Below are 56,527 nucleotides of genomic sequence, written 5' to 3'. Positions count from 1 at the left end.
AAGAGGTTGGATTGATGAATAATTGTTTGAGTTGTGGTGCTAAGTTATATGAAAATATAACCATTTATAATTTGTTCAAGAAACCTAATAGATTATGTGACAGATGCAAAGAGAATTGGGACAATATTAAACTTGATATTAAAGCAAGGCGATGTTCAAGGTGCTTAAAACACTTAAATCAAGATGAAGCGTATTGTTTAGACTGCAAGTTTCTATCGGCACACTTTAATTTAATGGAACAATTATATTGTCAATTTCAATATGACGGTTTAATGAAAGAGATGATACATCAGTATAAATTTTTGAAAGACTATTATTTATGTGAATTATTGGCACATTTGATTGAAATACCACAAACATCTTATGACTATATTGTGCCAATTCCTTCTTCGCCGGCACATGATTTATCTAGAACATTTAACCCGGTAGAAGCAGTACTAAAAGCTAAAGGGATTCGCTTTGATAAGATTTTAAAGATGTCAAATAGACCAAAACAGTCTCATTTAACTAAGAAAGAGCGTCTGGCAGATGAAAATCCATTTATTATTGATACGGAATTAGATTTAAATGGCAAGGAAATATTACTCGTTGACGATATTTATACAACTGGATTAACAATTCATCGTGCAGGGTGTAAATTATATGCTAAAAATATCAGAAAATTCAAAGTGTTTGCGTTTGCACGATAGCGTAAAAATGTTAAAATATAATAAAGAGTTACCAATAAAGAGGTTTAAGGAGAGATTACTATGATTAGATTTGAAATTCATGGAGATAACCTCACTATCACAGATGCTATTCGCAACTATATTGAGGAAAAAATTGGTAAGTTGGAACGTTATTTTAATGACGTACCAAATGCAGTGGCGCATGTTAAAGTTAAAACTTATTCAAATTCAGCTACTAAAATTGAAGTAACAATTCCATTGAAAAATGTTACGTTAAGAGCTGAAGAGCGAAACGATGATTTATACGCAGGTATTGATTTAATTAATAATAAACTTGAAAGACAAGTTCGAAAATATAAAACACGTATTAATCGTAAGAGCCGTGATCGAGGAGATCAAGAAGTGTTTGTTGCCGAATTACAAGAAATGCAAGAAACACAAGTTGATAATGACGCTTACGATGATAACGAGATAGAAATTATTCGTTCAAAAGAATTCAGCTTAAAACCAATGGATTCAGAAGAAGCGGTATTACAAATGAATCTATTAGGTCATGACTTCTTTGTATTCACAGACAGAGAAACTGATGGAACAAGTATCGTTTACCGCCGTAAAGACGGTAAATATGGCTTGATTCAAACTAGTGAACAATAAATTAAGTTTAAAGCACTTGTGTTTTTGCACAAGTGCTTTTTTATACTCCAAAAGCAAATTATGACTATTTCATAGTTCGATAATGTAATTTGTTGAATGAAACATAGTGACTATGCTAATGTTAATGGATGTATATATTTGAATGTTAAGTTAATAATAGTATGTCAGTCTATTGTATAGTCCGAGTCGAAAATCGTAAAATATTTATAATATAATTTATTAGGAAGTATAATTGCGTATTGAGAATATATTTATTAGTGATAAACTTGTTGACAACAGAATGTGAATGAAGTATGTCATAAATATATTTATATTGATTCTACAAATGAGTAAATAAGTATAATTTTCTAACTATAAATGATAAGATATATTGTTGTAGGCCAAACAGTTTTTTAGCTAAAGGAGCGAACGAAATGGGATTTTTATCAAAAATTCTTGATGGCAATAATAAAGAAATTAAACAGTTAGGTAAACTTGCTGATAAAGTAATCGCTTTAGAAGAAAAAACGGCAATTTTAACTGATGAAGAAATTCGTAATAAAACGAAACAATTCCAAACAGAATTAGCTGACATTGATAATGTCAAAAAGCAAAATGATTATTTAGATAAAATTTTACCAGAAGCATATGCACTTGTTAGAGAAGGCTCTAAACGTGTATTCAATATGACACCATATAAAGTTCAAATTATGGGTGGTATTGCAATTCATAAAGGTGATATCGCTGAGATGAGAACAGGTGAAGGTAAAACATTAACAGCGACAATGCCAACATACTTAAATGCATTAGCTGGTAGAGGTGTTCACGTTATTACAGTCAATGAATACTTATCAAGTGTTCAAAGTGAAGAAATGGCTGAGTTATATAACTTCTTAGGTTTGACTGTTGGATTAAACTTAAACAGTAAGACGACAGAAGAAAAACGTGAAGCATACGCACAAGACATTACTTACAGTACTAATAATGAGCTAGGTTTTGATTACTTACGAGATAACATGGTGAATTATTCTGAAGATAGAGTAATGCGTCCATTACATTTTGCAATCATTGATGAGGTTGACTCAATTTTAATCGACGAGGCACGTACGCCATTAATTATTTCTGGTGAAGCTGAAAAGTCAACGTCACTTTATACACAAGCAAATGTTTTTGCGAAAATGTTAAAACAGGACGAAGATTATAAATACGATGAAAAAACGAAAGCTGTACATTTAACAGAACAAGGTGCGGATAAAGCTGAACGTATGTTCAAAGTTGAAAACTTATATGATGTACAAAATGTTGATGTTATTAGTCATATCAACACAGCTTTACGTGCGCACGTTACATTACAACGTGACGTAGACTATATGGTTGTTGATGGCGAAGTATTAATTGTCGATCAATTTACAGGACGTACAATGCCAGGCCGTCGTTTCTCGGAAGGTTTACACCAAGCTATTGAAGCGAAGGAAGGCGTTCAAATTCAAAATGAATCTAAAACTATGGCGTCTATTACATTCCAAAACTATTTCAGAATGTACAATAAACTTGCGGGTATGACAGGTACAGCTAAAACTGAAGAAGAAGAATTTAGAAATATTTATAACATGACAGTAACTCAAATTCCGACAAATAAACCTGTGCAACGTAACGATAAGTCTGATTTAATTTACATTAGCCAAAAAGGTAAATTTGATGCAGTAGTAGAAGATGTTGTTGAAAAACACAAGGCAGGGCAACCAGTGCTATTAGGTACTGTTGCAGTTGAGACTTCTGAATATATTTCAAATTTACTTAAAAAACGTGGTATCCGTCATGATGTGTTAAATGCGAAAAATCATGAACGTGAAGCTGAAATTGTTGCAGGCGCTGGACAAAAAGGTGCCGTTACTATTGCCACTAACATGGCTGGTCGTGGTACAGATATCAAATTAGGTGAAGGCGTAGAGGAATTAGGCGGTTTAGCAGTAATAGGTACAGAGCGACATGAATCTCGTCGTATTGATGACCAGTTACGTGGTCGTTCTGGACGTCAAGGTGATAAAGGGGATAGTCGCTTCTATTTATCATTACAAGATGAATTAATGATTCGTTTTGGTTCTGAACGTTTACAGAAAATGATGAGCCGACTAGGTTTAGATGACTCTACACCAATTGAATCAAAAATGGTATCAAGAGCTGTAGAATCAGCACAAAAACGTGTAGAAGGTAATAACTTCGACGCGCGTAAACGTATCTTAGAATACGATGAAGTATTACGTAAACAACGTGAAATTATCTATAACGAAAGAAATAGTATTATTGATGAAGAAGACAGCTCTCAAGTTGTAGATGCAATGCTACGTTCAACGTTACAACGTAGTATCAATTACTATATTAATACAGCAGATGACGAGCCTGAATATCAACCATTCATCGACTACATTAATGACATCTTCTTACAAGAAGGTGACATTACAGAGGATGATATCAAAGGTAAAGATGCTGAAGATATTTTCGAAGTCGTTTGGGCTAAGATTGAAGCAGCATATCAAAGTCAAAAAGATATCTTAGAAGAACAAATGAATGAGTTTGAGCGTATGATTTTACTTCGTTCTATTGATAGCCATTGGACTGATCATATCGACACAATGGATCAATTGCGTCAAGGTATTCACTTACGTTCTTATGCACAACAAAATCCATTACGTGACTATCAAAATGAAGGTCATGAATTATTTGATATCATGATGCAAAATATCGAAGAAGATACTTGTAAATTCATTTTAAAATCTGTAGTACAAGTTGAAGATAATATTGAACGTGAAAAAACAACAGAGTTTGGTGAAGCGAAGCACGTTTCAGCTGAAGATGGTAAAGAAAAAGTGAAACCGAAACCAATCGTTAAAGGCGATCAAGTTGGTCGTAACGATGATTGTCCATGTGGTAGTGGTAAAAAATTCAAAAATTGCCATGGAAAATAAATGATATAAAATAACTCCTTCCAATTAAACACCTATAGTTTGTGTTATGGGAGGAGTCTTTTTATTTTACAAGCGTTAAATACTTTAAAAAATGTGAAGAAGTTGTTAAACGTTGTTATGTACTTAGTTTTAAAAAATCGGTTTAGGCATATGTCGATGATAAATGTACTGATTTTTAACAATAAATGCATAAACTAATTGTCAGTGTGCTTATATTTCTTAACATTGTTATTTAACAAAATTATGTTAAAATTTAGCATTATAAAAGATGCAAATCAATGACTTGAATTGAAATATAAATAGGAGCGAATGCTATGGAATTATCAGAAATCAAACGAAATATAGATAAGTATAATCAAGATTTAACACAAATTAGGGGGTCTCTTTGACTTAGAGAACAAAGAAACTAATATTCAAGAATATGAAGAAATGATGGCAGAACCTAATTTTTGGGATAACCAAACGAAAGCGCAAGATATTATAGATAAAAATAATGCGTTAAAAGCAATAGTTAATGGTTATAAAACACTACAAGCAGAAGTAGATGACATGGATGCTACTTGGGATTTATTACAAGAAGAATTTGATGAAGAAATGAAAGAAGACTTAGAGCAAGAGGTCATTAATTTTAAGGCTAAAGTGGATGAATACGAATTGCAATTATTATTAGATGGGCCTCACGATGCCAATAACGCAATTCTAGAGTTACATCCTGGTGCAGGTGGCACGGAGTCTCAAGATTGGGCTAATATGCTATTTAGAATGTATCAACGTTATTGTGAGAAGAAAGGCTTTAAAGTTGAAACTGTTGATTATCTACCTGGGGATGAAGCAGGGATTAAAAGTGTAACATTGCTCATCAAAGGGCATAATGCTTATGGTTATTTAAAAGCTGAAAAAGGTGTACACCGACTAGTACGAATTTCTCCATTTGATTCATCAGGACGTCGTCATACATCATTTGCATCATGTGACGTGATTCCAGATTTTAATAATGATGAAATAGAGATTGAAATCAATCCGGATGATATTACAGTTGATACATTTAGAGCTTCTGGTGCAGGTGGTCAGCATATTAACAAAACTGAATCAGCAATACGAATTACCCACCACCCCTCAGGTATAGTTGTTAATAACCAAAATGAACGTTCTCAAATTAAAAACCGTGAAGCAGCTATGAAAATGTTAAAGTCTAAATTATATCAATTAAAATTGGAAGAGCAGGCACGTGAAATGGCTGAAATTCGTGGCGAACAAAAAGAAATTGGCTGGGGAAGCCAAATTAGATCATATGTTTTCCATCCATACTCAATGGTGAAAGATCATCGTACGAACGAAGAAACAGGTAAGGTTGATGCAGTGATGGATGGAGACATTGGACCATTTATCGAATCATATTTAAGACAGACAATGTCGCACGATTAATATATATTTTAAAACCGAGGCTCTAAAAGGGCGTCGGTTTTTGGTTTTTTTAAAGGTAGCTAAATAAATTGTAAATTAGATTTTGGAATATGATTTGTTTATGAATATTTAAGTACAATTCGGTAGATAGAGTTAGAATATATTTTTTGAAAGTTGTATTTGTTAAAACAACATATGCAGTGTGCATTTAGTAATATTACCTATGGCGATTTTCAAGGTATTGAATTAATCGTTGAAAACGTTCTCAATTACATGGTATGAATACATTTTACACTATGATAAAAGGTTGTATTCTTTTTATATTGTTAACCATTTGATTACATCGTTATAACAATAGCTTTTGACAAAATGTATTGTGCTATAGTATTTGCATACTTAAAATACTAACAGCAAAGGAATGACAGCAAGATGAAAAAAACTCTTACAGTGACGGTTTCGTCAGTGTTAGCTTTTTTAGCTTTAAATAATGCAGCACATGCACAACAACATGGCACACAAGTAAAAACACCTGTTCAACATAATTATGTATCAAATGTTCAAGCACAAACGCAATCACCGACAACTTATACAGTAGTTGCTGGCGATTCATTATATAAGATTGCATTAGAGCATCACTTAACGTTGAATCAATTATATTCATACAATCCTGGTGTAACACCTTTAATTTTTCCTGGTGACGTGATTTCACTTGTGCCTCAAAATAAAGTGAAACAAACTAAAGCGGTTAAAACACCAGTAAGAAAAGCAAGCCAAGCTAAAAAGGTAGTAAAACAACCTGTACAACAAGCGTCTAAAAAAGTAGTAGTTAAGCAAGCACCTAAGCAAGCAGTAGCTAAGACAGTTAATGTAGCATACAAACCTGCTCAAGTACAAAAATCAGTACCAACTGTACCTGTTGCACATAACTACAATAAATCAGTTGCTAACAGAGGGAACTTATATGCTTATGGAAACTGCACATATTATGCTTTCGATCGTCGTGCACAATTAGGTAGAAGTATAGGAAGTTTATGGGGCAATGCAAATAACTGGAATTACGCAGCAAAAGTTGCAGGATTTAAAGTAGATAAAACACCAGAAGTTGGCGCTATTTTCCAAACAGCTGCTGGCCCATATGGACATGTTGGTGTTGTTGAATCTGTAAACCCTAATGGAACAATTACTGTTTCTGAAATGAACTATGCTGGATTTAATGTTAAATCTTCAAGAACAATTTTAAATCCAGGAAAATATAATTACATCCACTAAGTAATATATCAAGACAAGACTATCCTCTTAGCCTGTTTAAGTAACAGGTTGAGAGGATTTTTTGGTATCATTTAATCAGAGTTATATAAAGAAGATATTTAAATGATATTTAATTGATTGATATGTAAAAAGAAAGTATAATTTATGATTAATTAATGGAGGAGGTAATTGAAATGGGTGTACATCAATATTTTAAAAGATTATCAGATATGGAAAGACTTATAAGATTACCTGGAAAATTTAAATATTTTGAACACAATGTTGCAGCACACTCCTTTAAAGTAACTAAAATTGCTCAATATCTAGCAACAGTTGAAGAATATCATGGACGAAAGATTAATTGGAAAAGCTTATATGAAAAAGCATTAAATCATGATTTCGCCGAAGTGTTTACTGGTGATATAAAAACACCTGTTAAATATGCGAGTAGTGAATTAAAAAAATTATTTTCGCAAGTTGAAGAAGAAATGGTAGAGACCTTTATTGAAGAAGAAATTCCACTACAATATAGAGATGTTTATAAGCAACGACTGCAAGAAGGTAAAGATGATTCATTAGAAGGCCAAATACTTTCAGTTGCTGATAAAATTGATTTGCTTTATGAAACATTTGGAGAAATACAAAAACGTAATCCCGAAGAATTATTTTTCGAAATTTATGAAATGAGTCTAGAAACAATTATTCAATTTGACCATTTAGCATCTGTACAAGATTTTATTAATAATATCATTCCAGAAATGTTGACTGAAAACTTTATACCTAGAACAGAATTAAGAGAAACAACCATGAACATTTTAAATAAAAGAAAAGAGGAAAATGAATGATATGGTATTTTAGCGCAGCATTCTTTCCATGTGTCTTGGTAGTATTATTTAGTGTAATAACAAGAAGTAAATGGGTCGGTACTATTCTGACATTAATTTTAATTGGTGCCTCAATCTATAAAGAGTATTTCCATAACGAGTGGATTATTTTTATTGATGTAGTGTCATTATTAGCTGGTTATTTAATTATAGATCAACTCGAATTTCATAAACATCAAGATGAAGATCGCTAAGATTAACTTTAAAATAATGTTTCAAACAAATTTGTTGAAACAAAATGATGATTAATATAATGTGTATTTACATACTAAAAATAACAAGATAAACGATTTGATTTAAGGCAAGCATAGTTAGCACAACTATGTTTGTTTTTCTTTGTTCGACATTTTTACGAACAAACGTTTGCTTTTTGTGTGACTACTTTGCTAAAATATGTAATGAGAAAGCAAAGAGTTGAGCGGAAATATAAATAATACGTTGAAAGAGGAGGCATATGTGACAATGGTTGAACATTATCCTTTTAAAATACATTCTGATTTTGAGCCTCAAGGTGACCAACCGCAAGCAATTGAAGAAATCGTGGAAGGTATTAAAGCGGGGAAAAGACATCAAACTTTATTAGGTGCTACTGGCACAGGGAAAACATTTACGATGAGTAATGTTATTAAAGAAGTTGGGAAACCAACGTTAATTATCGCGCATAACAAAACATTAGCAGGACAATTATATAGTGAGTTTAAAGAATTTTTTCCTGAAAACAGGGTGGAATACTTTGTAAGTTACTATGATTATTATCAACCAGAGGCATACGTACCGTCTACTGACACTTTTATTGAAAAAGATGCCTCAATCAATGATGAAATTGATCAACTACGACATTCTGCTACAAGTGCATTATTTGAACGCGATGATGTAATTATTATTGCTAGTGTAAGTTGTATATATGGTTTAGGTAATCCTGAAGAATATAAAGATTTAGTAGTAAGTGTTCGAGTTGGTATGGAAATGGATAGAAGTGAATTACTTAGAAAACTTGTAGATGTGCAATATACACGAAATGACATCGATTTCCAACGAGGAACGTTTCGAGTGCGTGGTGATGTAGTTGAAATATTCCCAGCCTCTAAAGAAGAACTTTGTATAAGGGTTGAGTTTTTCGGCGATGAGATTGACCGTATCCGAGAAGTTAACTACCTAACAGGTGAAGTGTTGAAAGAAAGAGAACATTTTGCGATATTCCCAGCTTCTCACTTCGTAACACGTGAAGAAAAGTTGAAAGTTGCGATTGAACGTATTGAAAAAGAATTGGAAGAACGATTGAAAGAATTACGAGATGAGAATAAATTACTAGAAGCGCAAAGGTTAGAACAGCGTACCAACTATGATTTAGAAATGATGCGAGAGATGGGATTCTGTTCAGGAATTGAAAACTATTCCGTACATTTAACTTTGCGACCACTGGGTTCGACACCATATACTTTATTGGATTACTTTGGCGATGATTGGTTAGTAATGATTGATGAATCACATGTGACATTACCGCAAGTTCGAGGCATGTATAACGGAGACAGAGCGCGTAAACAAGTTTTGGTGGATCATGGGTTTAGATTACCGAGTGCATTAGATAACCGTCCACTTAAATTTGAAGAATTTGAAGAAAAGACAAAACAACTTGTGTATGTATCTGCAACGCCTGGACCATACGAAATTGAACATACGGATAAGATGGTTGAACAAATTATTCGTCCTACTGGTTTACTGGATCCTAAGATTGAGGTTAGACCTACTGAAAATCAAATTGACGATTTATTAAGTGAAATTCAAATAAGGGTTGAGCGTAATGAACGCGTACTTGTTACAACGCTCACTAAAAAGATGAGTGAAGATTTAACCACATACATGAAAGAAGCGGGTATTAAAGTTAATTATCTGCATTCAGAAATCAAGACATTAGAACGAATTGAAATAATTAGAGACTTACGAATGGGTACATATGATGTTATCGTAGGTATTAATTTATTAAGAGAGGGTATTGATATACCAGAAGTTTCTCTAGTTGTCATATTAGATGCAGATAAAGAAGGGTTTTTACGTTCTAACCGCTCATTAATTCAAACAATAGGTAGAGCTGCGCGTAACGATAAAGGTGAAGTCATTATGTATGCCGATAAAATGACTGATTCGATGAAGTATGCAATTGATGAGACACAACGTCGTCGAGAAATACAGATGAAACATAATGAAAAACATGGTATTACACCTAAAACAATTAATAAAAAAATACATGATTTAATTAGTGCTACTGTTGAAAATGACGAAAATAATGACAAAGCACAAACTGTGATACCTAAGAAGATGACGAAAAAAGAACGTCAAAAGACAATCGACAATATAGAAAAAGAAATGAAACAAGCAGCGAAAGATTTAGATTTCGAGAAAGCTACAGAATTAAGAGATATGTTATTTGAATTAAAAGCAGAAGGGTGACAAGTAAATGAAAGAACCATCCATAGTAGTAAAAGGTGCTCGTGCGCATAACTTGAAAGATATTGATATCGAACTACCTAAAAATAAATTAATTGTTATGACAGGTTTATCTGGGTCAGGTAAATCGTCATTAGCATTCGATACTATATATGCTGAAGGACAACGACGTTATGTTGAATCATTAAGTGCCTATGCGCGTCAATTTTTAGGCCAAATGGACAAACCAGATGTTGATACAATTGAAGGATTATCGCCAGCAATTTCAATAGATCAAAAAACAACAAGTAAAAATCCAAGATCAACTGTAGCAACAGTAACAGAAATATATGATTATATACGTTTGTTATATGCACGTGTTGGTAAACCTTACTGTCCAAATCACAATATAGAAATTGAATCGCAAACAGTACAACAAATGGTTGACCGCATTATGGAATTAGAGGCACGTACAAAGATTCAATTATTAGCACCTGTCATCGCTCATCGTAAAGGTAGTCATGAAAAGCTAATCGAAGATATTGGTAAAAAAGGTTATGTACGTTTAAGAATCGATGGCGAAATTGTTGATGTAAATGATGTACCTACTTTAGATAAGAACAAGAATCATACAATAGAAGTTGTTGTAGACCGATTAGTTGTTAAAGATGGAATTGAAACACGACTAGCTGACTCTATAGAAACTGCCTTAGAGCTTTCAGAAGGACAATTAACAGTCGATGTCATTGACGGGGAAGACCTTAAGTTTTCAGAAAGCCATGCTTGTCCTATATGTGGATTTTCAATCGGAGAGTTAGAACCAAGAATGTTTAGCTTTAACAGTCCTTTTGGTGCTTGTCCGACATGTGATGGCTTAGGCCAAAAGTTAACAGTCGATGTAGACTTGGTTGTTCCCGACAAAGATAAGACGCTAAACGAAGGTGCAATAGAACCTTGGATACCGACGAGTTCTGATTTTTATCCAACATTGTTAAAACGTGTTTGTGAAGTTTATAAAATCAATATGGATAAACCTTTTAAAAAGTTAACAGAACGTCAACGTGATATTTTATTGTATGGTTCTGGTGACAAAGAAATTGAATTTACATTTACACAACGTCAAGGTGGTACTAGAAAACGAACAATGGTTTTCGAGGGTGTAGTTCCTAATATAAGTAGACGATTCCATGAATCTCCTTCAGAATATACACGTGAAATGATGAGTAAATATATGACTGAACTACCTTGCGAAACTTGTCATGGAAAGCGATTGAGTCGTGAAGCGTTATCTGTTTATGTAGGTGGTTTAAATATTGGTGAAGTAGTCGAATATTCAATCAGTCAAGCGCTGAACTATTATAAAAACATTGATTTGTCAGAACAAGATCAAGCGATTGCAAATCAAATATTGAAAGAAATTATTTCCCGACTCACTTTTTTAAATAATGTGGGACTTGAATATTTAACGTTAAACAGAGCTTCAGGTACACTTTCAGGTGGTGAAGCACAACGTATTCGATTAGCAACGCAAATTGGGTCGCGTTTGACTGGTGTCTTATATGTATTAGATGAGCCATCAATTGGACTGCATCAAAGAGATAATGATCGATTAATTAATACACTTAAAGAAATGAGAGATTTAGGAAATACTTTAATTGTAGTTGAACACGATGATGATACAATGCGTGCGGCTGATTACTTAGTGGATATAGGTCCTGGTGCTGGTGAACATGGAGGGCAGATTGTGTCTAGTGGTACTCCTCAAAAGGTAATGAAAGATAAAAAATCATTAACAGGACAATACTTGAGTGGTAAGAAACGTATTGAAGTACCTGAATATCGCAGACCGGCTTCAGATCGTAAAATTTCTATACGTGGAGCTAGAAGCAACAATCTTAAAGGGGTTGATGTGGACATACCACTATCAATCATGACGGTTGTTACAGGTGTATCAGGTTCTGGTAAAAGCTCATTAGTAAATGAAGTATTATACAAATCATTAGCTCAAAAAATTAATAAATCTAAAGTAAAGCCAGGATTGTACGATAAGATTGAAGGTATTGATCAACTTGATAAAATTATTGATATTGATCAATCACCAATAGGTAGAACGCCACGCTCTAATCCAGCAACATATACTGGTGTGTTTGATGATATACGTGATGTGTTTGCGCAAACAAATGAAGCTAAAATTCGAGGATATCAAAAAGGGCGTTTTAGTTTTAATGTAAAAGGTGGACGCTGTGAAGCTTGTAAAGGTGACGGTATTATTAAAATTGAAATGCATTTTTTACCTGATGTTTATGTTCCTTGTGAAGTGTGTGATGGTAAACGATATAATCGTGAGACACTAGAGGTTACTTACAAAGGTAAAAATATTGCTGACATTTTAGAAATGACTGTTGAAGAAGCAACACAATTTTTTGAAAATATTCCTAAGATTAAGCGCAAGTTACAAACACTAGTTGATGTTGGTCTTGGATACGTCACATTAGGTCAACAAGCTACAACGTTATCAGGTGGTGAGGCTCAACGTGTGAAACTTGCATCTGAACTTCATAAACGTTCAACTGGTAAATCTATTTATATCCTAGATGAACCGACAACAGGGTTACATGTTGACGATATTAGTAGATTATTAAAAGTATTAAACCGATTAGTTGAAAATGGTGATACTGTTGTAATTATTGAACATAACCTAGATGTTATCAAAACAGCAGACTATATTATAGACTTAGGTCCTGAAGGTGGTAGTGGCGGTGGTACTATTGTTGCGACTGGCACACCCGAAGATATTGCTCAGACAAAGTCATCATATACAGGAAAGTATTTAAAAGAAGTACTTGAACGAGATAAACAAAATACTGAAGATAAATAAGATTAAAAGAAGTGAAGGATGTTATAAATTTATCCTTCGCTTCTTTTTATTAATTTAGTAATGAATAGTAGAAAGAAAAGATGCGTAAAAAGAATTATGTTAAGATAGGGTCAATCTAGAGTAGTTAAACATAAATCGAACTGGGAGTGGGACAGAAATGATAAAGAATCACTAATGATTTATTATGTAGTGGTTCTTTGTCATTAGCCACAGCTATTGTGTACTTAAAAATAGGAATGCATGAGTGCAACTCATGCATAAGAAATACTAATTTCTAAAGAAAAAGTATTTCTTTATGTTGGGGCCCCGCCAACTTGCATTGTTTGTAGAATTTCTTTTCGAAATTCTTTATGTTGGGGCCCCGCCAACTAATTCCAATATATCATTGTAGAGCTTAGGTCATTGATTTTTGGCTCGGACTTTTATGGCGATATGAACCATGTAAATTAAGCAAGCAATAAATTAATGATTGATATTGACTTGTAAAATAATAACAATAATGAACAATTAATATTTATTTTAGCTTTTCAATGTAGATTGGTGTTATATTTTTGATATGATAAGAAGAGATGTAAGAGTAGGGATAAATACAATTGAGGTGAACCCATGTTAACGACAGAAAAACTAGTTGAAACATTAAAGTTAGATTTAATCGCTGGTGAAGAAGGACTATCGAAGCCAATTAAAAATGCTGATATATCAAGACCGGGCTTAGAGATGGCAGGTTATTTTTCACATTATGCGTCAGATAGAATACAACTATTAGGAACAACGGAACTATCGTTTTACAATTTATTACCAGATAAGGATCGCGCAGGTCGTATGCGTAAACTATGCAGACCAGAAACGCCTGCAATTATTGTGACACGTGGATTGCAGCCACCAGAAGAATTAGTTGAAGCTGCAAAAGAATTAAATACCCCACTTATAGTTGCTAAAGATGCGACTACAAGTTTAATGAGTCGCTTAACAACGTTTTTAGAGCATGCACTTGCAAAGACGACATCTTTACATGGTGTTTTAGTAGATGTTTACGGTGTTGGTGTACTAATTACCGGTGATTCAGGAATAGGTAAAAGTGAGACTGCGTTGGAATTAGTTAAACGTGGGCATAGATTAGTAGCAGATGATAATGTAGAAATACGTCAAATTAATAAAGATGAACTAATAGGGAAACCACCAAAGTTAATAGAACATCTATTAGAAATACGTGGACTAGGTATTATCAATGTTATGACTTTATTTGGCGCGGGTTCAATATTAACTGAAAAACGAATTAGATTAAATATTAATTTGGAAAACTGGAACAAGCAAAAGTTATATGACCGCGTAGGTCTTAATGAAGAGACGCTAAGTATTTTAGATACTGAAATCACTAAAAAAACAATACCTGTAAGACCTGGTAGAAATGTTGCGGTAATTATTGAGGTCGCTGCAATGAACTATCGATTAAATATCATGGGCATTAACACGGCCGAAGAATTTAGTGAAAGATTAAATGAAGAAATTATCAAGAACAGTCATAAGAGTGAGGAGTAGGTTGAATGGGTATTGTATTTAACTATATAGATCCTGTGGCATTTAACTTAGGACCACTGAGTGTACGATGGTATGGAATTATCATTGCTGTCGGAATATTACTTGGTTACTTTGTTGCACAACGTGCACTAGTTAAAGCAGGATTACATAAAGATACTTTAGTAGATATTATTTTTTATAGTGCACTATTTGGATTTATCGCGGCACGAATCTATTTTGTGATTTTCCAATGGCCATATTACGCGGAAAATCCAAGTGAAATTATTAAAATATGGCATGGTGGAATAGCAATACATGGTGGTTTAATAGGTGGCTTTATTGCTGGTGTTATTGTATGTAAAGTGAAAAATTTAAACCCATTTCAAATTGGTGATATCGTTGCGCCAAGTATAATTCTAGCGCAAGGAATTGGACGCTGGGGTAACTTTATGAATCACGAGGCACATGGTGGATCGGTGTCACGCGCTTTTTTAGAACAATTACATTTGCCTAATTTTATAATAGAAAATATGTATATTAACGGCCAATATTATCATCCAACATTCTTATATGAATCCATTTGGGATGTCGCTGGATTTATTATCTTAGTTAATATTCGTAAACATTTAAAATTAGGAGAAACATTCTTTTTATATTTAACTTGGTATTCAATTGGTCGATTTTTTATAGAAGGATTACGTACAGATAGCTTAATGCTCACAAGTAATATTAGAGTTGCACAATTAGTATCAATTCTTTTAATTTTAATAAGTATAAGTTTAATTGTATATAGAAGGATTAAGTATAATCCACCGTTGTATAGCAAAGTTGGGGCGCTTCCATGGCCAACAAAAAAAGTGAAGTAGTGATAGTTTGAGGAAATTTTTATCAAAAACACATCATCATACAAACCCTTTATGGCGTGTATACCGTCTTGTTAAATTTTCGAAAGTTTTTAAGAATGTAATTATCATTGAATTTTCGAAATTTATTCCAAGTATGGTACTGAAAAGACATATATATAAACAACTTTTAAATATTAATATCGGTAATCAATCGTCGATAGCTTATAAAGTAATGTTAGATATTTTTTACCCAGAACTGATTACGATTGGTAGTAACAGTGTTATTGGTTACAATGTAACAATTTTGACGCATGAAGCATTAGTTGATGAATTTCGTTATGGACCAGTGACGATAGGATCTAACACTTTGATTGGTGCAAATGCTACCATTTTACCCGGTATAACGATTGGTGACAATGTAAAAGTTGCAGCTGGTACGGTTGTTTCAAAAGATATACCGGATAATGGATTTGCATATGGCAACCCTATGTATATAAAAATGATTAGGAGGTGACAATTTTATGGCGCAAAAGAATAATAATGTAATTCCAATGACTTTTGATGATGCATTTTATCGTAAAATGGCTAAACAGAAGTTTAAACAAAGAGAATATAAACGAGCTGCTGAATACTTTGAAAAAGTGTTAGAATTGTCACCTGATGATCTGGAAATTCAAATTGATTATGCACAATGTCTAGTGCAACTTGGTATTGCTAAAAAAGCAGAACATTTATTTTATGACAATATTATTTATAATAGGCATCTAGAAGATAGCTTTTATGAATTGAGTCAGCTCAACATTGAAGTTAACGAACCAAACAAGGCATTCTTGTTTGGTATTAATTATGTTATTGTTAGCGACGACCAAGATTATAGAGATGAATTAGATCAAATGTTTGATGTGAAATATCAAAGTGAAGAACAAATTGAACTTGAAGCTCAATTGTTTGTAGTTCAAATACTATTCCAATATCTTTTTTCTCAAGGTCGATTAAAAGATGCAAAGAATTATGTCTTACATCAACCACAAGAAGTTCAAGATCATCGTGTAGTACGTAATTTATTGGCAATGTGTTATTTATATCTCGGTGAATATGATACGGCTAAAGCATTGTACGAAGCACTATTACAAGAGGATAGTACAGATATATATGCATTATGCCATTATACTTTGCTACTTTATAACACTAAGGAAAATGAACAATATCAAAAATATTTAAAAATATTAAACAAAGTTGTACCTATGAATGACGATGAAAGTTTTAAATTAGGTATTGTATTAAGTTATTTAAAGCAGTATCGTGCATCACAACAATTGTTGTACCCTTTATATAAAAAAGGGAAATTTTTATCAATTCAAATGTACAATGCTTTAGCATATAATTATTATTATTTAGGTGAAGAAGACGAAAGTCATTACTACTGGGATAAATTGAAGCAAATTTCTAAAGTGGAAATTGGACATGCGCCTTGGGTAATTGAAAATAGCAAAGAAGTTTTTGACCAACATATTTTGCCATTACTTCAAAGTGATGACAGTCATTATCGTTTATATGGTATTTTTTTATTGGATCAATTAAATGGTAAAGAAATTGTGATGACGGAAAGTATTTGGCAGGTTTTGGAAAATCTAAATAATTATGAGAAATTGTATTTAACGTATTTAGTTCAAGGTTTAACGCTCAATAAATTAGACTTCATTCATCGCGGCTTATTAACGCTTTACCATAATGAATTATTTGTAAGTGAAAATGATGTAATGGTTGCATGGATTAATCAAGGTGAACTCATAATTGCTGAAAAAGTAGATTTAACTGATGTTGAGCCATATATCGGTGCGTTTATTTATTTGTATTTTAAAAATCAACCTCGAAACGTTACAAAGAAGCAAATTACAACATGGTTAGGCATAACACAATATAAACTGAACAAAATGATTGAATTTCTCTTGAGCATATAGATTTATGAAAAGTTAGATTTATTATATAATGCGCATAATGATTAATAATGAGGAGGCGTTAATAAAATGACTGAAATAGATTTTGATATAGCAATTATCGGTGCAGGTCCAGCTGGTATGACTGCTGCAGTATACGCATCACGTGCTAATTTAAAAACAGTTATGATTGAAAGAGGTATTCCAGGCGGTCAAATGGCTAATACAGAAGAAGTAGAGAACTTCCCTGGTTTCGAAATGATTACAGGTCCAGATTTATCTACAAAAATGTTTGAACACGCTAAAAAGTTTGGTGCAGTTTATCAATATGGAGATATTAAATCTGTAGAAGATAAAGGCGAATATAAAGTGATTAACTTTGGTAATAAAGAATTAACAGCGAAAGCGGTTATTATTGCTACAGGTGCAGAATACAAGAAAATTGGTGTTCCGGGTGAACAAGAACTTGGTGGACGCGGTGTAAGTTATTGTGCAGTATGTGATGGTGCATTCTTTAAAAATAAACGCCTATTCGTTATCGGTGGTGGTGATTCAGCAGTAGAAGAGGGAACATTCTTAACTAAATTTGCTGACAAAGTAACAATCGTTCACCGTCGTGATGAGTTACGTGCACAACGTATTTTACAAGATAGAGCATTCAAAAATGATAAAATCGACTTTATTTGGAGTCATACTTTGAAATCAATTAATGAAAAAGACGGCAAAGTGGGTTCTGTGACATTAACGTCTACAAAAGATGGTTCAGAAGAAACACACGAGGCTGATGGTGTATTCATCTATATTGGTATGAAACCATTAACAGCGCCATTTAAAGACTTAGGTATTACGAATGATGTTGGTTATATTGTGACAAAAGATGATATGACAACATCAGTACCAGGTATTTTTGCAGCAGGAGATGTTCGCGACAAAGGTTTACGCCAAATTGTCACTGCTACTGGCGATGGCAGTATTGCAGCGCAAAGTGCAGCGGAATATATTGAACATTTAAACGATCAAGCTTAATTCGAAGTCGAATTAAGATGTTGAGCTGTAAATTATTTGGATATTTATTTTAATAGTGTCATCACATTGTTAAAATAATGTCTTACTTTTAAATTAAAGCAAATTATATAGGAAACTAGAACTTAGTACGTATCATTTGTGCGTTTCAATGAGTTCTAGTTTTTTTATATGTTATATTAAACTTATAACTTTATGGAAGTGGGACAGAAATGATAAAGAGCCACTAATGATTTATTATGTAGTGGTTCTTATACATTAGCCACAGCTAATGTGTACTTAAAAATAGGAATACATGAGTAAAACTCATGCATAAGAAATACTAATTTCTATAGAAAAAGTATTACTTTATCGTTGTCTCACCCCAACTCGCACTGTCTGTAGAAATTGGGAATCCAATTTCTCTTTGTTGGGGCCCCGCCAACTTGCACATTATTGTAAGCTGACTTTTCGTAAGCTTCTGTGTTGGCGCCCACACCCCAACTCGCATTGCCTGTAGAATTTCTTTTCGAAATTCTCTGTGTTGGGGCCCACACCCCAACTTGCATTGTCTGTAGAAATTGGAAATCCAATTTCTCTGTGTTGGGGCCCCTGACTAGAGTTGAAAAAAGCTTGTTGCAAGCGCATTTTCATTCAGTCAACTACTAGCAATATAATATTATAGACCCTAGGACATTGATTTATGTCCCAAGCTCCTTTTAAATGATGTATATTTTTAGAAATTTAATCTAGACATAGTTGGAAATAAATATAAAACATCGTTGCTTAATTTTGTCATAGAACATTTAAATTAACAGCATGAAATTCGTTTTGGCGGTGAAAAAATAATGGATAATAATGAAAAAGAAAAAAGTAAAAGTGAACTATTAGTTGTAACAGGTTTATCTGGCGCAGGTAAATCTTTGGTTATTCAATGTTTAGAAGACATGGGATATTTTTGTGTAGATAATCTACCACCAGTGTTATTACCTAAATTTGTAGAGTTGATGGAACAAGGAAATCCATCCTTAAGAAAAGTGGCAATTGCAATTGATTTAAGAGGTAAGGAACTATTTAATTCATTAGTTGCAGTAGTGGATAAAGTTAAAAGTGAAAGTGACGTCATCATTGATGTTATGTTTTTAGAAGCAAGTACTGAAAAATTAATTTCAAGATATAAGGAAACGCGTCGTGCACATCCTTTGATGGAACAAGGTAAAAGATCCTTAATTAATGCAATTAATGATGAGCGAGAGCATTTGTCTCAAATTAGAAGTATAGCTAATTTTGTTATAGATACTACAAAGTTATCACCTAAAGAATTAAAAGAACGCATTCGTCGATACTATGAAGATGAAGAGTTTGAAACTTTTACAATTAATGTCACAAGTTTCGGTTTTAAACATGGGATTCAGATGGATGCAGATTTAGTATTTGATGTACGATTTTTACCAAATCCATATTATGTAGTAGATTTAAGACCTTTAACAGGATTAGATAAAGACGTTTATAATTATGTTATGAAATGGAAAGAGACGGAGATTTTCTTTGAAAAATTAACTGATTTGTTAGATTTTATGATACCCGGGTATAAAAAAGAAGGGAAATCTCAATTAGTAATTGCCATCGGTTGTACGGGTGGACAACATCGATCTGTAGCATTAGCAGAACGACTAGGTAATTATCTAAATGAAGTATTTGAATATAATGTTTATGTGCATCATAGGGACGCACATATTGAAAGTGGCGAGAAAAAATGAGACAAATAAAAGTTGTACTTATCGGTGGTGGCACTGGCTTATCAGTTATGGCTAGGGGATTAAGAGAATTCCCAATTGATATTACGGCGATTGTAACAGTTGCTGATAATGGTGGGAGTACAGGGAAAATCAGAGATGAAATGGATATACCAGCACCAGGAGACATCAGAAATGTGATTGCAGCTTTAAGTGATTCTGAGTCAGTTTTAAGCCAACTTTTTCAGTATCGCTTTGAAGAAAATCAAATTAGCGGTCACTCATTAGGTAATTTATTAATCGCAGGTATGACTAATATTACGAATGATTTCGGACATGCCATTAAAGCATTAAGTAAAATTTTAAATATTAAAGGTAGAGTCATTCCATCTACAAATACAAGTGTGCAATTAAATGCTGTTATGGAAGATGGAGAAATTGTTTTTGGAGAAACAAATATTCCTAAAAAACATAAAAAAATTGATCGTGTGTTTTTAGAACCTAACGATGTGCAACCAATGGAAGAAGCAATCGATGCTTTAAGGGAAGCAGATTTAATCGTTCTTGGACCAGGGTCATTATATACGAGCGTTATTTCTAACTTATGTGTCAATGGTATTTCAGATGCGTTAATTCATTCTGATGCGCCTAAGCTATATGTTTCTAATGTGATGACGCAACCTGGGGAAACAGATGGTTATAGCGTGAAAGATCATATCGATGCGATTCATAGACAAGCTGGACAACCGTTTATTGATTATGTCATTTGTAGTACACAAACTTTCAATGCTCAAGTTTTGAAAAAATATGAAGAAAAACATTCTAAACCAGTTGAAGTTAATAAGGCTGAACTTGAAAAAGAAAGCATAAATGTAAAAACATCTTCAAATTTAGTTGAAATTTCTGAAAATCATTTAGTAAGACATAATACTAAAGTGTTATCGACAATGATTTATGACATAGCTTTAGAATTAATTAGTACTATTCCTTTCGTACCAAGTGATAAACGTAAATAATATAGAACGTAATCATATTATGATATGATAATAGAGCTGTGTAAAAAAATGAAAATAGACAGTGGTTCTAAGGTGAATCATGTTTTAAATAAGAAAGGAATGACTGTACGATGAGCTTTGCATCAGAAATGAAAAATGAATTAACTAGAATAGACGTCGATGAAATGAATGCAAAAGCAGAGCTCAGTGCACTGATTCGAATGAATGGTGCACTTAGTCTTTCAAATCAACAATTTGTTATAAATGTTCAAACGGAAAATGCAACAACGGCAAGACGTATTTATTCGTTGATTAAACGTGTCTTTAATGTGGAAGTTGAAATATTAGTCCGTAAAAAAATGAAGCTTAAAAAAAATAATATTTATATTTGTCGTACAAAGATGAAAGCGAAAGAAATTCTTGATGAATTAGGAATTTTAAAAGACGGCATTTTTACGCATGAAATTGATCATTCAATGATTCAAGATGATGAAATGAGACGCAGTTACTTGAGAGGAGCTTTTCTGGCAGGTGGCTCAGTGAATAACCCTGAAACATCTTCGTACCATTTGGAAATTTTTTCTCAAAATGAGAGTCATGCAGAAGGCTTAACGAAACTAATGAATAGTTATGAGTTGAATGCCAAACATTTAGAGCGAAAAAAAGGAAGTATTACGTATTTAAAAGAAGCGGAAAAGATTTCGGATTTTCTTAGTTTGATAGGTGGCTATCAAGCGTTATTAAAATTTGAAGACGTACGTATTGTAAGAGATATGCGTAATTCTGTTAACCGACTCGTTAATTGTGAAACGGCAAATCTAAATAAAACAGTTAGTGCTGCGATGAAACAAGTTGAGAGCATTAAATTGATTGATAAAGAAATTGGTATTGAAAATTTACCAGACAGGTTGAGAGAGATTGCTAGAATTCGAGTAGAACATCAAGAAATTTCGTTGAAAGAGCTTGGAGAAATGGTATCAACTGGTCCAATTTCAAAATCAGGTGTAAATCACCGATTAAGAAAACTTAATGATTTAGCCGATAAGATTAGAAATGGTGAACAAATAGAATTATAAGTAAGAAGGTGTTTTTGGTAGTGAATTATCAAAAACACTTTTTTATGTTTAAAAAGTGTTTAATGAATAATAGTCGACTAACTATTAAATTGAGCTGGAAAGTTTAATGAAGGAAATTCAATAACCAAGTGATGACTAATTTTCTCATTAAATAGCATCATATGTATCAATTTGGTCATAAGAAAATATGAATGTGATAATTAATTGAGTCCCTGAAAGTCCCTGATCATAGACAAAAACAAAATCAGCATAAATAAGAATCCCGACATTGCGGGATTCTCTGTATTGAAAAGTATTGTATTTTATTAAAACAGCCTCCTTGAAGGGAATTGAACCCCTATCTTAAGAACCGGAATCTTACGTGTTATCCATTACACCACAAGGAGCAAATATGTAATCATATCTCTGTACTATGAGAAGTAAAATAAGTACAATCTAAAATAGATATTATCAGTTTACAAAGGAAAGAGAAAAGCGTCAAACAATGTAACTATTTAAAGTCAAAGTGTTTGACCAAGTTTGACTTAATATGTAAAATAATGAGTAACAGTTATTACAAGGAGGAAATATAGATGAATTTAATTCCTACAGTTATTGAAACAACAAACCGCGGTGAACGTGCATATGATATATACTCACGTTTATTAAAAGACCGTATTATTATGTTAGGTTCACAAATTGATGACAACGTAGCAAATTCAATCGTATCACAGTTATTATTCTTACAAGCGCAAGACTCAGAGAAAGATATTTATTTATACATTAATTCACCAGGTGGAAGTGTAACAGCTGGTTTTGCGATTTATGATACAATTCAACACATTAAACCTGATGTTCAAACAATTTGTATCGGTATGGCTGCATCAATGGGATCATTCTTATTAGCAGCTGGTGCAAAAGGTAAACGTTTCGCGTTACCAAATGCAGAAGTAATGATTCACCAACCATTAGGTGGTGCTCAAGGACAAGCAACTGAAATCGAAATTGCTGCAAATCACATTTTAAAAACACGTGAAAAATTAAACCGCATTTTATCAGAGCGTACTGGTCAAAGTATTGAAAAAATACAAAAAGACACAGATCGTGATAACTTCTTAACTGCAGAAGAAGCTAAAGAATATGGCTTAATTGATGAAGTGATGGTACCTGAAACAAAATAATTCAAAGTAAAGAGTAGACTAAGCAGTCTGCTCTTTTTGTATGAGTAAACCGAGGTGTCAATAAATTGTTTACTATACTTTGAGCGGAAATATGATTGAATGAAGCTAGTTGAACCGTAACTATATGAAATGTTCCCTTCAAAGTAGACATTGAAAGGAACATTTCAATCCTTTGTTTGTAAGTCGCTCTAGACATTACATTTAGTACATATGTTGTTTCTAATGCTCATTAATGGTATTGATTATTCTTTAATTAAATCTTCAAGTGCCATTTTTAAATTACTATATTTAAATTGGAATCCCAATGCTTGAATTTTATTAGGTAATACTTTTTGAGTATCCAATACTACTGTTGACATTTGACCAAGTATGAGACGCATTGCAAGACTTGGTGCCCAAGTTTCATGGGGCTTATGCATAGCTCTTGCTAAAGTGTAGCCAAATAAATTTTGACGCTCAGGTATAGGTGCAGTTAAATTAAACGGACCACTAGCTGACTCGTTATTTATTAAAAATAAAATAGCTTGAATTAAATCATTGATATGAATCCATGAATACCATTGTTGACCAGAACCTAATTTACCACCAATGTAATATTTGTATGGTAGTTTCATTGTTTGTAACGCACCGCCTTCATTCGATAAAATCATACCGAAACGACCGATGACAACTCGCGTACCTAATTGTTCAAATTGTTGTGCGAAACGTTCCCATTGATACACAATATCTGACAAGAAATCAAATGGTAAAGTTTTATAAACTTCTGTGTAACTCATAAATAAATCAGGAGGATAGTAACCAGTGGCACTAGCATTAAATAAAACTTTAGGTGCTTTATTACGTGATTTAAACAATTCATATAAAGCTTGCGTAGATTGAATTCTACTTAGCATTAGCGTTTGTTTATATTCCGGTGTCCATCGTTTATTCAGTGTAGCACCTGCTAAGTTGATGACCACATCGATATTTTGAGGAACTTTGTGTTCCCACCCAGATTTAGCCCAGTTGACATATGAAATTTTCTTATCATTTGAAATTTGGTCGTGTCGCGTTAATATCGTGATATGTGAATCTGATTTTTTAATTTCATTAACTAATTGAGATCCAACCATACCAGTCCCACCAGTAATTAAGTATTGTTTCATTATCATTCACCCCATGTAATTTTGTATTTAGTTACTATTTAATAATCATTATTGTTGTTCAAAGGTTATACATTATTTAGACAATAATATGTCAATAACTTTTTTTGAATTGTATTTTAATAAAAATGATATAAGTTATAATAAAGGTGTACCTTCGATAACGAATAAACATCTCTTAAAAGTATGTGTAAAACGCTGCATGATACAAACGAAGGTAAAAATTTGACTCCCTTTAGTAGTGGACCCGTACGTTAATCGTGCGGGTCGTTTTTATTTATTTCTTATTCCCATTATACATCAATTTAAAGCATTAATTTTTTAAACAAATTTAAGAATACATAGTAATATAACAATCTAAACATAAAAACTTTTAACACAACACTTAAACCAATGCTTTAATTTTCAATACGTAGCTATAATTTGTTGTAAAATCAAAAAGGTTAAAATGTTAATTTTCAAAAAAAGGCTCAAAATATGTTTGATTTAGTTATTAAATGTTAAGATATATAAGACTACTATTTCTTTGTAAAAATGAATCCGATTTACGAGTGAGTAATAGTGAAGGCAGTTTTAAGTTGAAGAAGGCAAAAAGAGTAAATGTTTATTAATATTTGTAGAAACTAGGTAAACAAATTAGTTGTGAAAATGTTAATGGTTGCGTGATAATTTCTATATTTAAATTAGTTTGAAGTGAGGGAGAGTATGTCGAATCAAAATTACGACTACAATAAAAATGAAGATGGAAGTAAGAAGAAAATGAGTACAACAGCGAAAGTAGTTAGCATTGCGACGGTATTGCTATTACTCGGAGGATTAGTATTTGCAATTTTTGCATATGTAGATCATTCGAATAAAGCTAAAGAACGTATGTTGAACGAACAAAAGCAGGAACAAAAAGAAAAGCGTCAAAAAGAAAATGCAGAAAAAGAGAGAAAGAAAAAGCAACAAGAGGAAAAAGAGCAGAATGAGCTAGATTCACAAGCAAACCAATATCAGCAATTGCCACAGCAGAATCAATATCAATATGTGCCACCTCAGCAACAAGCACCTACAAAGCAACGTCCTGCTAAAGAAGAGAATGATGATAAAGCATCAAAGGATGAGTCGAAAGATAAGGATGACAAAGCATCTCAAGATAAATCAGATGATAATCAGAAGAAAACTGATGATAATAAACAACCAGCTCAGCCTAAACCACAGCCGCAACAACCAACACCAAAGCCAAATAATAATCAACAAAACAATCAATCAAATCAGCAAGCAAAACCACAAGCACCACAACAAAATAGCCAATCAACAACAAATAAACAAAATAATGCTAATGATAAGTAGTATTTAGTCAAACAAAAATGAACCAGTATGACAGACAACACAATTAATTAGGTTGTCTCGAATATTGGTTCTTATTTTTATAATTGTTAATTAGGGGAGAGATGATACTTAAATAGTTAGTTGTTTATTTTACGGATAGTGAAATTTATTTTGAGTGAGGTGGGACAGAAATGATATTTTCGCAAAATTTATTTCGTCGTCTGACCCCAACTTCCACATTATTGTAAGCTGACTTTCCGTCAGCTTCTGTGTTGGGGCCCCGCCAACTTGCACATTATTGTAAGCTGACTTTCCGCCAGCTTCTATGTTGGGGCCCCACCCCAACTTGCATTGCCTGTAGAATTTCATTTCGAAATTCTCTGTGTTGGGGCCCACCCCAACTTGCACATTATTGTAAGCTGACTTTCCGCCAGCTTCTGTGTTGGGGCCCCTGACTTTAATTGAAAAATGCTTGTTACAAGTGCATTTTCGTTCGGTCAACTACTACTAATGTGACTTTTCGGATTCTAGAGCATTGATTTATGTCTTAGTTCAAATAATAAGCAAATGATTAGCGAGTCAGTATAAGGGTATACATTTGACTACAGCGAATAAAATAAAACGTTTTGTTGAATAACAAATCGAAAATATATTGCAAGCGCTTTATCAAATTATTTAGAAAATTTAAGTTTTATGCTTGCAATTTTTGAAATAGAATAGTACTATTGCAAGTGTAAAGAGGTTAATTTTTGTCCCACGCGGGACTTAAAAAGGCAACCACTGGTTGTGACATATCCTTATTTACATTTATAAATATAAGGAGGAGGTAGTAGTGAAAGACTTATTGCAAGCACAGCAAAAGCTTATACCGGATCTCATAGATAAAATGTATAAACGTTTTTCTATTCTTACTACTATCTCAAAAAATCAGCCTGTCGGACGTCGAAGTTTAAGCGAACATATGGATATGACTGAACGTGTACTGCGTTCTGAAACAGATATGCTTAAGAAACAAGATTTGATAAAAGTTAAGCCTACCGGAATGGAAATTACAGCTGAAGGTGAGCAACTGATTTCGCAATTGAAAGGTTACTTTGATATCTATGCAGATGATAATCGTCTGTCAGAAGGTATTAAGAATAAATTTCAAATTAAGGAAGTTCATGTTGTTCCTGGTGATGCTGATAATAGTCAATCTGTTAAAACAGAATTAGGTAGACAAGCAGGTCAATTACTTGAAGGCATATTACAAGAAGACGCGATAGTTGCTGTAACTGGCGGATCCACGATGGCATGTGTTAGTGAAGCAATTCATTTATTACCATATAATGTATTCTTCGTACCAGCCAGAGGTGGACTAGGCGAAAATGTTGTCTTTCAGGCAAACACAATTGCAGCCAGTATGGCACAACAAGCTGGCGGTTATTATACGACGATGTATGTACCTGATAATGTCAGTGAAACAACATATAACACATTGTTGTTAGAGCCATCAGTCATAAACACTTTAGACAAAATTAAACAAGCAAACGTTATATTACACGGCATTGGTGATGCGCTGAAGATGGCGCATCGACGTCAATCACCTGAAAAGGTCATTGAACAACTTCAACATCATCAAGCTGTCGGAGAGGCATTTGGTTATTATTTTGATACACAAGGTCAAATTGTCCATAAGGTTAAAACAATTGGACTTCAATTAGAAGACCTTGAATCAAAAGACTTTATTTTTGCAGTTGCAGGAGGCAAATCGAAAGGTGAAGCAATTAAAGCATACTTGACGATTGCACCCAAGAATACAGTGTTAATCACTGATGAAGCCGCAGCAAAGATAATACTTGAATAAGAGATAAAAAGTTTAATACTTTTTAAATATCATTTTAAAGGAGGCCATTATAATGGCAGTAAAAGTAGCAATTAATGGTTTTGGTAGAATTGGTCGTTTAGCATTCAGAAGAATTCAAGAAGTAGAAGGTCTTGAAGTTGTAGCAGTAAACGACTTAACAGATGACGACATGTTAGCGCATTTATTAAAATATGACACTATGCAAGGTCGTTTCACAGGTGAAGTAGAGGTAGTTGATGGTGGTTTCCGCGTAAATGGTAAAGAAGTTAAATCATTCAGTGAACCAGATGCAAGCAAATTACCTTGGAAAGACTTAAATATCGATGTAGTATTAGAATGTACTGGTTTCTACACTGATAAAGATAAAGCACAAGCTCATATTGAAGCAGGCGCTAAAAAAGTATTAATCTCAGCACCAGCTACTGGTGACTTAAAAACAATCGTATTCAACACAAACCACCAAGAGTTAGACGGTTCTGAAACAGTTGTTTCAGGTGCTTCATGTACTACAAACTCATTAGCACCAGTTGCTAAAGTTTTAAACGATGACTTTGGTTTAGTTGAAGGTTTAATGACTACAATTCACGCTTACACAGGTGATCAAAATACACAAGACGCACCTCACAGAAAAGGTGACAAACGTCGTGCTCGTGCAGCGGCAGAAAACATCATCCCTAACTCAACAGGTGCTGCTAAAGCTATCGGTAAAGTTATTCCTGAAATCGATGGTAAATTAGATGGTGGTGCACAACGTGTTCCTGTAGCTACAGGTTCATTAACTGAATTAACAGTAGTATTAGAAAAACAAGACGTAACAGTTGAACAAGTTAACGAAGCTATGAAAAATGCTTCAAACGAATCATTCGGTTACACTGAAGACGAAATCGTTTCTTCAGACGTTGTAGGTATGACTTACGGTTCATTATTCGACGCTACACAAACTCGTGTAATGTCAGTTGGCGACCGTCAATTAGTTAAAGTTGCAGCTTGGTATGATAACGAAATGTCATATACTGCACAATTAGTTCGTACATTAGCATACTTAGCTGAACTTTCTAAATAATTTTAGTATAGTTTTTTTCAAATACGCTAGTGCTCAGAACTATTTAGCATTAATTAAAGCTTATGAGTAAGCGGGGAGCACAAACGCTTCTCCGCTTATTTTTATATAAAATTTCCTAATTACAAGGAGGAAACACCATGGCTAAAAAAATTGTTTCTGATTTAGATCTTAAAGGTAAAACAGTCCTAGTACGTGCTGATTTTAACGTGCCTTTAAAAGACGGTGAAATTACTAATGACAACCGTATCGTTCAAGCTTTACCTACAATTCAATACATCATCGAACAAGGTGGTAAAATCGTACTATTTTCACATTTAGGTAAAGTGAAAGAAGAAAGTGATAAAGCAAAATTAACTTTACGTCCAGTTGCTGAAGACTTATCTAAGAAATTAGATAAAGAAGTTGTTTTCGTACCAGAAACACGCGGCGAAAAACTTGAGGCTGCTATTAAAGACCTTAAAGAAGGCGACGTATTATTAGTTGAAAATACACGTTATGAAGATTTAGACGGTAAAAAAGAATCTAAAAATGATCCAGAATTAGGTAAATACTGGGCATCTTTAGGTGATGTGTTTGTAAATGATGCTTTTGGTACTGCGCATCGTGAGCATGCATCTAATGTTGGTATTTCTACACATTTAGAAACTGCAGCTGGATTCTTAATGGATAAAGAAATTAAGTTTATTGGTGGCGTAGTTAACGATCCACATAAACCAGTTGTTGCTATTTTAGGTGGAGCAAAAGTATCTGACAAAATTAATGTCATCAAAAACTTAGTTAACATAGCTGATAAAATTATCATCGGCGGAGGTATGGCTTATACTTTCTTAAAAGCGCAAGGTAAAGAAATTGGTATTTCATTATTAGAAGAAGATAAAATCGACTTCGCAAAAGATTTATTAGAAAAACATGGTGATAAAATTGTATTACCAGTAGACACTAAAGTTGCTAAAGAATTTTCTAATGATGCCAAAATTACTGTAGTACCATCTGATTCAATTCCAGCAGACCAAGAAGGTATGGATATTGGACCAAACACTGTAAAATTATTTGCAGATGAATTAGAAGGTGCGCACACTGTTGTATGGAATGGACCTATGGGTGTATTCGAGTTCAGTAACTTTGCACAAGGTACAATTGGTGTATGTAAAGCAATTGCAAACCTTAAAGATGCAATTACGATTATCGGTGGCGGTGATTCAGCTGCAGCAGCAATCTCTTTAGGTTTTGAAAATGACTTCACTCATATTTCAACTGGTGGCGGTGCGTCATTAGAGTACCTAGAAGGTAAAGAATTGCCTGGTATCAAAGCAATCAATAATAAATAATAAAGTGATAGTTTAAAGTGATGTGGCATGTTTGTTTAACATTGTTACGGGAAAACAGTCACAAGATGACATCGTGTTTCATCACTTTTCAAAAATATTTACAAAACAAGGAGTGTCTTTAATGAGAACACCAATTATAGCTGGTAACTGGAAAATGAACAAAACAGTACAAGAAGCAAAAGACTTCGTCAATGCATTGCCAACATTACCAGATTCAAAAGAAGTAGAATCAGTAATTTGTGCACCAGCAATTCAATTAGATGCATTAACTACTGCAGTTAAAGAAGGAAAAGCACAAGGTTTAGAAATCGGTGCTCAAAATACGTATTTCGAAGATAATGGTGCGTTCACAGGTGAAACGTCTCCAGTTGCATTAGCAGATTTAGGCGTTAAATACGTTGTTATCGGTCATTCTGAACGTCGTGAATTATTCCACGAAACAGATGAAGAAATTAACAAAAAAGCGCACGCTATTTTCAAATATGGAATGACTCCAATTATTTGTGTTGGTGAAACAGACGAAGAGCGTGAAAGTGGTAAAGCTAACGATGTTGTAGGTGAGCAAGTTAAGAAAGCTGTTGCAGGTTTATCTGAAGATCAACTTAAATCAGTTGTAATTGCTTATGAGCCAATCTGGGCAATCGGAACTGGTAAATCATCAACATCTGAAGATGCAAATGAAATGTGTGCATTTGTACGTCAAACTATTGCTGACTTATCAAGCAAAGAAGTATCAGAAGCAACTCGTATTCAATATGGTGGTAGTGTTAAACCTAACAACATTAAAGAATACATGGCACAAACTGATATTGATGGGGCATTAGTAGGTGGCGCATCACTTAAAGTTGAAGATTTCGTACAATTGTTAGAAGGTGCAAAATAATCATGGCTAAGAAACCAACTGCGTTAATTATTTTAGATGGTTTTGCGAACCGCGAAAGCGAACATGGTAATGCGGTAAAATTAGCAAACAAGCCTAATTTTGATCGTTATTACAACAAATATCCAACGACTCAAATCGAAGCGAGTGGCTTAGATGTTGGACTACCTGAAGGACAAATGGGTAACTCAGAAGTTGGTCATATGAATATCGGTGCAGGACGTATCGTTTATCAAAGTTTAACTCGAATCAATAAATCAATTGAAGACGGTGATTTCTTTGAAAATGATGTTTTAAATAATGCAATTGCACACGTGAATTCACATGATTCAGCGTTACACATCTTTGGTTTATTGTCTGACGGTGGTGTGCACAGTCATTACAAACATTTATTTGCTTTGTTAGAACTTGCTAAAAAACAAGGTGTTGAAAAAGTTTACGTACACGCATTTTTAGATGGTCGTGACGTAGATCAAAAATCCGCTTTGAAATACATCGAAGAGACTGAAGCTAAATTCAATGAATTAGGCATTGGTCAATTTGCATCTGTGTCTGGTCGTTATTATGCAATGGACCGTGACAAACGTTGGGAACGTGAAGAAAAAGCTTACAATGCTATTCGTAATTTTGATGCCCCAACTTATGCAACTGCCAAAGAAGGTGTAGAAGCAAGCTATAATGAGGGCTTAACTGACGAATTCGTAGTACCATTCATCGTTGAGAATCAAAATGACGGTGTTAATGATGGAGATGCAGTGATCTTCTATAATTTCCGACCTGATAGAGCAGCACAATTATCGGAAATTTTTGCGAACAGAGCATTCGAAGGCTTTAAAGTTGAACAAGTTAAAGACTTATTCTATGCAACATTCACTAAGTATAACGACAATATCGATGCGGCTATCGTTTTCGAAAAAGTTGATTTAAATAATACAATTGGTGAAATTGCACAAAATAACAATTTAACACAATTACGTATTGCAGAAACTGAAAAATATCCTCACGTTACTTACTTTATGAGTGGTGGACGTAACGAGGAATTTAAAGGTGAACGCCGTCGTTTAATTGATTCACCTAAAGTTGCAACGTATGACTTGAAACCAGAAATGAGTGCTTATGAAGTTAAAGATGCATTATTAGAAGAGTTAAATAAAGGTGACTTGGACTTAATTATTTTAAACTTTGCTAACCCTGATATGGTTGGACATAGTGGTATGCTTGAGCCGACAATCAAAGCAATCGAAGCGGTTGATGAATGTTTAGGTGAAGTCGTTGATAAGATTTTAGACATGGACGGTTATGCAATTATTACTGCTGACCATGGTAACTCTGATCAAGTATTGACGGATGATGATCAACCAATGACTACGCATACAACGAACCCAGTACCAGTGATTGTAACAAAAGAAGGCGTTACACTTCGAGAAACTGGTCGCTTAGGTGACTTAGCACCTACATTATTAGATTTATTAAATGTAGAACAACCTGAAGACATGACAGGTGAATCTTTAATTAAACACTAATATTGTAAAAGATGTTAAGTAAACGCTTAATGACACTTATTTTTTGAAAATAATAGTAATATCATTTTGTTAAATGAAAGAATAAAGCTATAATAATTATAGAATAACTATTTAAAGGAGATTATAAACATGCCAATTATTACAGATGTTTACGCTCGCGAAGTCTTAGACTCTCGTGGTAACCCAACTGTTGAAGTAGAAGTATTAACTGAAAGTGGCGCATTTGGTCGTGCATTAGTACCATCAGGTGCTTCAACTGGTGAACACGAAGCTGTTGAATTACGTGATGGAGACAAATCACGTTATTTAGGTAAAGGTGTTACTAAAGCAGTTGAAAACGTTAATGAAATCATCGCACCAGAAATTATTGAAGGTGAATTTTCAGTATTAGATCAAGTATCTATTGATAAAATGATGATCGCATTAGACGGTACTCCAAACAAAGGTAAATTAGGTGCAAATGCTATTTTAGGTGTATCTATCGCAGTAGCACGTGCAGCAGCTGACTTATTAGGTCAACCACTTTACAAATATTTAGGTGGATTTAATGGTAAGCAGTTACCAGTACCAATGATGAACATCGTTAATGGTGGTTCTCACTCAGATGCTCCAATTGCATTCCAAGAATTCATGATTTTACCTGTAGGTGCTACAACGTTCAAAGAATCATTACGTTGGGGTACTGAAATTTTCCACAACTTAAAATCAATTTTAAGCAAACGTGGTTTAGAAACTGCAGTAGGTGACGAAGGTGGTTTCGCTCCTAAATTTGAAGGTACTGAAGATGCTGTTGAAACAATTATCCAAGCAATCGAAGCAGCTGGTTACAAACCAGGTGAAGAAGTATTCTTAGGATTTGACTGTGCATCATCAGAATTCTATGAAAATGGTGTATATGACTACAGTAAGTTCGAAGGCGAACACGGTGCAAAACGTACAGCTGCAGAACAAGTTGACTACTTAGAACAATTAGTAGACAAATATCCTATCATTACAATTGAAGACGGTATGGACGAAAACGACTGGGATGGTTGGAAACAACTTACAGAACGTATCGGTGACCGTGTACAATTAGTAGGTGACGATTTATTCGTAACAAACACTGAAATTTTAGCAAAAGGTATTGAAAACGGAATTGGTAACTCAATCTTAATTAAAGTTAACCAAATCGGTACATTAACTGAAACATTTGATGCAATCGAAATGGCTCAAAAAGCTGGTTACACAGCAGTAGTTTCTCACCGTTCAGGTGAAACAGAAGATACAACAATTGCTGATATTGCTGTTGCTACAAACGCTGGTCAAATTAAAACTGGTTCATTATCACGTACTGACCGTATTGCTAAATACAATCAATTATTACGTATCGAAGATGAATTATTTGAAACTGCTAAATATGACGGTATCAAATCATTCTATAACTTAGATAAATAATCATTTTAAACATTAAGTACTGCCATAATTTTAGTTGAGGATTATTATGTCGGTATAAATTGAATAAAGTTTTTGAGTTCACGCTTAAAAAGTTCACGCTTGTATTTATAACCTGCCACAGAGTTGAGACTGTGGTAGGTTTTTTATTTTGAAGTATTATTCATAACAGACTAATAATCATGAGGTAACTAATAACACATATTTAACTTGTATTCTTAAACTGGTATAATAAATTTATGTTGAAATGAATATTGTATGACAGGGTATTCACTTTTATTAAAAGGTAAAATTAAATAAAGGTTTTATAGAACGTATTTAAATATATGAGGAGTAAACAAATGGCTGATAGAACGAATAAAGAAATTAAAACAGGACGCTTTATTGCAACTGCATCAATCGTATTCTCAATATTATTGATTATTCATTACTTTGTTTCGTTGGATAATGCGACTGCCAAAGCATTACTTAATTTAACGAATCAAAACACTTCAGATAAAGCGATTGATTACATTTTAAACAGCTTTAGATTCACTGGTATTATGTATATTTTGGCTTATCTAGCAGGCTTCATCACTTTTTGGAATCGACATACTTATGTGTGGTGGTTTATGTTTGCAGTTTATGTATCAAATAGTTTGTTTACGTTGATTAATTTATCAATCACAATTCAAGCAATAAAAGCTGCACACGGTGCGTACTTAACATTGCCAATTTTAATCGTTATTATAGGTTCGGTTGCATTAGCGATTTATATGCTTGTTGTTTCTATCAAACGTAAAAGTACATTTAATCGCTAGAAAATTGATTTTAACAATAAAAATATGATATACTACTTGTCGTATATAAGGAACGGAGGACAATTTATGCATACATTTTTAATCGTATTATTAATCATTGATTGTATTGCATTAATAACTGTTGTACTACTCCAAGAAGGTAAAAGCAGTGGACTTTCAGGTGCCATCAGTGGTGGTGCTGAGCAGTTATTCGGTAAACAAAAACAACGTGGCGTCGATTTATTCTTAAATAGATTAACAATTATTTTATCAATATTATTTTTTGTACTTATGATTTGCATAAGTTATCTTGGTATGTAAGGTCCGGCGATGTAAATGTCGGGCTTTTTTATTTATAATTAAGAATGTAATAGTTTAACAATAAGCTATGTAAAATATATAGCCTAGTTAAGTATGCAAAGGGAGCGTTAGATTTATGCAGATAAAATTACCAAAACCTTTCTTTTTTGAAGAAGGCAAACGTGCCGTGTTATTATTACATGGATTTACAGGCAATTCGTCTGATGTACGTCAATTAGGTCGATTTTTACAAAAAAAGGGATATACTTCGTATGCACCACAATATGAAGGTCACGCGGCACCACCAGAGGAAATACTGAAATCTAGTCCTTTCGTTTGGTTTAAAGATGCGTTAGATGGTTATGATTATCTTGTTGAACAAGGTTATGATGAAATTGTTGTTGCTGGTCTATCATTAGGTGGGGATTTTGCTTTAAAATTAAGCTTAAATAGAGATGTAAAGGGTATTGTAACGATGTGTGCACCAATGGGTGGCAAAACTGAAGGTGCCATTTATGAAGGCTTTTTAGAGTATGCACGTAATTTTAAAAAGTATGAAGGTAAAAATCAAGAGACTATTGATAATGAAATGGATCATTTTAAACCAACTGAAACTTTAAAAGAACTAAGTGAAGCATTAGATACGATTAAAGATCAAGTTGATGAGGTATTTGACCCAATTTTAGTGATTCAAGCAGAAAACGACAATATGATTGATCCACAATCCGCAAATTATATATATGACCATGTAGATTCTGATGACAAAGACATCAAGTGGTATAGTCAATCAGGACATGTTATTACGATTGATAAAGAAAAAGAACAAGTATTTGAAGATATTTATCAATTTTTAGAGTCATTAGACTGGTCAGAATAAAAAGAGATTTTAACATTAGAAAGGAGGGGCATAATGAATTTAAAGCAATCAATAGAAGAGATTATTAATCAACCTGAATATGAACCTATGTCAGTGTCAGATTTTCAAGATGCCTTAGGTTTAAGTAGTGCCGACTCATTTAGAGATTTAATTAAGGTGCTCGTAGAATTAGAACAATCAGGATTAATTGAACGTACAAAAACAGACAGATATCAAAAAAAGCATAGTTCAAAAGGTCATTCAAAATTGATAAAGGGAACGTTAAGTCAAAATAAAAAAGGCTTTGCATTCTTAAGACCTGAAGATGAGGATATGGAAGATATATTTATTCCCCCAACAAAAATTAATCGTGCCTTAGATGGAGATACTGTAATTGTAGAAATACATCAATCTAAAGGTGAACATAAAGGTAAAATTGAAGGGGAAGTTAAGTCGATTGAGAAGCATTCAGTAACTCAAGTTGTTGGTACGTATAGTGAAGCTAGACATTTCGGATTTGTTATTCCAGATGATAAACGTATTATGCAAGATATTTTCATTCCTAAAGGACAAAGTTTAGGTGCAGTAGATGGGCATAAGGTACTTGTTCAAATTACTAAATATGCTGATGGTTCAGATAATCCAGAAGGACATATTTCTGCTATTTTAGGACATAAAAATGATCCTGGCGTAGATATTTTATCTATTATCTATCAACATGGCATAGAAATTGAATTTCCTGATGAAGTGTTACAAGAAGCTGAAGCAGTACCTGATCATATTGAAAATACTGAAATTAAAGGCCGTCATGATTTACGTGATGAATTGACAATCACAATTGATGGTGCTGATGCTAAAGACTTAGATGACGCAATTAGTGTTAAAAAGTTAGCGAACGGTAATACGCAGTTGACTGTAAGTATTGCTGATGTCAGTTATTATGTAACTGAAGATTCAGCTTTAGATAAAGAAGCTTATGATAGAGCGACAAGTGTATATCTTGTTGACCGTGTGATTCCGATGATTCCACATCGATTAAGCAATGGTATTTGTTCATTAAATCCTCATGTTGATCGTTTAACGTTAAGCTGTCGCATGGAAATCGATGCTAGTGGTCGCGTTGTTAAACATGAAATTTTTGATAGTGTTATACATTCTGATTATCGAATGACGTATGATGCGGTAAATCAGATTATTACTGAAAAGGATCCTAACATTCGCGAACAATATAAAGAAATTACGCCTATGTTAGATTTAGCACAAGATTTATCTAATCGTTTGATTCAAATGAGAAAACGACGTGGTGAAATCGATTTTGATATTAGTGAAGCAAAAGTATTAGTTAACGAAGTCGGTATACCAACAGATGTTCAATTAAGACAACGTGGCGAGGGTGAACGTCTAATTGAATCATTTATGTTAATTGCAAATGAAACAGTTGCTGAACATTTTAGTAAGTTAAATGTACCTTTTATTTACCGAGTGCATGAGCAACCTAAATCAGATCGCTTAAGACAATTCTTTGATTTTATTACAAACTTTGGCATCATGATTAAGGGCACTGGCGAAGATATTCATCCAACAACACTTCAAAAGGTTCAAGAAGAAGTAGAAGGTCGACCTGAACAAATGGTCATTTCAACAATGATGTTACGTTCAATGCAACAAGCGCATTATGATGATGTGAACTTGGGACATTTTGGCTTATCAGCTGAATATTATACGCATTTTACATCACCAATTAGACGTTATCCTGATTTAACAGTTCATCGTTTAATCCGTAAGTATTTAATTGAGAAATCAATGGATAACAAAGAAGTGAAGCGTTGGGAAGACAAATTGCCTGAGTTAGCTGAACATACTTCTAAACGTGAACGTCGTGCTATTGAGGCAGAACGTGATACTGATGAATTGAAAAAAGCAGAATATATGATTCAACATATTGGTGATGAATTTGAAGGTATTGTCAGCTCAGTAGCTAACTTCGGTATGTTCATTGAATTGCCAAATACGATAGAAGGTATGGTTCATATTGCGAATATGACTGATGATTATTACCGTTTTGAAGAGCGTCAAATGGCATTAATTGGTGAGCGTCAAGCTAAAGTATTTAGAATTGGTGACACAGTTAAGGTTAAAGTGACGCATGTTGATGTAGATGAACGATTAATTGATTTTCAAATTGTTGGAATGCCTTTACCTAAAAATGACCGCTCACAGCGACCAGCAAGAGGTAAAACGATTCAAGCTAAAACGCGTGGCAAATCTTTAGATAAATCGAAATCTGATGATAAGGGTCGTAAGAAAAAAGGTAAGCAACGTAAAGGTAAAAACCAACGTAATAATGATAAATCAGGTAATAGTAAGCATAAGCCATTTTATAAAGATAAAAGTGTGAAAAAGAAAGCACGTCGTAAGAAAAAATAAGCAGCAATGAGGTGAGTATGAATGGCTAAGAAGAAATCACCAGGTACATTAGCGGAAAATCGTAAAGCAAGACATGATTATAATATTGAAGATACGATTGAAGCGGGAATCGTATTACAAGGTACAGAAATAAAATCGATTCGCCGAGGTAGTGCTAACCTTAAAGATAGTTACGCGCAAGTTAAAAACGGTGAAATGTATTTGAATAATATGCATATAGCACCATACGAAGAAGGGAATCGTTTTAATCACGATCCTCTTCGTTCTCGAAAATTATTATTGCATAAACGTGAAATCTTTAAATTAGGTGAACAAACTCGAGAAATTGGTTATTCGATTGTGCCGTTAAAGCTTTATTTGAAGCATGGACATTGTAAAGTATTACTTGGTGTTGCACGAGGTAAGAAAAAATATGATAAACGTCAAGCTTTGAAAGAAAAAGCAGTCAAACGAGATGTTGCGCGCGATATGAAAGCCCGTTATTAAGCGATTTAGTTGCTTAATCGGGCTATATTTGATATAGTTATATGTGCTTTTGTAAATTACAAAAGTATGATTTGTTTGATTTATTATTTCGGGGACGTTCATGGATTCGACAGGGGTCCCCCGAGCTCATTAAGCGTGTCGGAGGGTTGGCTTCGTCATCAACACACACAGTTTATAATAACTGGCAAATCAAACAATAATTTCGCAGTAGCTGCCTAATCGCACTCTGCATCGCCTAACAGCATTTCCTATGTGCTGTTAACGCGATTCAACCTTAATAGGATATGCTAAACACTGCCGTTTGAAGTCTGTTTAGAAGAAACTTAATCAAGCTAGCATCATGTTGGTTGTTTATCACTTTTCATGATGCGAAACTTTTCGATAAACTACACACGTAGAAAGATGTGTATCAGGACCTCTGGACGCGGGTTCAAATCCCGCCGTCTCCATATTTGTAGCCTACAACCTTTGTGGATGTGGGCTTTTTTATTATGTGTTTTTCAGGGGATAATGCATTGTAGAAATAGTTGTGAGTATTGAAATAGCAGTGTTTGTATAGGTGTTTATTTGATGGAGGAAAGAGTAATAAGTGATTATGAATTAGTTTTTGAGATATAAGAGGAAAGGGATGTGTGTCAAATAAGTGTCAAAAAAGTTGAGCTTAGAGTTTTAGAATGTAAATTTTATTTGCAAAATTAATTAAGCTAAAGAAGTATCATAAATAAGAGAATTAAATATATAGTTTAGAATTAGAATCAAGATTTTTATAAATATTATATTTTTCTTTTAATTGACTTAAATTTGATATATTGTTTAAATGTAATGAGGAAAAGTTGTGATAGTTTCATATGGTAAATTAAAGGTTTTAATATAGCTGTTTTTTAATCGATTTTTAAGGATGATATCGTTTGCGAGTGAACGTATCTATTTAGTGAAATAGTAATTATAGATGGGGGCGTAATCAATGAATGACTTGAGTTTATCTTCATTTTTGAAACGCAGTAACAAATTTATGCAATTCAATTGTTTTATTTGTTTGATTCTAATAATAGTATTTTACATAATTGGTATGAATATACAGGACTTTAGTGATTTTCCTAGTAAAGATTTAAATCATAAAGTGACTTATAATTTTAATGGGTTTTTGGAGATATTTGTTAATAATGCTTTTATAGTTCCTTTGGTGTCACTTATATTATCGATAATACCAATACCATATTTGTATTTTATTCCTACAATTTCTACAATTTATTCATTGTCGGTTATTATTGGGGTTACATTTTCATATAAATTAAACGAAGGGATAGCTATTTTTATTGGTATTTTGCCTCATGGTATTTTAGAAATATACTTAACAAGCATTGAACTATCAATGTTATTCTTATTAAATGCGTATATTAGAAAAAATTCAATGAATTTATTTAGAAAAAGAAAAGAGACATTGCCAAAATTTTTTGTTTTATTAAAATCAATAGTAAAGTGTTACCTGCTAATATTTTTACCTGTGGCATTTTTATGCGCTTTAATTGAAATTACTGTTACACCAACTGTTTACAAATTTTTAACTAATATAATATAGAACTTTTAAAAGGGCATAGCTAACTATGTGTATAGGTTTATTTTTGATCGATAAGTATTGTTTGAAAAATGAGTTCACGAAAAATGTTGCATGGTATTCGTGAAATTATGATCGAGTCATTTCAAAAATTACCATTTCAAAACAACAAAAAAGAGTAGGCGAGCTACTCTTTTTTTGTTGTATTTAACAATTAAATTAGTGTGTCATTATGAGTGTAGGTAAGCTAATTTATAATGACAATAATAACAACAAAGATTATAACGCTAAATGCGAGCATTCAAAAATTTATACTTCATCTAAAGCACTGTGGTCGTCATCTTTTTGCTTTTCTTTTTCTTTCTCTCGTTCTTGTTCTTTTTTGTACTCTTCTTCAAATTCTTTTTCTTTCTTTTCTACTTCTTCTCTTGTTTCCGCTCTATGAGAAAAATCTTCGGTTTTAAGTTTACTAAATTTGAATGATTTAGAATCAACTGTTTTATCTTCTGAGTATTTATGGACATTTAAATTAATATTTCCATCACCTCTTAACTCATAGATGAACATGGCTTGTGCAGTTTTGTCTTTTTTAATTTGATCTTGGTTATGTTCTGTCCAATCTTTATATTTTTTATCACTTAAAAGATAACCATCTCTTAATTTATTTACTGTATTTTTATCATCTTGAGTAATATTAATATAGTCATGAGAAATAGAAGATGGATTTAAATCTTTATCGTCTTTTTTAGCAGTAATTTCCATTTTAAAAGCGATATATTTCTTTTTCTCATCTTTTTCATTGATGATAAACGGTTCTTTTATTTTAGCTTCAAATTTGTCACTAACAATAGTATCGCCTTTAATTTTTATATCCATATTTTTTTTGCTTTTAAATTCTTTAAGTTCTTCATTTAATTCTTCATTGTCATTTTCTTTCTTTTTGTGACTAGTGCTCTCTTTTTTTGCACTATCTTGATGATGTCCACAAGCACCTAAGATAAGTGTACTTGCTAATAATATCCCCATTACTTTTTTCATTTAACATGTCTCCTTTATTTCGCAAAAGTTTATTTTAAAAACTCTAAATGACTTATCATTTTGAGTAATTAAACAAAGTTGATATTTTGTGAGATTCTAAGATGATATTAAATAATTCTTGTAATAATGATCCTATGTATTGTTGCAATAAATTAATGAAACTATAATTACTAATATTATATTACTTTTATTGATAGAAATATATTACTTTTTTAAAAAACTTGTAATATATCGAAAGATTTAAATGTAAAATTTTGATTTGTTAAGAAATTACGTTTGTAAAAATAAAAAAATCAACTTATTTGTATGAGATAAATATGTATTGAAGAAGAAGTGTTATTAATTTGGAAAATACTGGTCAAAGATGGGAGCTCTCAAAAGCGTTATTGTATTTTTTAGTCAATACAAATAGATTGCCGTAATAATAATCGTACTTGATGGTTAAAAAATTACTTAAGGCTATAAAGCAAAACTTTTTATATGAGCAGTCGAATATAACGTTTAAAATGATTGTTTTTGGATATAAACGATTAAGTAAAATGCTTTTTCAGTTTGAAATTAATCATATAAATTTCATATGGGAGGGTTGATATCTTAATGATTAACATTATTTCAGCTATAGGATCTATTGGAACATTTATTATGGCTTTATTTTATTTTGTATCAGTTTCAGTTCAACTTTATCAAATGAAAATTAGCTTTCTGCCAGCTTTAGGTTTTAACCAAATTTTATTATAAAGGGAGGAGGATCAACTTAATATAATGAATTCGGCAACAGAAGAGCATCATCATAAAGATTATATTAAACTATATAATTTAGGTGGCGGTGCTGCTAAAAAAATTGCAATAGAGGTTTTATTGGGTAATGATAAAGTCATTCAGAAAAAATACGTGAATATTTTACCTAGTAAAGAAGGGTACATGTTACCAATTAATAAAAATGTGTACGAAGAATTAGAAAGAACGATTGAGAACAATGGTTATGAAGCTGATTTGAATGTACGTATGACTTATTATCATAATGTAAGTCGCAAACAACAGGAAGTTATATTAAAAGGTCAAATCGACCGTTTTAATACTTATAATAATAAAGAAATTTATGATTTGCAGTTTATCTAAAAATTGATTTAAGAGGGTAGTTGTTTATTGCGAAAAATATCATTCAATTTTAATGAAATAATGGCGTCATTACTATAAAATATTACTTTATGTTGTAATGCATTTTTCTATAAGATAGAACTAAAAGGAGGGGCAAAGATGCAAATTAGACAAATACATCAACATGACTTTGCTCAAGTTGACCAGTTAATTAGAACGGCATTTGAAAATAGTGAACATGGTTATGGTAATGAATCAGAGCTAGTAGACCAAATTCGTCTAAGTGATACGTATGACAATAACTTAGAATTAGTTGCTGTTCTTCAAAATGAAGTTGTAGGGCACGGTTTACTAAGTGAAGTTTATCTTGATAACGAGGCACAACGGGAAATTGGATTAGTGTTAGCACCTGTATCTGTTGATATTCATCATCAAAATAAAGGTATAGGGAAGCGATTGATTCAAGCATTAGAACGAGAAGCAATATTAAAAGGATATAATTTTATCAGTGTATTAGGATGGCCGACGTATTATGCCAATCTAGGATATCAACGCGCAAGTATGTACGACATTTATCCACCATATGATGGTATACCAGACGAAGCGTTTTTAATTAAAGAATTAAAAGTGAACAGTTTAGCGGGAAAAACAGGTACCATAAATTACACATCTGCTTTTGAAAAAATATGATTTCAAGCTAGGATTACATTAGGCAGAGTTCATATTAATAATAAAAAATGTTTGCAATGAAATCGTGCGTTGTCGTTTGCAATTTTTAAAATAGCAATAAATAAAATGTTTGTTAGTAAAGTATTATTGTGGATAATAAAATATCGATACAAATTAATTGCTATAATGCAATTTTAGTGTATAATTCCATTAACAGAGATTAAATATATCTTTAAAGGGTATATAGTTAATATAAAATGACTTTTTAAAAAGAGGGAATAAAATGAATATGAAGAAAAAAGAAAAACACGCAATTCGGAAAAAATCGATTGGCGTGGCTTCAGTGCTTGTAGGTACGTTAATCGGTTTTGGACTACTCAGCAGTAAAGAAGCAGATGCAAGTGAAAATAGTGTTACGCAATCTGATAGCGCAAGTAACGAAAGCAAAAGTAATGATTCAAGTAGCGTTAGTGCTGCACCTAAAACAGACGACACAAACGTGAGTGATACTAAAACATCGTCAAACACTAATAATGGCGAAACGAGTGTGGCGCAAAATCCAGCACAACAGGAAACGACACAATCAGCATTAACAAATGCAACTACGGAAGAAACTCCGGTAACTGGTGAAGCTACTACGGCAACGAATCAAGCTAATACACCGGCAACAACTCAATCAAGCAATACAAATGCGGAGGAATTAGTGAATCAAACAAGTAATGAAACGACTTCTAATGATACTAATACAGTATCATCTGTAAATTCACCTCAAAATTCTACAAATGCGGAAAATGTTTCAACAACGCAAGATACTTCAACTGAAGCAACACCTTCAAACAATGAATCAGCTCCACAGAATACAGATGCAAGTAATAAAGATGTAGTTAATCAAGCGGTTAATACAAGTGCGCCTAGAAAGAGAGCATTTAGTTTAGCGGCTGTAGCTGCAGATGCACCGGCAGCTGGCACAGATATTACGAATCAGTTGACAGATGTGAAAGTTACTATTGACTCTGGTACGACTGTGTATCCGCACCAAGCAGGTTATGTCAAACTGAATTATGGTTTTTCAGTGCCTAATTCTGCTGTTAAAGGTGACACATTCAAAATAACTGTACCTAAAGAATTAAACTTAAATGGTGTAACTTCAACTGCTAAAGTGCCACCAATTATGGCTGGAGATCAAGTATTGGCAAATGGTGTAATCGATAGTGATGGTAATGTTATTTATACATTTACAGACTATGTTGATAATAAAGAAAATGTAACAGCTAATATTACTATGCCAGCTTATATTGACCCTGAAAATGTTACAAAGACAGGTAATGTGACATTGACAACTGGCATAGGAACCAATACTGCTAGTAAGACAGTATTAATCGACTATGAGAAATATGGACAATTCCATAATTTATCAATTAAAGGTACGATTGATCAAATCGATAAAACAAATAATACGTATCGCCAAACAATTTATGTCAATCCAAGCGGAGATAACGTTGTGTTACCTGCCTTAACAGGTAATTTAATTCCTAATACAAAGAGTAATGCGTTAATAGATGCAAAAAACACTGATATTAAAGTTTATAGAGTCGATAATGCTAATTATTTATCTGAAAGTTATTATGTGAATCCTAGCGATTTTGAAGATGTAACTAATCAAGTTAGAATTTCATTTCCAAATGCTAATCAATACAAAGTAGAATTTCCTACGGACGATGACCAAATTACAACACCGTATATTGTAGTTGTTAATGGCCATATTGATCCTGCTAGTACAGGTGATTTAGCACTACGTTCGACATTTTATGGTTATGATTCTAATTTTATATGGAGATCTATGTCATGGGACAACGAAGTAGCATTTAATAACGGATCAGGTTCTGGTGACGGTATCGATAAACCAGTTGTTCCTGAACAACCTGATGAGCCTGGTGAAATTGAACCAATTCCAGAGGATTCAGATTCTGACCCAGGTTCAGATAGCGGTTCAGATTCGGGTAGTGATTCTAATTCAGATAGCGGTTCAGATTCAGCGAGTGATTCAGATTCAGCAAGTGATTCAGATTCAGCAAGTGATTCAGACTCAGCAAGTGATTCAGACTCAGCAAGTGATTCAGATTCAGCAAGTGATTCAGATTCAGCAAGCGATTCAGATTCAGCGAGCGATTCAGATTCAGCGAGTGATTCAGACTCAGCGAGCGATTCAGACTCAGATAGTGACTCAGATTCCGATAGCGATTCCTACTCAGATAGCGACTCAGATTCAGACAGCGATTCAGACTCAGACAGCGATTCAGACTCAGACAGTGACTCAGACTCAGACAGCGATTCAGATTCCGACAGTGACTCAGACTCGGATAGCGATTCAGATTCCGACAGTGACTCAGACTCAGACAGTGACTCAGATTCAGATAGCGACTCAGACTCAGACAGTGACTCAGATTCCGATAGCGATTCAGATTCCGACAGTGATTCCGACTCAGACAGTGACTCAGATTCAGATAGCGATTCAGATTCCGACAGTGATTCCGACTCAGACAGCGATTCAGAATCAGATAATGACTCAGACTCAGACAGCGATTCAGAATCAGATAGTGACTCAGACTCAGACAGCGATTCAGATTCAGCGAGTGATTCTGACTCAGGTAGTGACTCAGATTCAGATAGTGATTCCGACTCAGACAGTGACTCGGATTCAGATAGCGAATCAGATTCAGACAGTGACTCAGATTCAGATAGTGATTCCGACTCAGACAGTGACTCAGACTCAGACAGTGACTTAGATTCAGACAGCGACTCAGATTCAGGTAGCGATTCAGAATCAGATAGTGACTCCGACTCAGAAAGTGATTCAAATAGCGATTCCGAGTCAGGTTCTAACAATAATGTAGTGCCGCCTAATTCACCTAAAAATGGTACTAATGCTTCTAATAAAAATGAGGCTAAAGATAGTAAAGAACCATTACCTGATACAGGTTCTGAAGATGAAGCAAATACGTCACTAATTTGGGGATTATTAGCATCATTAGGTTCATTACTACTTTTCAGAAGAAAAAAAGAAAATAAAGATAAGAAATAAGTAATAATGATATTAAATTAATCATATGATTCATGAAGAAGCCACCGTAAAAGGTGGCTTTTTTACTTGAATTTTCCAAATATATTGTTTGAATATAATTAATAATTAATTCATCAACAGTTAATTATTTTAAAAAGGTAGATGTTATATAATTTGGCTTGGCGAAAAAATAGGGTGTAAGGTAGGTTGTTAATTAGGGAAAATTAAGGAGAAAATACAGTTGAAAAATAAATTGCTAGTTTTATCATTGGGAGCATTATGTGTATCACAAATTTGGGAAAGCAATCGTGCGAGTGCAGTGGTTTCTGGGGAGAAGAATCCATATGTATCAAAAGCTTTATCTGTATCAGGGCAAAAGAGTAATAATTGGAGTCTAGAACAATATAAGGAAAGTTTAAATAAATTAATTACTTCTATTGATATTCAAGATCATGATGGATATGACGAGCTGGAATATAAAGATATTAACGAAAAATATCAAAAAAAGTTTCTTGCTGAGATAGACGCACTTAATAAATTTATAGATGAGGAAAGAAAAATAGCTTACTATAGTAAAAATAATATACAGATACCTGCAGATATATTAGGACTGACACATGAAAGGTATTTGAAGATTTATGAATCATTACAAGAAAATAAAAAGGAATTCGATATAGAGTCCAAGAAAATAGAAGAAAAGCATCCAGAATTAAAGAGATACGGCAACGAAGAAGAATATCAAGCAAATGTTAAACTAAATGAGTTGGAAAACAAAGTATTGATGTTAGGCTATGCGTTTTTTGGTAATAAGGATGCAAGAGAAAATTTATATAATAAATTAGATATGATAGTTGGTTTGTCGAAAAATGAAAGAGAGGATAAAATTCCTAAAAACAAAAGGATGTTTGAAGATAGAATTAAAGATTTGGAATCAATTATTGATGAATTTTTTGTTGAAATCAATGAAAATAGGCCGTTGAATATACCGGCGTTAGTTGAAAGTAATGAAGAAAATATAGTAATGGCAAAAAAACTAAAAGCAGATACAGAAGAAGCTAAAGCGAATACATCTAAAAGAAGTAAAAGAAGTTTAAATACTCAAAATCACAAATCTAAAATAAACGAAGTAACTGAAGAACAAAAAGCTAATTATGAAAAGAAATTTAAAGAAATAAAAGAACGATTTTTAGCTAAACAAAAATATAAAAATAACACACCAGTTGTATCGTTAGAATATGACGAAGACGACAACGAAAACGACAAGAAACTTGTGGTTTCTGCGCCATCAAAGAAACCAACAACACCGACTACATATACTGAAACAACGACACAGGCACCTATGCCTACAGTTGAGCGTCAAACTCAGCAACAAATTATTTATAATGCACCAAAACAATTGGCTGGATTAAATGGTGAAAGTCATGATTTCACAACAACGCATCAATCACCAACAACTTCAAATCATACGCATAATCATCTTATTGAATTTGAAGAAACGTCTGCTTTACCTGGTAGAAAATCAGGATCACTGGTTGGTATAAGTCAAATTGATTCTTCTCATCTAACTGAACGTGAGAAGCGTGTAATTAAGCGTGAACACGTTAGAGAAGCTCAAAAGTTAGTTGATAATTATAAAGATACACATAGTTATAAAGACCGATTAAATGCACAACAAAAAGTAAATACTTTAAGTGAAGGTCATCAAAAACGTTTTAATAAACAAATCAATAAAGTATATAATGGCAAATAATATTAATGCATGGCTGCAAAGCAAATAATGAGTTTGCCGTAAAAATAACAACATTTTAAACTAGCAATAAATAATATCAAAGTCATCATTTCAATGATGCAATCTAGTATAGTCCACATTCTAAACAGGTGTGGACTATTACTTTTTTCACTTTATATTACGAAAAAATTATTATGCTTAACTATCAATATCAATAATTAATTTTAAGCTGAAAAACAATAAAAATGTTAAGACAACGTTTACTTCAAGTTAATTATTATACTGAAAATTCTGGTATATAATGCTGTTAGTGAATATAACAGGAAAATTAAATTGGTTATAATATTGAGTCTATATAAAGGAGAAATAACAGATGAAAAAGAAATTATTAGTTTTAACTATGAGCACGCTATTTGCTACACAACTTATCAATCCAAATAACGCTAAAGCATCAGTGACAGAGAGTGTTGACAAAAAATTTGTAGTTCCAGAATCAGGAATTAATAAAATTATTCCATCTTACAATGAATTTAAAAAAGCACCAAAAGTAAATGTTAGTAATTTAACTGACAATAAAAACTTTGTAGTTTCTGAAGACAAATTGAATAAGATTTCGGATCCTTCAGCAGCAAGTAAAATTGTAGATAAAAACTTTGCCGTACCAGAATCAAAATTAGGAAACATTGTACCAGAGTACAAAGAAATCAATAATCGCGTGAATGTAACAACAAACAATCCAGCTTCACAACAAGTTGATAAGCATTTTGTTGCTAAAGGCCCAGAAGTAAATAGATTTATTACGCAAAACAAAGTAAACCACCACTTCATTACTACGCAAACCCACTACAAGAAAGTTATTACTTCATACAAATCAACACATGTACATAAACATGTAAATCATGCAAAGGATTCTATTAATAAACACTTTATTGTTAAACCATCAGAATCGCCTAGATATACACATCCATCTCAATCTTTAATTATCAAGCATCATTTTGCAGTTCCTGGATATCACGCGCATAAATTTGTTACACCAGGGCATGCTAGCATTAAAATTAATCACTTTTGTGTTGTGCCACAAATAAATAGTTTCAAGGTAATTCCACCATATGGTCACAATTCACATCGTATGCATGTACCAAGTTTCCAAAATAACACAACAGCAACACATCAAAATGCTAAAGTAAATAAAGCATATGACTATAAATACTTCTATTCTTATAAAGTAGTTAAAGGTGTGAAGAAATATTTCTCATTTTCACAATCAAATGGTTATAAAATTGGGAAACCATCATTAAATATCAAAAATGTAAATTATCAATATGCTGTTCCAAGTTATAGCCCTACACACTACGTTCCTGAATTTAAGGGTAGCTTACCAGCACCACGAGTATAAAAATTGGCACTAAGTTTACGAGATATGATAAATACCTATTATTTTAAATATAGTCTACAATCTATGTGGTTGTAGGCTGTATTTTTTACGCTAAGTGATATACATCTATCAACAAATTATACCGTTTTTCTACTTTGAAAGTTGGAAGTAACATAATCTTAAATAAATATATTATTAATTAAGATAAATATAAGACTCAAGATTATTGTTAATAGTTTGTTCATCGCAAGTTAATTATTGTTTCTAAAATATTGGTATATAATTTTCAATGGCGAAGAAAACAGGGTGAAAAAGTCGGTTTTACAATCAAAGCAAATAAGGGAGCATAAACAAATGAAAAGGAAAGTACTAGTACTAACAATGGGTGTAATTTGTGCAACTCAATTATGGCATTCTAATCACGCAAACGCATTAGTGACAGAGAGTGGCGCAAATGATACTAAGCAATTTACTGAAATTGTATCGGAAGAGAAAGTTATAACAGTTGAACATGCTCAAATTAATATTTTTAAATCTAATAGCAATTCAAACCTGATGGAGTTCAACATATTAACAATAGGCGGTAAATCAGGAGCTATGGTTGGTTATAGTGAAATTGACTCATCACATTTCACAGACCGTGACAAACGCGTTATTAGACGTGATCATGTTAAAGAAGCACAAAGCTTAGTAGAGAACTATAAAGATACACAAAGTGCTGATGCTAGGATGAAAGCCAAACAAAAAGTTAACACATTAAGCAAACCGCATCAAAACTATTTCAATAAACAAATTGATAAGGTTTATAATGGATTACAACGCTAATCCAAAGTAAATTATAAGTTATACATCTCGTTTTTAAATGACAATTTATCCCCGTAAATATTATAAATAATCTTTTCAAATTCCACATAGATATAGAGACACTAATAAACCTCTTTGTCTCGATATGATAGTCTGCAACGATTCATGTTGTAGGCTTTTTAATTTTACAAATAAGGCTAGATATATAAGTTCTGACACCTAAAATATAGAAAATACATAAAAGTAAGTATAGTTATTTTATTATAATTATTAAATTTTTATTAATTAATTGTAAAAATGTAGAATTATAATTAATTAACGTTTAATATTAAAATTAACTAAAAAGAAAGAGGTGTTAGTTATGACAGAATACTTATTAAGTGCTGGCATATGTATGGCAATTGTTTCAATATTACTTATAGGGATGGCTATCAGTAATGTTTCGAAAGGGCAATACGCAAAGAGGTTTTTCTTTTTCGCTACTAGTTGCTTAGTGTTAACTTTAGTTGTAGTTTCAAGTCTAAGTAGCTCAGCAAATGCATCACAAACAGATAACGGCGTAAATAGAAGTGGTTCTGAAGATCCAACAGTATATAGTGCAACTTCAACTAAAAAATTACATAAAGAACCTGCGACATTAATTAAAGCGATTGATGGTGATACGGTTAAATTAATGTACAAAGGTCAACCAATGACATTTAGACTATTATTGGTTGATACACCTGAAACAAAGCATCCTAAAAAAGGTGTAGAGAAATATGGTCCTGAAGCAAGTGCATTTACGAAAAAAATGGTAGAAAATGCAAAGAAAATTGAAGTCGAGTTTGACAAAGGTCAAAGAACTGATAAATATGGACGTGGCTTAGCGTATATTTATGCTGATGGAAAAATGGTAAACGAAGCTTTAGTTCGTCAAGGCTTGGCTAAAGTTGCTTATGTTTATAAACCTAACAATACACATGAACAACTTTTAAGAAAAAGTGAAGCACAAGCGAAAAAAGAGAAATTAAATATTTGGAGCGAAGACAACGCTGATTCAGGTCAATAATGCTCATTGTAAAAGTGTCACTGCTGCTAGTGGCACTTTTATAATTTTTGGATCACGATATGATTTATTATCAATTCAGAATTAAAAAAGTAAATAGTATCAAAAGCAAGTGTATTTAATATTAGAAAATAAAAATTTTAAATTTAGTATTAAAATGGAATATTACTATATAGTTCAATGTGTATTATCACAGAAAATAAAATAATGCTTTACTTCTATATTTAAAAGTGTATAATGAAAGTTAAGTAATAAAGAGCGTGAAGAAAAATGTGAGTTATTTATATAGAATATTCTCCTTTTCATTTATGAATTTGTTACAAAATATTTAGTGCAAAAGCACGACGGAGGTATTCAATATGAATAACGGTACAGTTAAATGGTTTAATGCAGAAAAAGGTTTTGGTTTCATCGAAAGAGAAGATGGTAGCGACGTATTCGTACACTTCTCAGCAATCGCTGAAGATGGATACAAATCATTAGAAGAAGGCCAAAAAGTTGAATTCGACATCGTTGAAGGCGACCGTGGCGAGCAAGCTGCAAACGTAGTTAAAATGTAATTTTAACTTATTCAAACAGTCCTTATTATAGGGCTGTTTTTTTATGCTTTAAATCGATAACAGTTGGTGTGGTAAAAGCACTAGCCGTTATTTTTTTGTCCAATAAATTTAGGTGGAGATTTAACAATATATAATGGTTCTAAAATAAATCGAACTGATGGAAAAGTTTTTTACTTTTCATCTGTCCGACTTTTGATTTTGAATATAAAAAAGCGCCAATACAGAACTTTAATAATGACGAGAATTAAAGTCTGTATATGGCGATAACAAGAAGTAATGTTAAACACTCAAAATGTTTAACAATAATAGGATACCACATCGCATAATATCTTACTACTTAATTAATAATTTAACTAATCAACTTTTTGTTAATTTTTTATTAAGACTGATTAATTATTGAGAATATTTATTGTTTTTAAAATCTCATAATAATTCAGTAATCTTGTTTTCATTTAAAAGGCGAAACATTAAAATAATTAAATAAAAATATTGCGTTTAATTTACAGCGTCAAATATACTTATTTCTAATGCTTTGGGGTCTACTGAAACAAGTAAAGAATGATCGATGTTACTAATATTGCCATTCTCCAAATTTATTTCTGTGAGTATTTGGAAGCTACCATTAGGCAACGGTTTAACAATAGACAATTGCTTTTCCGCTTGTTGTATTAAAAAAGGTTTTGTAGATTGATTATTAATATGCCATTCACTCATGTATGTTTTTCACTCCTGCTTTAAAATAGGGTTAGAAAGTTTATAGTTGAGACATTCATGTTCAACCAAAATTTTGTTCGAATTCAATAAATGTCTTGTTTAAAATAGAAATATTGTAAATGTTATCGTCCAAAACTTCACCAGTTAAGTATTTGTTTTGAATTAAAATTTGGCAGTTAGTTAAGAAGTCTTGATAATCACGATCACAAAAATAGTTTTCACGTGCATCTTTAGCATCGCCAAAAAAGTTAGCGACTGTTTCTGTTTCTCCATTATTCGAACGTTCAATATATAATTTGTAAAATTTAGCTATTGTATACTTTTGTTCTTTAGTTAGTTCATTCAAAATATTGGGCCTCCTGAAATATCATTTGTAATCTATACCCAATTTATTGCAAAACACAAACTAATTTAACTATTTGATGAAACTGTGTTAATAAGCTTTAACAAGCCTTAGTTTGTATGGATCTATAAAATTATCTTTAATTGCATAGGGTGAAATAATATGTAGTCCATAACTTTTAACTGATTTTTCACTTACACCAAATTTATAAGCTTGGTAGATAATTTTAGTACAATACGTAAATTTTTTGCTGTTCAAATTTAATGTAACTAGATAACGATGATTTGTATTCTCATAGTTTTTCTTAACCCATTCAGCCGCTTTTTTACCTGCACCAGGATAGCTGCAACGATAAACTTTCATCCAATCATTTTTGCCACTTGCATAATTATATTTAAAAGATTCGAAGGATTGTGTAGTTGGTTTGTCGCCAGGCCCCTCAATTTGTAAAATCGTTTTATCATCAATCGCGATACTACAATGACCAAAAAATCCCCACATGACAGGGCCTTTTGTAACAATAATATCACCAGGTTGTAATTGGAATTTGTCATCTTGAATTTCTGAATACTTATTATCTGCAATTGTTTTTGGTGAGTTTATTGGGGATACGACAACGAATAATATAAGTAAAATTATCGTTCGTTTAATATAGTTCACTTAAAAGCTCCTTGTTGAAGAAATATATGTAAATAGTCTTAAATTAGAATTGTAATCTTTAATAAGCTTGTAAGACTAAAACATATCTTAAATATTAAAGTATGAGAGTGTGAAATGTCTATTAAGAATAAAAAACAGTCTGAAACATCATTGAGACGTTTCAGACTGGATATAAAATGAATTTCATTTATAGCACACCAAATATAAATGTGTATATTAATATAGCGAATCCAAAAATATAGAGAATGACAGTGAAACTTAAATAGGACTCTTTTTTAGATTCTTTGCCAGTTTTTTTCATTAATACGAGTATAAACGTAGCGGCAACTAAGAAAATTAATGCTAGCCAAAACAGAATTGCAAAATGTAAAGACATGTGAAACCCTCCTTATATACCGTAATTATTAACCTATAAAACTATAAAAAATAGGATAAATGTAATAGAGAACGAGTACGATATTTATAAAAAATAATATTTCACTTAACCAGTTTTTAGTTATCATTGCAATGGTAAAGGATACGATGAGTATCACACCACAAATGATAATACCAGGCAGGAGCCAACATAAATCATCTAAATCTTTATTATATGTGATTAAAATATTAAAGATAACAAAAGTGGTAGTAATAACTATATTGATAGCATTTAACAAAATGTTATTCATGACTGACACCTACTAGTATAAAAATAGCTTCTTAATAAATATGATAACACTATTTTCCAATAGGTAAATAAAAAGTATAGTTATTTTTAAAATATTATTTGTAGAATGCTAAAGTTTATTAATTCAAACAAGTGAGCATATATAGGGGTGTATAGTATTAATATGAAAAGAATATTTACATACTAAAAACTCTTAAAGTTGTATAATTCGTTAATATTTTTAGAATCAGATATGAAAAAAATGTGCAAAATCACTTTTGCACATTTACAAATACTAGTTTTCTGATAAGATTAATAATAACACTTTAAATAGCGCTTAATAAATGAAGGGGGCAAGTCTTATGACGTTTTACAATTTCATCATGGGTTTTCAAAATGATAACACACCATTTGGTATATTGGCCGAACACGTTAGTGAAGATAAAGCATTCCCTCGATTAGAAGAAAGACACCAAGTAATTAGAGCATATGTGATGTCTAATTACACAAATCATCAATTAATTGAAACTACAAATAGAGCTATTAGCTTATATATGGCAAATTAATTTGAGTAGTACCAATTATGATGTATTAGTGCATCCCAAATATCTTTTGTTTTAAAGTTTATTTCATCATTTCTTATCGAAAATGGTGTAATAATGTCTTTATCTAACCAAGTGTTGATAAGTTCATTTGGTACACCATCTAACAACATTTCACTTTTACTAATTATAAAACATTCCCAGTCAAGTGAAACATTTTGTGGATTCACATAATTACATTGATTATGATTATCCATAAACACTCACTCCTTTAAAATTCTGTACTCTTCATTGCGTTTTACCCCGTCACATTATCTTTTAAACTAAAATCATCATTACTTATGAAAAAAATGTACATCAAAAGCAAAGGTTTTCGCTACCGAAAAAGTTTAAATAATGGTTTAATATATTTGGTACTCATTTTAATAAAAAGAGAATACATTTTGAGCTATCAATACTTTTTATTGAAGAGGTGTTATTGTTGGCTAAAACGTTATATTTAATGCGCCACGGACAAACTTTGTTTAATTTTAAGGGACTAATTCAGGGATTTGGAGATTCGCCGCTAACAGAACTTGGAATTGCTCAAGCTCAAAAGGCACGTAGTTATTATGAAACTAAGGGGATAAACTTCGATTTATATGCATCATCAACGCAAGAACGCGCAAGTGACACACTTGAAAATGTTGCACCTAACCAATCGTATCAACGTTTTAAGGGACTGAAGGAATGGCATTTTGGAATATTTGAAGGTGAGTCAGTCTATCTATTTGATAATCTATACAAGCCTGAGGACTTATTCGGAGATCGAATTGTTCCTTTCAAAGGAGAGGCAAGGCAACAAGTTGAAGAACGCATTGTGAAAACTTTACATGATATTATGTCTCAAACAAAGAATAATGCATTAGTCGTGAGTCATGGAACAATAATGGGAGTATTTTTAAGATATTGCCTTAAACTAGATGAAGCATTAAAGCATAATATCGGTAATTGTAATATCCTGAAATTTGAATATGACAATGGAACATTTAAATTTGTTGAGTTAATTGATCCAAATTTATAATAAATAAAGCGTTATACATAGACACAAGTATGTCTTTTGTATAACGCTTTTAAAATACAACTATATAACGCTTTAGAATAATAATTGAATAAGTTTTTGTAATATCATCAGAGCAACAATAATAATTATTATGCTTGATAATTTATTGATTATTGTTAATAATTTTCCGGTTTTATCAATTGATCCAACCATTTTTCCTAAAATTGCGAGTAAAAAGAACCATAACCATGAAACGCTAATACAAGCGATTGTAAACGCAATTTTATTGCTGCCACTATATAATGCAGCACTACTACCAATTACACCAATTGTATCTAAAATAGCATGTGGATTGAGTAATGAAACTGATAAAGCAAAACTTACTTGTTTCATTGGAGACATAATTTGAGCTTCTCCATCTGTTGAGGGTTTATCATGCCAAATGGTCCAAGCCATATACATCAAGAAAATTAAACCAACTATATAAATAATTGCTTGAAGTACAGGTAAAGACATAATAATGATAGATACTCCTACCACTGCAATAATAATAAGTAAGCTGTCTGACAACCCGGCTGTAATTATTGCAGGCAATACATATCTATATTTTGGTTGATTAGCTCCTTGGTTAAAAATAAATACATTTTGTGCACCTAAAGGTAAAATTAGACCAATCGCTAAGATAAATCCATGAATAATTGCGGTTACCATTAAGTTTTGACACCCCTAAAACATAGAATATTCTGAAAAAACTTATTGATATCATACCAAATAAAAAGGGCTTGGGACATTAAGTTCTTAGGCAATGTAAAAAAGCTGATTTCTATTAATTATTTGATAGAAATCAGCTTTTTTGATATGTATTTTATAATGTACAGCTCGTTGAGCTGCTATTTTCCT

The 56,527-nt window shown here is 32.6% G+C and carries 52 protein-coding genes, 1 other RNA gene and 1 pseudogene; 45 read left to right on the top strand and 9 right to left on the bottom strand.

Going from position 1 to position 56,527, the window contains the following annotated elements; translation table 11 throughout:
* Positions 1–14 precede the first annotated feature (14 nt).
* The 20 genes from IDG63_RS11010 to clpP all read left to right on the top strand — a co-directional run bounded on the left by IDG63_RS11010 (position 15) and on the right by clpP (position 23,374).
* Positions 15–689 (top strand): ComF family protein, encoded by a 675-nt coding sequence (locus IDG63_RS11010; RefSeq protein WP_001057965.1) that lies wholly within the window; start codon positions 15–17, stop codon positions 687–689.
* 60 nt (positions 690–749) lie between these two features.
* The gene (gene hpf / locus IDG63_RS11005) at positions 750–1,322 is read left to right on the top strand and encodes a ribosome hibernation-promoting factor, HPF/YfiA family (protein WP_000617735.1); all 573 of its coding nucleotides are present in this window, start codon (positions 750–752) and stop codon (positions 1,320–1,322) included.
* Between the two features lie 413 nt (positions 1,323–1,735).
* On the top strand, positions 1,736–4,267 hold the full coding sequence (gene secA, locus IDG63_RS11000) for a preprotein translocase subunit SecA (RefSeq protein WP_000506531.1): 2,532 nt from the start codon (positions 1,736–1,738) through the stop codon (positions 4,265–4,267).
* 41 nt (positions 4,268–4,308) lie between these two features.
* Positions 4,309–4,413: a hypothetical protein gene (locus tag IDG63_RS10995; RefSeq protein ID WP_001790092.1), complete on the top strand. Its 105-nt coding sequence runs from the start codon at positions 4,309–4,311 to the stop codon at positions 4,411–4,413.
* Between the two features lie 168 nt (positions 4,414–4,581).
* Positions 4,582–5,692, top strand: a protein-coding gene (gene prfB / locus IDG63_RS10990) for a peptide chain release factor 2 (RefSeq protein ID WP_010956549.1) whose coding sequence is annotated in 2 segments (ribosomal slippage) — positions 4,582–4,653 and positions 4,655–5,692 — 1,110 coding nt in all. Because the reading frame shifts where the segments join, the coding sequence is not laid out codon by codon here.
* Between the two features lie 153 nt (positions 5,693–5,845).
* Positions 5,846–5,953 carry a hypothetical protein gene (locus IDG63_RS10985; RefSeq protein WP_072360986.1) on the top strand — a complete coding sequence of 36 codons (108 nt, stop codon included), beginning with the start codon at positions 5,846–5,848 and terminating at the stop codon, positions 5,951–5,953.
* A 147-nt stretch (positions 5,954–6,100) separates the two neighbouring features.
* Positions 6,101–6,940, top strand: coding sequence for a CHAP domain-containing protein (locus IDG63_RS10980; protein ID WP_000753321.1), 840 nt, complete (start codon positions 6,101–6,103; stop codon positions 6,938–6,940).
* Positions 6,941–7,113: 173 nt separating this feature from the next.
* On the top strand, positions 7,114–7,764 hold the full coding sequence (locus IDG63_RS10975; RefSeq protein ID WP_000538141.1) for a YfbR-like 5'-deoxynucleotidase: 651 nt from the start codon (positions 7,114–7,116) through the stop codon (positions 7,762–7,764).
* Positions 7,761–7,997 carry a CsbA family protein gene (locus IDG63_RS10970; protein WP_000638419.1) on the top strand — a complete coding sequence of 79 codons (237 nt, stop codon included), beginning with the start codon at positions 7,761–7,763 and terminating at the stop codon, positions 7,995–7,997. Before IDG63_RS10975 ends, IDG63_RS10970 begins: the two co-directional genes overlap by 4 nt.
* A 268-nt stretch (positions 7,998–8,265) precedes the next feature.
* Complete coding sequence (uvrB, locus tag IDG63_RS10965; RefSeq protein WP_000229236.1) at positions 8,266–10,251, top strand: excinuclease ABC subunit UvrB; 1,986 nt, start codon at positions 8,266–8,268, stop codon at positions 10,249–10,251.
* Positions 10,252–10,258: 7 nt separating this feature from the next.
* A complete protein-coding gene (uvrA, locus tag IDG63_RS10960) occupies positions 10,259–13,105 on the top strand; it encodes an excinuclease ABC subunit UvrA (RefSeq protein WP_000662681.1) in 2,847 nt (948 codons plus the stop codon).
* A 606-nt stretch (positions 13,106–13,711) separates the two neighbouring features.
* Positions 13,712–14,644 carry an HPr(Ser) kinase/phosphatase gene (hprK, locus tag IDG63_RS10955; protein ID WP_000958224.1) on the top strand — a complete coding sequence of 311 codons (933 nt, stop codon included), beginning with the start codon at positions 13,712–13,714 and terminating at the stop codon, positions 14,642–14,644.
* Positions 14,645–14,649: 5 nt separating this feature from the next.
* Positions 14,650–15,489: a prolipoprotein diacylglyceryl transferase gene (lgt, locus tag IDG63_RS10950; protein ID WP_000513308.1), complete on the top strand. Its 840-nt coding sequence runs from the start codon at positions 14,650–14,652 to the stop codon at positions 15,487–15,489.
* 7 nt (positions 15,490–15,496) lie between these two features.
* Positions 15,497–15,982 (top strand): acyltransferase, encoded by a 486-nt coding sequence (locus tag IDG63_RS10945; protein ID WP_001224793.1) that lies wholly within the window; start codon positions 15,497–15,499, stop codon positions 15,980–15,982.
* A gap of 7 nt (positions 15,983–15,989) precedes the next feature.
* A complete protein-coding gene (locus IDG63_RS10940) occupies positions 15,990–17,429 on the top strand; it encodes a tetratricopeptide repeat protein (protein WP_000057542.1) in 1,440 nt (479 codons plus the stop codon).
* A gap of 66 nt (positions 17,430–17,495) precedes the next feature.
* Positions 17,496–18,431, top strand: a complete 936-nt coding sequence (gene trxB / locus IDG63_RS10935; RefSeq protein WP_000134963.1) for a thioredoxin-disulfide reductase — start codon at positions 17,496–17,498, stop codon at positions 18,429–18,431.
* A gap of 824 nt (positions 18,432–19,255) precedes the next feature.
* Positions 19,256–20,167 (top strand): RNase adapter RapZ, encoded by a 912-nt coding sequence (rapZ, locus tag IDG63_RS10930; RefSeq protein ID WP_000369722.1) that lies wholly within the window; start codon positions 19,256–19,258, stop codon positions 20,165–20,167.
* Positions 20,164–21,159: a YvcK family protein gene (locus tag IDG63_RS10925; protein ID WP_001248939.1), complete on the top strand. Its 996-nt coding sequence runs from the start codon at positions 20,164–20,166 to the stop codon at positions 21,157–21,159. Before rapZ ends, IDG63_RS10925 begins: the two co-directional genes overlap by 4 nt.
* A 110-nt stretch (positions 21,160–21,269) precedes the next feature.
* Entirely contained in the window at positions 21,270–22,214 is a 945-nt protein-coding gene (gene whiA, locus IDG63_RS10920; protein WP_000006551.1) for a DNA-binding protein WhiA, read from the top strand.
* 572 nt (positions 22,215–22,786) lie between these two features.
* Positions 22,787–23,374 (top strand): ATP-dependent Clp endopeptidase proteolytic subunit ClpP, encoded by a 588-nt coding sequence (gene clpP, locus IDG63_RS10915; protein ID WP_001049165.1) that lies wholly within the window; start codon positions 22,787–22,789, stop codon positions 23,372–23,374.
* A gap of 242 nt (positions 23,375–23,616) precedes the next feature.
* Here the strand turns inward: clpP and IDG63_RS10910 are convergent, their stop codons facing one another.
* Complete coding sequence (locus IDG63_RS10910) at positions 23,617–24,519, bottom strand: TIGR01777 family oxidoreductase (RefSeq protein WP_000816304.1); 903 nt, start codon at positions 24,517–24,519, stop codon at positions 23,617–23,619.
* A 702-nt stretch (positions 24,520–25,221) separates the two neighbouring features.
* On the opposite strand from IDG63_RS10910, the gene IDG63_RS10905 reads away from it, so the two are divergent.
* From IDG63_RS10905 to IDG63_RS10840, 14 genes are all read left to right on the top strand, one after another.
* Positions 25,222–25,851 (top strand): DUF4887 domain-containing protein, encoded by a 630-nt coding sequence (locus tag IDG63_RS10905; RefSeq protein ID WP_000070826.1) that lies wholly within the window; start codon positions 25,222–25,224, stop codon positions 25,849–25,851.
* Positions 25,852–26,662: 811 nt separating this feature from the next.
* Positions 26,663–27,676: a sugar-binding transcriptional regulator gene (locus tag IDG63_RS10900; RefSeq protein ID WP_000654030.1), complete on the top strand. Its 1,014-nt coding sequence runs from the start codon at positions 26,663–26,665 to the stop codon at positions 27,674–27,676.
* A 52-nt stretch (positions 27,677–27,728) separates the two neighbouring features.
* The gene (gene gap, locus IDG63_RS10895) at positions 27,729–28,739 is read left to right on the top strand and encodes a type I glyceraldehyde-3-phosphate dehydrogenase (protein WP_000279414.1); all 1,011 of its coding nucleotides are present in this window, start codon (positions 27,729–27,731) and stop codon (positions 28,737–28,739) included.
* A gap of 137 nt (positions 28,740–28,876) precedes the next feature.
* A complete protein-coding gene (locus IDG63_RS10890; protein WP_001074749.1) occupies positions 28,877–30,067 on the top strand; it encodes a phosphoglycerate kinase in 1,191 nt (396 codons plus the stop codon).
* A 121-nt stretch (positions 30,068–30,188) separates the two neighbouring features.
* A complete protein-coding gene (gene tpiA, locus IDG63_RS10885; protein ID WP_001260098.1) occupies positions 30,189–30,950 on the top strand; it encodes a triose-phosphate isomerase in 762 nt (253 codons plus the stop codon).
* Positions 30,951–30,952: 2 nt separating this feature from the next.
* Positions 30,953–32,470, top strand: a complete 1,518-nt coding sequence (gene gpmI / locus IDG63_RS10880; protein ID WP_001085505.1) for a 2,3-bisphosphoglycerate-independent phosphoglycerate mutase — start codon at positions 30,953–30,955, stop codon at positions 32,468–32,470.
* Between the two features lie 129 nt (positions 32,471–32,599).
* Positions 32,600–33,904, top strand: coding sequence for a surface-displayed alpha-enolase (eno, locus tag IDG63_RS10875; RefSeq protein WP_001121760.1), 1,305 nt, complete (start codon positions 32,600–32,602; stop codon positions 33,902–33,904).
* A gap of 338 nt (positions 33,905–34,242) precedes the next feature.
* Complete coding sequence (locus IDG63_RS10870) at positions 34,243–34,701, top strand: hypothetical protein (RefSeq protein WP_000785252.1); 459 nt, start codon at positions 34,243–34,245, stop codon at positions 34,699–34,701.
* A gap of 66 nt (positions 34,702–34,767) precedes the next feature.
* Positions 34,768–35,001, top strand: a complete 234-nt coding sequence (gene secG, locus IDG63_RS10865; RefSeq protein ID WP_000556760.1) for a preprotein translocase subunit SecG — start codon at positions 34,768–34,770, stop codon at positions 34,999–35,001.
* 115 nt (positions 35,002–35,116) lie between these two features.
* Positions 35,117–35,857 carry an alpha/beta hydrolase gene (locus IDG63_RS10860; RefSeq protein WP_001165958.1) on the top strand — a complete coding sequence of 247 codons (741 nt, stop codon included), beginning with the start codon at positions 35,117–35,119 and terminating at the stop codon, positions 35,855–35,857.
* 33 nt (positions 35,858–35,890) lie between these two features.
* The gene (rnr, locus tag IDG63_RS10855) at positions 35,891–38,263 is read left to right on the top strand and encodes a ribonuclease R (protein ID WP_001050048.1); all 2,373 of its coding nucleotides are present in this window, start codon (positions 35,891–35,893) and stop codon (positions 38,261–38,263) included.
* 21 nt (positions 38,264–38,284) lie between these two features.
* Positions 38,285–38,749, top strand: a complete 465-nt coding sequence (gene smpB / locus IDG63_RS10850) for an SsrA-binding protein SmpB (RefSeq protein ID WP_001085183.1) — start codon at positions 38,285–38,287, stop codon at positions 38,747–38,749.
* Between the two features lie 90 nt (positions 38,750–38,839).
* Positions 38,840–39,201, top strand: a transfer-messenger RNA (tmRNA) gene (ssrA, locus tag IDG63_RS10845).
* Positions 39,202–39,713: 512 nt separating this feature from the next.
* Positions 39,714–40,328 carry a stage II sporulation protein M gene (locus IDG63_RS10840; protein WP_000999094.1) on the top strand — a complete coding sequence of 205 codons (615 nt, stop codon included), beginning with the start codon at positions 39,714–39,716 and terminating at the stop codon, positions 40,326–40,328.
* Positions 40,329–40,613: 285 nt separating this feature from the next.
* Here IDG63_RS10840 and IDG63_RS10835 read toward each other — a convergent pair whose 3' ends face one another.
* A complete protein-coding gene (locus IDG63_RS10835; protein WP_000757401.1) occupies positions 40,614–41,342 on the bottom strand; it encodes a DUF5067 domain-containing protein in 729 nt (242 codons plus the stop codon).
* Positions 41,343–41,776: 434 nt separating this feature from the next.
* On the opposite strand from IDG63_RS10835, the gene IDG63_RS10830 reads away from it, so the two are divergent.
* The 9 genes and pseudogenes from IDG63_RS10830 to IDG63_RS10790 all read left to right on the top strand — a co-directional run bounded on the left by IDG63_RS10830 (position 41,777) and on the right by IDG63_RS10790 (position 51,683).
* Positions 41,777–41,932, top strand: a complete 156-nt coding sequence (locus IDG63_RS10830) for a hypothetical protein (protein ID WP_072414269.1) — start codon at positions 41,777–41,779, stop codon at positions 41,930–41,932.
* A gap of 7 nt (positions 41,933–41,939) precedes the next feature.
* Positions 41,940–42,461: pseudogene (locus IDG63_RS10825) on the top strand (hypothetical protein).
* 138 nt (positions 42,462–42,599) lie between these two features.
* Complete coding sequence (locus tag IDG63_RS10820) at positions 42,600–43,130, top strand: GNAT family N-acetyltransferase (RefSeq protein ID WP_001167166.1); 531 nt, start codon at positions 42,600–42,602, stop codon at positions 43,128–43,130.
* Between the two features lie 262 nt (positions 43,131–43,392).
* Positions 43,393–46,191, top strand: coding sequence for an MSCRAMM family adhesin clumping factor ClfA (gene clfA, locus IDG63_RS10815; RefSeq protein WP_086095899.1), 2,799 nt, complete (start codon positions 43,393–43,395; stop codon positions 46,189–46,191).
* A gap of 220 nt (positions 46,192–46,411) precedes the next feature.
* Positions 46,412–47,920: a von Willebrand factor binding protein Vwb gene (gene vwb / locus IDG63_RS10810; protein ID WP_000791736.1), complete on the top strand. Its 1,509-nt coding sequence runs from the start codon at positions 46,412–46,414 to the stop codon at positions 47,918–47,920.
* Between the two features lie 352 nt (positions 47,921–48,272).
* Complete coding sequence (emp, locus tag IDG63_RS10805) at positions 48,273–49,295, top strand: extracellular matrix protein-binding adhesin Emp (RefSeq protein WP_086095900.1); 1,023 nt, start codon at positions 48,273–48,275, stop codon at positions 49,293–49,295.
* 333 nt (positions 49,296–49,628) lie between these two features.
* Positions 49,629–50,099 carry a hypothetical protein gene (locus tag IDG63_RS10800; RefSeq protein ID WP_000824467.1) on the top strand — a complete coding sequence of 157 codons (471 nt, stop codon included), beginning with the start codon at positions 49,629–49,631 and terminating at the stop codon, positions 50,097–50,099.
* A gap of 340 nt (positions 50,100–50,439) precedes the next feature.
* Positions 50,440–51,126 carry a thermonuclease family protein gene (locus tag IDG63_RS10795; protein ID WP_001641381.1) on the top strand — a complete coding sequence of 229 codons (687 nt, stop codon included), beginning with the start codon at positions 50,440–50,442 and terminating at the stop codon, positions 51,124–51,126.
* A 356-nt stretch (positions 51,127–51,482) separates the two neighbouring features.
* The gene (locus IDG63_RS10790) at positions 51,483–51,683 is read left to right on the top strand and encodes a cold-shock protein (protein WP_001059082.1); all 201 of its coding nucleotides are present in this window, start codon (positions 51,483–51,485) and stop codon (positions 51,681–51,683) included.
* 495 nt (positions 51,684–52,178) lie between these two features.
* On the opposite strand, the gene IDG63_RS10785 is transcribed toward IDG63_RS10790, so the two are convergent.
* From IDG63_RS10785 to tsaA, 5 genes are all read right to left on the bottom strand, one after another.
* A complete protein-coding gene (locus IDG63_RS10785) occupies positions 52,179–52,397 on the bottom strand; it encodes a hypothetical protein (protein ID WP_000005886.1) in 219 nt (72 codons plus the stop codon).
* Between the two features lie 61 nt (positions 52,398–52,458).
* Positions 52,459–52,743, bottom strand: coding sequence for a hypothetical protein (locus tag IDG63_RS10780; protein WP_001004401.1), 285 nt, complete (start codon positions 52,741–52,743; stop codon positions 52,459–52,461).
* A gap of 87 nt (positions 52,744–52,830) precedes the next feature.
* Positions 52,831–53,400 (bottom strand): lipoprotein N-acylation protein LnsA, encoded by a 570-nt coding sequence (gene lnsA, locus IDG63_RS10775; protein ID WP_001106654.1) that lies wholly within the window; start codon positions 53,398–53,400, stop codon positions 52,831–52,833.
* Between the two features lie 187 nt (positions 53,401–53,587).
* Positions 53,588–53,776: a type II toxin-antitoxin system toxin TsaT gene (gene tsaT / locus IDG63_RS10770; protein ID WP_000052076.1), complete on the bottom strand. Its 189-nt coding sequence runs from the start codon at positions 53,774–53,776 to the stop codon at positions 53,588–53,590.
* 28 nt (positions 53,777–53,804) lie between these two features.
* Positions 53,805–54,065, bottom strand: a complete 261-nt coding sequence (gene tsaA / locus IDG63_RS10765) for a type II toxin-antitoxin system antitoxin TsaA (protein WP_001059690.1) — start codon at positions 54,063–54,065, stop codon at positions 53,805–53,807.
* A 340-nt stretch (positions 54,066–54,405) separates the two neighbouring features.
* Here tsaA and IDG63_RS10760 point away from each other — a divergent pair, with 340 nt between their 5' ends.
* Positions 54,406–54,609 (top strand): sterile alpha motif-like domain-containing protein, encoded by a 204-nt coding sequence (locus tag IDG63_RS10760; RefSeq protein WP_000145164.1) that lies wholly within the window; start codon positions 54,406–54,408, stop codon positions 54,607–54,609.
* Here IDG63_RS10760 and IDG63_RS10755 read toward each other — a convergent pair.
* Positions 54,606–54,842 carry a hypothetical protein gene (locus IDG63_RS10755; protein WP_000368687.1) on the bottom strand — a complete coding sequence of 79 codons (237 nt, stop codon included), beginning with the start codon at positions 54,840–54,842 and terminating at the stop codon, positions 54,606–54,608. The genes IDG63_RS10760 and IDG63_RS10755 overlap by 4 nt on opposite strands.
* A 224-nt stretch (positions 54,843–55,066) precedes the next feature.
* On the opposite strand from IDG63_RS10755, the gene IDG63_RS10750 reads away from it, so the two are divergent.
* Positions 55,067–55,648: a histidine phosphatase family protein gene (locus tag IDG63_RS10750; protein ID WP_001140693.1), complete on the top strand. Its 582-nt coding sequence runs from the start codon at positions 55,067–55,069 to the stop codon at positions 55,646–55,648.
* A 72-nt stretch (positions 55,649–55,720) separates the two neighbouring features.
* Here the strand turns inward: IDG63_RS10750 and IDG63_RS10745 are convergent, their stop codons facing one another.
* A complete protein-coding gene (locus IDG63_RS10745; RefSeq protein WP_000255557.1) occupies positions 55,721–56,338 on the bottom strand; it encodes a LysE/ArgO family amino acid transporter in 618 nt (205 codons plus the stop codon).
* Positions 56,339–56,527: the final 189 nt, after the last annotated feature.

This window comes from Staphylococcus sp. EG-SA-14, from assembly GCF_017151935.1.
Classification (GTDB): Bacteria; Bacillota; Bacilli; order Staphylococcales; family Staphylococcaceae; genus Staphylococcus; species Staphylococcus aureus.
This window is presented reverse-complemented; position numbering and strand designations above follow the sequence as displayed.

Bases quoted from the DNA above. Each gene is read 5' to 3' on its own strand.
- IDG63_RS11010 (WP_001057965.1), top strand. From the start codon at position 15: ATGAATAATTGTTTGAGTTGTGGTGCTAAGTTATATGAAAATATAACC.
- hpf (WP_000617735.1), top strand. From the start codon at position 750: ATGATTAGATTTGAAATTCATGGAGATAACCTCACTATCACAGATGCT.
- secA (WP_000506531.1), top strand. From the start codon at position 1,736: ATGGGATTTTTATCAAAAATTCTTGATGGCAATAATAAAGAAATTAAA.
- IDG63_RS10980 (WP_000753321.1), top strand. From the start codon at position 6,101: ATGAAAAAAACTCTTACAGTGACGGTTTCGTCAGTGTTAGCTTTTTTA.
- IDG63_RS10975 (WP_000538141.1), top strand. From the start codon at position 7,114: ATGGGTGTACATCAATATTTTAAAAGATTATCAGATATGGAAAGACTT.
- IDG63_RS10970 (WP_000638419.1), top strand. From the start codon at position 7,761: ATGATATGGTATTTTAGCGCAGCATTCTTTCCATGTGTCTTGGTAGTA.
- uvrB (WP_000229236.1), top strand. From the start codon at position 8,266: ATGGTTGAACATTATCCTTTTAAAATACATTCTGATTTTGAGCCTCAA.
- uvrA (WP_000662681.1), top strand. From the start codon at position 10,259: ATGAAAGAACCATCCATAGTAGTAAAAGGTGCTCGTGCGCATAACTTG.
- hprK (WP_000958224.1), top strand. From the start codon at position 13,712: ATGTTAACGACAGAAAAACTAGTTGAAACATTAAAGTTAGATTTAATC.
- lgt (WP_000513308.1), top strand. From the start codon at position 14,650: ATGGGTATTGTATTTAACTATATAGATCCTGTGGCATTTAACTTAGGA.
- IDG63_RS10940 (WP_000057542.1), top strand. From the start codon at position 15,990: ATGGCGCAAAAGAATAATAATGTAATTCCAATGACTTTTGATGATGCA.
- trxB (WP_000134963.1), top strand. From the start codon at position 17,496: ATGACTGAAATAGATTTTGATATAGCAATTATCGGTGCAGGTCCAGCT.
- rapZ (WP_000369722.1), top strand. From the start codon at position 19,256: ATGGATAATAATGAAAAAGAAAAAAGTAAAAGTGAACTATTAGTTGTA.
- IDG63_RS10925 (WP_001248939.1), top strand. From the start codon at position 20,164: ATGAGACAAATAAAAGTTGTACTTATCGGTGGTGGCACTGGCTTATCA.
- whiA (WP_000006551.1), top strand. From the start codon at position 21,270: ATGAGCTTTGCATCAGAAATGAAAAATGAATTAACTAGAATAGACGTC.
- clpP (WP_001049165.1), top strand. From the start codon at position 22,787: ATGAATTTAATTCCTACAGTTATTGAAACAACAAACCGCGGTGAACGT.
- IDG63_RS10910 (WP_000816304.1), bottom strand. From the start codon at position 24,519: ATGAAACAATACTTAATTACTGGTGGGACTGGTATGGTTGGATCTCAA.
- IDG63_RS10905 (WP_000070826.1), top strand. From the start codon at position 25,222: ATGTCGAATCAAAATTACGACTACAATAAAAATGAAGATGGAAGTAAG.
- gap (WP_000279414.1), top strand. From the start codon at position 27,729: ATGGCAGTAAAAGTAGCAATTAATGGTTTTGGTAGAATTGGTCGTTTA.
- IDG63_RS10890 (WP_001074749.1), top strand. From the start codon at position 28,877: ATGGCTAAAAAAATTGTTTCTGATTTAGATCTTAAAGGTAAAACAGTC.
- tpiA (WP_001260098.1), top strand. From the start codon at position 30,189: ATGAGAACACCAATTATAGCTGGTAACTGGAAAATGAACAAAACAGTA.
- gpmI (WP_001085505.1), top strand. From the start codon at position 30,953: ATGGCTAAGAAACCAACTGCGTTAATTATTTTAGATGGTTTTGCGAAC.
- eno (WP_001121760.1), top strand. From the start codon at position 32,600: ATGCCAATTATTACAGATGTTTACGCTCGCGAAGTCTTAGACTCTCGT.
- IDG63_RS10870 (WP_000785252.1), top strand. From the start codon at position 34,243: ATGGCTGATAGAACGAATAAAGAAATTAAAACAGGACGCTTTATTGCA.
- secG (WP_000556760.1), top strand. From the start codon at position 34,768: ATGCATACATTTTTAATCGTATTATTAATCATTGATTGTATTGCATTA.
- IDG63_RS10860 (WP_001165958.1), top strand. From the start codon at position 35,117: ATGCAGATAAAATTACCAAAACCTTTCTTTTTTGAAGAAGGCAAACGT.
- rnr (WP_001050048.1), top strand. From the start codon at position 35,891: ATGAATTTAAAGCAATCAATAGAAGAGATTATTAATCAACCTGAATAT.
- smpB (WP_001085183.1), top strand. From the start codon at position 38,285: ATGGCTAAGAAGAAATCACCAGGTACATTAGCGGAAAATCGTAAAGCA.
- IDG63_RS10840 (WP_000999094.1), top strand. From the start codon at position 39,714: ATGAATGACTTGAGTTTATCTTCATTTTTGAAACGCAGTAACAAATTT.
- IDG63_RS10835 (WP_000757401.1), bottom strand. From the start codon at position 41,342: ATGAAAAAAGTAATGGGGATATTATTAGCAAGTACACTTATCTTAGGT.
- IDG63_RS10820 (WP_001167166.1), top strand. From the start codon at position 42,600: ATGCAAATTAGACAAATACATCAACATGACTTTGCTCAAGTTGACCAG.
- clfA (WP_086095899.1), top strand. From the start codon at position 43,393: ATGAATATGAAGAAAAAAGAAAAACACGCAATTCGGAAAAAATCGATT.
- emp (WP_086095900.1), top strand. From the start codon at position 48,273: ATGAAAAAGAAATTATTAGTTTTAACTATGAGCACGCTATTTGCTACA.
- IDG63_RS10800 (WP_000824467.1), top strand. From the start codon at position 49,629: ATGAAAAGGAAAGTACTAGTACTAACAATGGGTGTAATTTGTGCAACT.
- IDG63_RS10795 (WP_001641381.1), top strand. From the start codon at position 50,440: ATGACAGAATACTTATTAAGTGCTGGCATATGTATGGCAATTGTTTCA.
- IDG63_RS10790 (WP_001059082.1), top strand. From the start codon at position 51,483: ATGAATAACGGTACAGTTAAATGGTTTAATGCAGAAAAAGGTTTTGGT.
- IDG63_RS10785 (WP_000005886.1), bottom strand. From the start codon at position 52,397: ATGAGTGAATGGCATATTAATAATCAATCTACAAAACCTTTTTTAATA.
- tsaT (WP_000052076.1), bottom strand. From the start codon at position 53,776: ATGTCTTTACATTTTGCAATTCTGTTTTGGCTAGCATTAATTTTCTTA.
- tsaA (WP_001059690.1), bottom strand. From the start codon at position 54,065: ATGAATAACATTTTGTTAAATGCTATCAATATAGTTATTACTACCACT.
- IDG63_RS10760 (WP_000145164.1), top strand. From the start codon at position 54,406: ATGACGTTTTACAATTTCATCATGGGTTTTCAAAATGATAACACACCA.
- IDG63_RS10755 (WP_000368687.1), bottom strand. From the start codon at position 54,842: ATGGATAATCATAATCAATGTAATTATGTGAATCCACAAAATGTTTCA.
- IDG63_RS10745 (WP_000255557.1), bottom strand. From the start codon at position 56,338: ATGGTAACCGCAATTATTCATGGATTTATCTTAGCGATTGGTCTAATT.